The following is a 57,671-nucleotide window of genomic DNA, read 5'->3' on the forward strand; positions in this document are numbered from 1 at the left end:
TACTTCCTCATAAACAAAATCCGTTTCCGGATTTTGTTTATATCCGTGTCAGAACAAAAATATCGTAGATTGCTCTGACTGCCTTTTCGAAATCACGATTCTCTACACCGATGATGATATTCAGTTCACTGGAACCCTGGTCGATCATTTTTACGTTTACATTTGCATGGGCAAGAGCAGAGAAGATCCTTCCTGCAGTGCCTCTCTGGGATTTCATTCCACGACCAACAACTGCGATCAGTGCAAGGTCAGATTCCATCTCCACAAAATCAGGCTGCACCAGACGGTGGATACCTGCGATAACCTGCTGCTCTTTCTCCTCAAATTCGTCCTGATGAACATATACAGTCATGGTATCGATTCCGGATGGTACATGCTCAAAGCTGATCCCCTGATCTTCAAATACCTGAAGTACCTTGCGTCCGAACCCGATCTCACTGTTCATCATGGATTTCTCGATATTAATAGAGCAGAAGCCTTTCTTTCCGGCGATACCGGTAATAGTAAATTTCGGCTTCTTACAGGTGCTCTCTACGATCAGAGTACCTTTATCCTCTGGGCTGTTTGTGTTACGGATATTGATCGGAATTCCCTCTTTACGAACCGGGAAAATGGCATCCTCATGAAGAACAGTAGCTCCCATGTAGGAAAGCTCACGAAGCTCTCTGTATGTGATCGCCTCGATAGGCTCCGGATTGTGAACGATACGCGGATCTGTTACAAGAAAACCGGAAACGTCCGTCCAGTTCTCATAAATATCTGCATGGATAGCTTTTGCAACCAGGGAACCTGTCACATCAGAACCACCTCTGGAAAATGTCTTTACTGTGCCATCTGCACATGCGCCGTAAAATCCCGGAATAACCGCATGCTGGGATTTGCTGAGTTTTTTGGAAAGGAGTTTATTGGTCTCCTCCGCTTCCAGATTACCAGCTTTATCAAAACGGATCACAGAAGCTGCATCCACAAAATCATATCCAAGATATGCAGCCATGATCTTACCATTGAGGAACTCTCCTCTGGATGCCGCATACTGGATTCCTGCCTGTGCACGGAAATCCTCATCGATCTTCTTGAACTCCTCCTCAAGAGAAAGGCTCAGTCCGAGTCCCTTAATGATCTCATAATATCGCGCCTTAATCGCATTGATCTTCTCAGTGATATCCTCCCCTTTGGATGCTGCGTCATAACATCCATAAAGCATATCCGTCACTTTGATATCCTCGTCAAATCTCTTTCCCGGAGCTGACGGAACTACATAACGGCGGCTCTCATCACTGCGGATGATATCGCCCACTTTCTGGAACTGCTCCGCATTTGCAAGAGAACTTCCACCGAATTTTACAACTTTTTTCATGATAACACCTCTCACCTGTAATTTCGACTTCCAGCGCCGCCTTTTCACCATTCACTGCAACGCTTTACCACAGAAACCTACGGCTATTTTATTGAATAATTTATAATTTTGCAAGCCTTTCCGTAACATTTCTGCAAAAAAAGTCAAATTATACAAGAGAAAAGTATCTCCTGATCTGTTTCTTATGCACAGTACTGCTTCAGAATGTTCTCGAGAGCTGCAGCGCTGCTTGTGTGACAGCGGCATACCGGAATGGATTTTTTCTTTGCTTCTTCTACTGCGCAGTTTACCATTTTGTGGGAAACGGTACTGGTGAACAGGATCATCAGATCCGGCACCCCGATCTTTTTCTTCATGGCTCCTTTTTCCTTGGCAAAAACTTTCGCCTTGCATCCGAAGCCTTTGCAGATATCCTCATACTGACATACCATTCTTTCATTACCGCCTACAATTACAACGCTCATAATTCACTCTCCTTTGATCTTTGAACTTTTATATGACTGTTTCAAGGTTATTTTAAACTAACTTTGCTTTTAAAATATTGAGTTAGCACTTGCTAACTCAATTATTATAATACCATCTCACAAAAAGTTTGTCAAAGGTAATTTTAAATTCTGTCTGATTTTTTATATCCTGTGATCTCACATACTGTAAGTATGCCGTTTTTTACCTGAAAATGAACATCCATTCCTGCAAAAGGCATTCCGTATATCCTCTCCGGATCTTTCTGGTAGGCAGGCCTCGGATCCTCTCTGAGCACGCCTTCCAACGCAGTAAGCTTATCCTCCGGAATCCTTGCCTTCCATTCTTCCGGGATCTCTACCTGCAGAAAATGCTGCTCCACCTTCGTCGCAAAGCCACCCAGTGCTTCCGGATGGCAGTCTGCCACAGGCAGATATGGCTTGATATCATAGATGGGGGTTCCGTCCATCAGGTCCGCACCGGATACGATCAGTACAGGAGCTTCTTTGCTTTCCAGATCGATTTTTTCAAGCTTCACACAGGATAAGCCTACAGGATTGGGACGGAAGGGCGATCTGGTGGCAAATACGCCCATCCTTTCATTTCCGCCCAGGCGTGGCGGACGTACTGTAGGGGACCAGTTCTCACGGATCGACTGTGAAAACTCCCACAGCAGCCAGATATGCGAAAAATCTTCCAGTCCTTTTACCGCTTCCCGTACCCGGTATTCCGGTTCAAAAACAATACAGGCTGTCAGTTCTTCCACTCGACCGCTCTGACGCGGGATTCCGAATTTTGTCGGAAAATCACTTCTGATCCTTGCGATTATCTTCATATCCCTATTCTCCCTTTCACTTGCCAGATATACACCTCATGCGCCTGTTACATAATTCTGCTTTCAATGACTGTCATGTCATTTCCGTCAGATTCTCTTGTAGGCAACACAGTTTTTTTGCCGCTTGGCCTGATAGAGAAGCCTGTCCGCTTCCATCACTCCATCTCTGACCTTACAGCTTCCATATACACCTCCCACGCTCATGGAAAGCCGGATTTCTTTGTATTCCGGCACATCTGCCATTGCGATCTCTTCCCGGATATCTTCCAGCTTCTGCTGAAATACCTTTTCCGGGATTTCTTCAAACATCAGAAGAAATTCGTCTCCTCCATAACGCAGTACCACGTCATCTGCCCGCACATGCTCAAAGATCGTTCTGACAATGGTACAAAGCGCCGCATCTCCAGCTACATGGCCATAGCTGTCATTGATCTGTTTAAAATTGTCCACGTCGATCATAGCTATAGCCCCCATCTTATCCAGGGATTTCAGCTGTTCCTCAAAATATCTCCGGTTTCTGGCACCAGTCAGCGGATCTTCATATAATTCCCGGTTGAATCTGCTGATCTTATCGATCAGAAATCCGCTTCCATAAGCTCCCAGAAAGATCTTATCCGTCATTTTAAAGACCATTTCCATGACAAGCGGTGTCCCGTCTATAACCACATATTTGGCGATCACCTGATAAATGTCATCATTGACGAACTCAAATTTCGTCATTTTGTTTTTACGGGCAAAAACTTTGGCAGAAATACAGTTCTCACATCTTCTGCCTTTATTCCACACTGCAAAGCATTTATGTTCTGCTTCATAAGAGCAATCGTCTGAGCCAATATTTACCGGAGCTGTACGGCTAACATCCACCAGTCTTACAATGTCAAAAACCGTCTTCAGCATTTCTATTTCCATATTTACTTCCCGGGCAGTCATAAATACACCCTTATCTTTATCCATAGTATTTTCCTGCGTTTCTGAAATATTATATACATTCATGATAACATATTGCACATCAATTCACAATTGTATTTCATCGTCGTTTATGCTATTGTATAGTGTATAAGAAGTAATATTTTTATCAGGAGGTTTCATATGGCACAGAGACGTACAAAGATAGAAGTACTCAATGAGAAAATTTCCAAAGTAGATTCCAAGATTGCTGCCTGCACCGAAAAGATAGCAGCGCTGGAGGATGAAAAAACTGCACTGGCAGCTCAGCTGGATGAGATCCGCAAAGCTGAAAAAAAGGCAAAGGAAGCTGCCGAACTGAAACGTCTGCTCAAGCTGATGCACAAAAAAGACATTTCCGTAGAAGATCTGGAAGCCATGATCTCCAAGGAAGATTGAAACAGATCCTCAACAAACAAAAAACCGGTTTACGAAGAATTTCTTCCAAACCGGTTTTTTATTTGTGATCTTTCTATGATACGATCTGTATATTTCTGCAATCTTTATATTCTTTGGAACAGCTTTCCGTCAGGATCACTGCTCCGTCAAATGAAAAGAACGTCACTGCACTGATCTGTCCGAATTTGGAGCTGTCAGACACTACGTACTTTTCCAGACACTGCTCCATGGCGGTTCGCTTTACCAGTGCTTCATTGGATTCCGGCGTGGTAAAGCCTTCTCTCTGAGTCATCCCGTTGGTCCCGAAAAAGCCCTTTGTAAAATGATAATTCTTCAGCATTTGCATGGCCTGACTTCCGATCACAGCTTCCGTAGATCCCTTCAGTTCTCCGCCGATCAGCAGCACACGGACTCCCATCTGAGCCAGAGCCCTGGCATGGGAAACACCATTGGTGACAAAAGTCGCCCCGGAGCCTTCCAGATGCTCCAGCATATATCCGGTAGTCGTTCCCGCATCCAGATACACAAAATCTTCCGGACGGATCAGAGCTGCCGCATAGGCTGCGATCTTCTTTTTTTCTTCAATATTCAGCTCAACTTTCTGGGCTACGGTAGGCTCATAGGCATTGACAGTATGTTCCAGCGCCACCGCACCGCCAAAAACCCTGGTCAGCTTCCCCGCCTTGTAAAGCGCCGTGATGTCTCTGCGGACCGTAGATTCCGATGCATCCAGGATATCTTTCAGTTCTGTTACCGTAACACTGTTTTTTTCTCTGAGAAGGCCGAGTATGATCTCGTATCTCTGCTCCGTCAGCATTCCTTTTCCTCCTTCAAAAAAGACATCCCGATCGACCGGACCGGGATGCCTTCTGTTCACTCATTCTGAGATTACAGGTTCTCCTGCATGAATTTGCTTACTGCCTCGTATGCTGCATCCTCATCTGCACCATCGAATGTAAAGGTAACCTCATGTCCCTTCTTTACGCCAAGTCCCATAAGTGCAAGAAGCTTTCTGCACTCTACAGTCTTGCCGTCCTTCTCGATAGTGATCTTGGACTCGAAACCTTTTACAAGCTTCACAAGCTCTCCGGCCGGACGTGCATGGATTCCTTCGTTATCTGTTACTACATACTTGAATTCTTTCATTTCTTTATCCTCCAGTTTTCATTTTAATTTAAAAAAATTTAAGCAACTTTTTTCTTCAGTACCCCGAGAAGTACAGCTGAGATCAGAGTTCCCACAACCAGTGCGACCAGATACATCATTGCATTACCTACAACCGGGAATACGAAGATTCCGCCATGTGGTGCCATCAGTGTACAGTTGAAGAACATGGAGATTGCTCCAGCTGCTGCGGAACCGACGATACAGGACGGAAGTACATGGACCGGGTCAGATGCCGCAAAAGGAATCGCACCTTCTGTGATAAATGCAAGTCCCATAATAAAGTTGGTCGGTCCTGCCTCACGCTCTTCTTTTGTAAATTTGTCTTTAAACAGCAGGGATGCGAGTGCGATGGCACACGGAGGAGTCATACCTCCCACCATAACTGCTGCCATAATGTCATAGTTGCCTGCCGCAATAGCTGCTGTACCAAATACATATGCTGCTTTGTTGAACGGGCCGCCCATATCAATGGCCATCATACCACCAAGAACCAACCCTAAAATTACTTTACTTGAATTTCCCATGCCTGTCAAGGCATTATTTAATCCTGTATTAATACCGCCCATGATCGGCTCTACAACGAAGGTCATACAGAGTCCCATAAGAAGGACACCAACAACCGGATAGATCAGTACAGGCGCTATTTTTTCCAGTGCTTCCGGAAGCTTATCACAAACCTTACGAAGTCCAAGGATCAGATATCCTGCAAGGAAGCCTGCAAGAAGTGCTCCGAGGAAACCGGATTTTCCGTTTGCCGCGATCATACCGCCCACAAGTCCAACTGCAAGTGCCGGTCTGTCACCGATGGCCATTGCAATAAATCCGGCCAGGATCGGAAGCATGAAACCAAATGCAGTTCCACCAATGTTTTTCAGAACAGCCGCTACCGGTGTGATGGTACCAAAGTTTGCTCTCTGGTCTGCAGGAAGGGAACTCAAATCTACACTTAAACCATCGATCAAGAATGCTAGAGCGATCAGGATACCACCGCCTACAACCAGTGGAAGCATATGAGATACCCCGTTCATCAGCTGCATATAGATCTTGTGGCCTGCTCCGCCGCCTGCTTTTGCATTTGAGGAAGAGCTCTGACTGCCTGCTGCTGCATGATATACCGGAACATCTCCGGAAATCGCACGTTCAACAAGCTGGTCCGCTTTGCTGATTCCATCTGAAACCTGACATTCGATGACTTTCTTTCCATCGAAACGATCCATGGGAACCTTGGCATCTGCAGCTACAATGATGCAGTCTGCCTCCCGGATCTCCTGATCCGTAAGTACATTTTTTGCTCCACCGGAGCCTCGTGTCTCTATTTTAATGAAACAGTCTTTCGCCTTTGCTGCTTTTTCCAGTCCCTCTGCTGCCATGTAGGTGTGGGCAATACCTGTGGGGCAAGAAGTAACTGCCAGCAGTTTAGCTCTGGCTCCTTCGGAACTTCCTGTATCTGCCAGTCTTTCATCAATATCTTTTTTCTCCTCATCGGCCTTGTCGATGATCTCCATAAATTCATCTACAGAACCTGCGTTGCGTAAGGATTCTGTAAAATTATCATCCATCAGCATTACGGAAAGCTTGCTGAGTACATCCAGATGAATGTTATCTTCTGTATTCGGTGCTGCGATCAGGAAAAGAAGGGTAACCGGCTCATCATCCAGTGCCTCAAATTCCACGCCGTTTTTTACTACCATGGCAGCAAGTCCCGGTTTCTTTACCGCATCACATTTTCCATGAGGAATAGCGATTCCCTCACCGATTCCTGTCGTACTTTCTTCCTCTCTTAAATACACCTGTTTCCGATAAGCTTCCCTGTCGCTGATCTTTTCACTTTTTACCATAAGATCTACGGCCATGTCCAGAGCTTCAGATTTCGTCTTCGGTGCAGCATCCAGTGATATGCTTCGTTTGTCAAGCAGATCTGTGATTCTCATCTTCCCTTCTCCTTTCTTCTTTACCCCTCTGTTACCTGTTCATATACTGCCTGAACCTCTTCCCTTGTGGCAAGATTTTCAGAAAATGCACTTGCACTTCCTGCGGAAATTCCCATATGGAATGCATATTCGTGATCCTGTTTTTCCATCCAGCCTGCCATAAAGCCTGCTACCATGGAATCTCCGGCTCCTACGCCGTTTACCAGTGTTCCTTTCGGCGCCGGTTTCTCAAACACCTGACCGTTTTCCGCTACCAGGACAGCTCCCTCACCGGCCATTGAGATCAGCACGTTTCTGGCTCCTTTTTCCTGGAGCTTCTTTCCGTAAGGGATCACATCCTGACGGTTCTTAATCTCTACGCCGAAGATTTCTCCAAGCTCATGGTTATTGGGCTTCACCAGGAATGGATGATACTTCAGGACATTTACAAGAAGATCTCTCGTTGCATCCACAACGATCATCACGCCTTTTCCGTCCAGTCTCGCCATGATCTTCTCATACATATCATCCGGCATAGATGAAGGAATACTTCCTGCCAGAAAAAGCACATCTCCCTCTTTCAGTGTGTCAAGCTTCTTCATCAGCTCCTGAACCTTTTCAGCGCTGATCTCCGGTCCCATTCCGTTGATCTCAGTTCCATCAATAGATTTCAGCTTCAGGTTGATCCTTGAAACGCCTTCCGGGATCCTGATAAAATCAGATCTCACTCCCATCTCCTCAAGCTTTCTTACAATCTCATCTCCGACGAATCCTGCCATGAAACCAAGTGCTGTATTCTCGATTCCAAGATTCATCAGCACGGTGGAAACGTTGATTCCCTTTCCGCCCGGAAGCATCAGCTCAGAGCTTGTCCGGTTGGTAAGTCCGAGTTTAAAATCCTCCACGGAAACGATATAGTCCAGAGACGGATTAAAAGTAACTGTGCAGATCATTTTTTCTCCTCCCATATCTTTTATCCTGCGGTTTTTGACCGCTTTTTGTTGTTTTTCATTTGTTGAACTCAGTATACTTCCAAATTCATTCAAAGTCAATCAAATTACTTCACAAAATTCATGAACGTTTTTGGTTGAGTTTGCACAAAAAACGTGCATCAACCTTAGCTTTCCCTGGTTAATGCACGCTTATCTCTGACTGTATTGGTCACTTTCATTCAAATTCCGTTATAAATCTATGTACCATTCCAAATTCCTGTTTATATTACCTCCATCCTCAGGTACATTTCCCGGAAAGCCGGATCTTCACATTCCATCACCTTTCCTGAATGTAATAGTTTCGCAATAACATTTATCTGATTTGTTTCCTATTCGCAGTATCTCTGACCATCTTCCGATATCTTCTCATCAGCTCCCTTGTCACTTTGTCTTCCTCAAACCGGATTCCTCCGATCTGACGCACCGGCATGATTCCCATCAGGGAATTGGTGACAAAGCATTCCTCATACCATTTAAGATCCTGAACATAGATATAGGTTTCTTCCACCTCTTCCGTGTCACAGAGATATTCACGGAGGATTCCCGGGAGAAGTCCGCAGCTGACTTTTGGTGTATAGATCATGCCATTTCGCACAAAGAATACATTACTTACTGTCCCTTCCGATATCTGTTTCTTTGTATTCAGAAACAACCGTTCATCCATTCCTGCTGCTGTAGCATTACGTTTTTCCAGGATACAATCTCCGTAATTCATGGTTTTGTGATATACAAGAGGTGATGTTTCATTTCGTTTTACCTTGCTGACATCCATGATAAAGCCTTTTTCATAATTCTCCGGCGTATAATGATTGGCACGAAGAGAATACACTGCATTTTCCTTTGTAAGCATAAGCTTCAGCGCACAGTGTTCCAGTCCATCAAATTCTTTCTGCACCTCCGGGCGTTTTTTTTGTTCTTCCAGATATTCTTCGATCCTCCTGGCTGTGATCCCACGTACTGCCGGATCACCCAGCTTCAGGAAATCTGCCGCTCGTTCCAGTCTTTTCAGATGCTTTTCCAAAAGTATGGGGATTCCCTGCTCTATTCCTATGGTCTCAAACGCTCCCAGACCGAACTGAAAACATTCGTCTAAGGTTATGTTGTTCATTTCCTTTGACCTCCTTATGAAGTGTCCCTGTCAGATTCTCTGATCTGTCCACAGAGCCTTTCACTTTTACCGTTCTGTATGTTTCTCTACTGCAGTGCATCCAGGATTGCTTTCGCCTTCTGCAGAGTTTCCTCGTACTCAAATTCCAGATCTGACTCTGCTGTGATCCCGCCGCCAACGCCAAGGTGATATTTTCCGTTTTTATGAAGAGCTGTACGGATCACGATGTTGAAATCACAGCTTCCGTCCAGTGTCAGGTAGCCGATAGAGCCTGTATAAAGATTTCTCTTTCCGTGTTCCAGCTCGTCAATGATCTCCATGGCACGGTATTTCGGCGCACCGGTAATAGAACCGCCGGGGAATGCAGCCTCCAGAAGATCCATAACATTTTTTCCTTCTTCCAGTTTTCCTTCAATATCCGATACCAGATGAAAAACCGTAGCGTATGCTTCCACTGTAAAAAGCTCGGTTACCTTCACGCTTCCCGGTGTACACACCCGGTTCAGATCATTTCGCTCCAGGTCTACGATCATAAGAAGTTCACTCTTATCTTTTCCGGAATCCTGAAGCTCCCGACGGAGCATTTCATCTTCCTCAGATGTTACGCCACGTTTTCTTGTTCCCTTTATAGGACGGGTATTTACATGACGGTCTTTCATCTTCAGAAAACGTTCCGGAGATGCACAGACGATCTGATAATCTCCGAAATCCAGATATCCGCCGAAAGGAGACGGATTATTTTTCCGAAGATCATAAAAAACATCCAGAGGTGGTTTTTCGCTTTCAATGGTCAGCTGCTGCGTCATATTGGCAATATAGATATCGCCCTCTATAATATAGCGGATCATCCGGTCTACTGCCTGCTTGTATTCTTCTTTTTCAAAATTGGGATGAACCTGGATCCTGAATTTCTCACGGTGAGAATTTTCCGTGACCATCCTGTTTCCGGATTCCTTTTTTTCCCCTGTTTCCGATCCTTCCTGTTTCCCCGCCTCTGTAAATTCCCGGATTGCTTTTTCCATCGCTCCGATTTCTGCTGCAGCGTCTGCACTGATTCCATTTGACACAAGATAGGTTCTTTTTTCCTGACAGTCTTCTATGATAAAACAGTCATAAAACGTCAGAACTGCCTCCGGAACAGTCACAAGATCCTTTTCTCCGGATGGTACTCCCATCTGTTTTCTTCCGTAATCATAGGAAAAATATCCTACTGCGCCGGATACGATGGGAAGTCCGCTGCTATTTTTGTCCTCATGGGTATTTAAATATTCCCGCATATAGTCTTCAAAGGTTGTTTCTGTTTCCGGCCTTCCGTTGATAGTAAAGTTCTCTCCGTCCTTTACCAGCTTCAGATACGGACATCTTCCGATCACGGAATAATGTCCCAGCTCATTGACAAGGGAGGAATCCAGAAACGCTGCTCCGGGTTCTCTCTCGTAGATCCGAAAAATGTCCACTGCCGAGATATATGGGGTCAGTTCTTTTATTCTTCGCTGATTTTTGTACATATTTTTACTCCTCCTTCTGAAAATTCTCCGCGATCCTGCAAAAATTCTCAAGAAGCTCATGTCCATATTCCGTAAGAACGGCTTCCGGATGGAATTGAACACCATAGATAGGCAATGCTTTATGGGAAATTCCCATAACAGCACCATCATCAGAAAGCGCATCCACCTGATACTCCTCCGGAATGCTGTCTTCCCGCACGATCAGGGAATGGTATCTTGTCACCTTGTATTTCTCAGGCAGGCCTGCAAACACTCCTGTTCCGTGGTTGTGGATCTCTGTTACTTTTCCGTGCATGGGACACACACCCTTTTCCACTACTGCTCCCCCACAGTGGCCAATCACCTGATGGCCCAGACAGACACCAAGAACAGGAATCCTTCCCTGAAATCTTTTTACGGTATCTACGCAGAGCTTCGCATCCCAGGGACGCTTCGGTCCCGGAGAAAGGATGATTCCTTCCGGGTTCAGCTCTTCCAGTTCCTCCAGGGTGATCTCGTCGCAGCGTCTGACCAGGATCTCTCTTCCAAGCTCCTGAAAATATGCCTTGAGATTATAAACAAATGAATCGAAATTATCGATCATCACATACATGCTTTTTTCCTCCATATCAAGCAGATATTTAAGACTCTCTTCATCGTCTGCTCACAAAAAAAGGGATAACGACGGCATGTCAAAAAGACATGCACAGTCGTTATCCCCTTGCGGTCCGTAATCTGTACGTCCTAATATAAATTGTACTGCTGATTATTTCTGTTTCTTGGTTTCCTCATAATGATGGATGTCTGCCAGTACAGCGTTTACATCAAGTCCGTGTACCATACATGCCTCCTCAAGAGACTCACCGATAGAAGACGGACAACCGATGCAGTGCATTCCTTCCTGCATAAGAATGTATGCGATCTTCTCATCGTATGCAAGCATCTCGCCCATTGTTGTTTCCTTTGTGATTTCCATGATCTATATTCTCCCTTCTGGATCTGTAATCTTACCCGGAATCCCGGTTTACTGGTTTTTTCCGCAGTTATAATATCATTATAACTGTATCTTCCATAATTGCAAGCCTAAATTTATTCTTTTCATTTTCTGTATTATACCCACTCAGGCAGCAGTTTCCTTTTTTCCCCTGCTCCACTTTTTCATCACATAAATATAATACGGGATCAGAGGAATCAGCGCTGCGATCCATGCGGCAGGATCCGCCAGACATACACCTGCAAAACTTGTTTTTCCTGCAACAAACATAACGATCGCACTTCTTGCCGCCAGTTCAAACACACCGCCCAGCATGGGAACCAAGCCATATCCCAGTCCCTGAAGTCCGTTTCGGTAGAGGAAGATACTTCCAAGGAACGGATATGCCCAGAATACCGTATGAAAATAAGTAACAGAAACATTAATAACATCCGTCTGGGACTTGTCAATAAATAACCAGGTCATGTACTTTCCGAAAAAGAACATTATGATCATAGTGATCACACTCCAGATCAGGACCATGATCTGGGTATATTTCATTCCTGCTTTTACACGGTCCATCTTTCCGGCGCCCCGGTTCTGTCCTACATAGGTTGCCATCGTCGCACCAAAAGCTACAAATACCGTTGCAATGATATTCTGTATTTTTCCCGCAGCGGAAAATCCTGCCATATATACAGAACCGTAAATATTTACCGCACCCTGCACAATAATGGTTCCGATCGCTGTGATGGAAAACTGAAGTCCCATGGGAATACCAAGGGCCAGCAGATAACGGAAGCTGGTAAAAGAAACTTCAAAGTTTTCTTTCTTCAGATGCAGGATCGGGAACTTTTTGATAATATAGATCAGGCAGCAGACTGCGGAAATTGCCTGCGCGATAACCGTAGCATAGGCACAGCCTTCCACTCCCATCCCGATTTTTACAATAAACAGAATATCCAGGAACACATTGATCACTGCCGAAATGATCAGAAAATACAGCGGAGATTTTGAATCTCCAAGTGCACGGAGAAACGCTGCCAGTGAATTATATGCCGCTGTTACAATCAGGCCTGCATAAATAATTCCCATATATCCCTTCACAGATCCCATCAGATCCTCCGGTGAATTCATCAGCCGCAGAATCGGTTCATTCAAAGCCTCAAAGCCAATGGTCATCACAATGGCAAAGGCTGCTGCCAGATAAATGGACATAGCTACGTAATGACGCATCTTATCATATTGCTTCGCCCCGAACCACTGGGATACCAGAATGGCAAAGCCACTGCTCAGTCCGTTAAGCCATCCGGTAACAAAAAACATCAGTGAACCGGTGCTTCCGATTGCAGCCAGCGCATCTACTCCCAGGAACTGCCCCGCAACAATGGAATCCGCAATGTTATAAAACTGCTGAAAAATATTTCCGAGACACATGGGAATCATAAAGCGGATGATCAGGCTCACCGGATTTCCCACGGTCATATCATTGGTCTTGTCCTTTGTCAATTTCAGTCCAACTCCTTTTCCACAAATATAACTATCTTTTATTTTTTAAAAACAATCAATTTACTGATCACATAATTCAATACGATCACAACCACCTGAGCAACAAGTTTCACTGCCATGCTGTTAAATCCAAGCCAGGTGATAAATACCGCAAGGATTGCTTCCTCCACAATCAGAGTAAAGAGCCGTCCTCCGAAAAACGAAGCCATCTGCTTTAAAAATCCGGCGGCGGAATCCACCTGCCCATCGAATACCCATGTCCTGTTTGTAAAATACTGGAACAGTACGCAGACCACCCAGCAGATCACATTGGCAATCAGCGCATTCATGCCCAGGCCCTTATCCAGCCATGCATACAATGCAATGTTCAGAAAAAATGTGAGCCCTCCAAAGAACAGATACATCAGAACTTCCTTATGTTTCTTATAAAAAGGTTCAAATATATTCAGCACCGGAAGATGCATCAGTTTATCAAAAATGTCCTTCTTTTCCTCCACATCCATACCCTTTCTCCTATTCAGTTTAAGCCGTAGCTTTATCATATGTAAACTTATATAACATAGCAAAAAAAATCCCGAATGTCAACGCATTCCAGGATTTTTCTGTTTCTGTATTTGTATCAGAACTGCTCTTTCACTCTTCACTCAGGCCTTCACAGCCCAGCGCATCTTCGTGGATCTGGCGCGCCCATTCTGTGCACATTCCTGTGCGGAAGGACGGATCACATCTTTTGAATAGTCGGAATAGATGCCGTCTTTATAACCCTGCTTTAAGGCTTTCTTTACCAGCTTGTCCTCTCCGGAATGGAAGGTAAGGATTGCTACACGGCCGCCTGGCTTCAGCGCTCCGGGAAGTTTTTCCATAAAATCATAGAGGACCTCGAATTCCCGGTTCACATCAATACGCAGTGCCTGGAAAACTCTCTGGCATGTTTTTTTCACCGTGTCTTTCCTCTCTTTTTCAGGAAGGAAGGACAATGTCTTCTCAATGACTTCTCGAAGCTTCGTAGTGGTATCTATGTGGTTTCCTCTGCGGATCTCATCTGTGATGGCCTTCGCGATCTCCTCACAGTACGGCTCATCGGAATTCTCATCCAGCATTCCTGCAAGCTCTTCTCTTGAAATGGTATCCAGACGCTGTGCTGCGCTGATCCCGGTTTCCTGGTTCAGCCTTAAATCCAGAGGACCATCCACCTTAAAGGAAAAGCCTCTCTTGGGATTGTCGATCTGCATAGAAGACACCCCAAGATCCGCAAGGATAAAATCAAAGCCTCCAACTTCCTCTGCGATCTCATCAATGGTGCAGAAATTCTGGAGTTTAATTGTCAGGATATTTTCTCCGAATCCCTGCTCTGCCAGACGTTTTCTTGTCTTGGCAGATTCTTCCGGGTCCACATCCGTGGCGTACATGTGTCCCTGACCTCTCAGACATTCCAGCATGGCCTTTGTATGCCCACCGTAACCAAGTGTAGCATCAAATCCAACCTGTCCCGGCCTGATCTCCAAAAAATCAATGATCTCTTTTACCATAATGGAAATATGCATTCCAGCCGGTGTGTTTCCCTTGCTGATCACATGTTCAATGGTATCCTTATACTTTTCAGGCTGAAGCTCTTTATATTTCTCCTCGAATTTCTTCGGATATTTTCCTTTATATCGTACACGTCTCTTATGAGGTGTCTGTGATTCCTGATTCATAAAATTCTCCTTATCCTCCGGCTTTATCTGCCCTGTTTCTTTCATGATACCATGAATCCTATTTTTCGTAAACCGTCGGAATACTTCAAAAAATATCATAAAGAAAAAAAGCCTCTGACAATCTGTATTTCTACAGACTGCCAGAAGCTTTATATATGCTCAGACTGAAACTTCAGCCTGAAATGTATTCTTACTTATGCGTTCTTCTTAGCGATTGCTGCCTGTGCTGCTGCAAGACGAGCGATCGGTACACGGAACGGTGAGCAGGATACATAGTCAAGTCCAATCTCGTTGCAGAACTCTACGGAAGACGGATCTCCACCGTGCTCACCGCAGATACCTACGTGAAGTTTCGGGTTAACCGGTTTTCCAAGCTGGATTGCCATCTTCATGAGTTTACCAACGCCAACCTGATCAAGTTTAGCAAATGGATCGTTCTCGAAGATCTTAGCATCATAGTATGCGTTAAGGAACTTACCAGCATCATCACGGGAGAATCCGTATGTCATCTGTGTAAGGTCGTTTGTACCGAAGCAGAAGAAGTCAGCCTCTTTAGCGATATCATCAGCTGTAAGAGCTGCTCTCGGGATCTCGATCATAGTACCAACCTCGTACTCAAGGTCAGAACCTGCTGCTTTGATCTCAGCATCTGCTGTCTCTACAACGAATTTCTTAACATATTTAAGCTCTTTGATGTCACCAACAAGCGGAATCATGATCTCCGGTTTGATGTTCCAATCCGGATGATTCTTCTTAACGTTGATAGCTGCGCGGATAACAGCGCTTGTCTGCATCTTAGCAATCTCTGGATAAGTAACAGCAAGACGGCATCCACGATGTCCCATCATCGGGTTGAACTCGTGAAGGGAAGCGATGATTGTCTTGATCTGCTCTACAGTCTTGCCCTGAGCATCAGCCAGTTTCTTGATGTCCTCTTCCTCTGTAGGAACGAACTCATGAAGTGGCGGATCAAGGAAACGAATTGTTACAGGATTTCCTTCAAGTGCCTCATAGAGTTTCTCGAAGTCTCCCTGCTGCTCCGGAAGGATCTTAGCAAGTGCTGCTTCTCTCTCCTCTACTGTCTCAGAGCAGATCATCTCACGGAATGCATCGATTCTGTTGCCCTCAAAGAACATATGCTCTGTACGGCAAAGACCAATTCCCTCTGCACCAAGCTCACGAGCTTTCTTAGCATCAGCAGGAGTATCAGCGTTTGTACGAACTTTCATTGTTCTGTACTTGTCAGCCCATCCCATGATACGTCCGAACTCACCAGCGATCTTAGCATCTACAGTCGGGATAAGTCCGTCATAGATGTTACCTGTTGTACCATCAATGGAGATTGCATCTCCTTCATGGAACTCTTTACCAGCAAGTGTGAATTTCTTGTTCTCCTCATCCATAGCGATATCGCCGCATCCGGATACACAGCAGGATCCCATACCACGAGCAACTACAGCTGCGTGAGATGTCATACCACCACGAACTGTCAGGATACCCTGAGCAGCTTTCATACCTGTGATATCCTCTGGGGATGTCTCAAGACGAACAAGAACAACTTTCTCTCCTCTTGCAGCCCACTCAACAGCGTCCTCTGCAGAGAATACGATCTTACCGCAAGCAGCTCCTGGAGAAGCACCAAGACCTTTACCCATCGGTGTAGCAGCTTTAAGAGCAGCTGCATCGAACTGCGGATGAAGAAGTGTATCAAGGTTACGAGGATCGATCATTGCAACAGCCTCTTCCTCAGTTCTCATTCCCTCATCAACGAGGTCACAAGCGATCTTAAGAGCAGCCTGTGCAGTTCTCTTACCATTACGTGTCTGAAGCATATACAGTTTACCATGCTCTACAGTAAACTCCATATCCTGCATGTCTCTGTAATGTTTCTCAAGAGTCTCGCAAACCTGTTTGAACTGTACGAATGCTTCCGGGAACTTCTGCTCCATCTCGGAGATGTGCATAGGTGTACGAACACCAGCAACTACGTCCTCGCCCTGTGCATTGGTAAGGAACTCACCAAACAGACCGTTAGCACCTGTAGCAGGGTCACGTGTGAAGGCAACACCTGTACCACAGTCATCACCCATGTTACCGAATGCCATCATCTGTACGTTAACAGCTGTACCCCAGGAATATGGGATATCGTTGTCACGACGATATACGTTCGCACGTGGGTTGTCCCAGGAACGGAATACGGCTTTGATTGCGCCTACCAGCTGCTCCTTCGGATCAGTTGGGAAATCAGCACCGATTTTGGATTTATACTCAGCTTTGAACTGGTCAGCAAGCTCATGCAGGTCAGCAGCTGTAAGCTCAACGTCCTGCTTAACACCTCTCTTAGCTTTCATCTCATCGATGAGCTCCTCGAAGTATTTCTTACCAACTTCCATAACTACGTCAGAGTACATCTGGATGAATCTTCTGTAGCAGTCCCAAGCCCAACGCTCATTGCCGGATTTCTCAGCAAGAGTGTTAACAACTTCTTCATTTAAACCAAGGTTGAGGATTGTATCCATCATACCTGGCATAGATGCTCTCGCACCAGAACGAACGGATACAAGCAGAGGATTTTCTTTGTCACCGAATTTCTTACCGGTAACTCCTTCCATCTTGGTAATTGCTTCCATGATCTGAGCCATGATCTCATCGTTGATGGATCTGCCATCCTCGTAGTACTGTGTGCAGGCCTCTGTTGTGATTGTGAAGCCCTGCGGTACAGGAAGACCGAGGTTTGTCATCTCAGCAAGGTTGGCACCTTTGCCGCCCAGAAGATTTCTCATAGTAGCATTACCTTCTGTAAACATGTAAACCCATTTTGCCATTTTACATTTTCCTCCTAATTATTGTTCTTTAAAACATAAAAAATGTATGTTTTCTACGCACATAATTATTTTATAGATTTATCCTTCATTAGTCAAGGTTATTCTTCCAAAAAACAGCAATTTCTCTTGTGAAATATGACAGATTTTCCAGTTATATTTTTCACAGATTGTATTTTTCTCGTTATCATCTGAAAAATGTGCTAAAATAGAAAAAAACATGCAGCAATTCCGAGGTAATATTACCCGAATGCTGTCATACAGGAGGTTTATCATGACACGAACGATTGAAAACAGCTTTCTTAAGATTTCCGTTTCCGATCACGGTGCTGAACTCACCGGCATCTATGACAAGACTAATGACAGGGAGATCCTCTGGCAGGCAGATCCGGCTTACTGGAAACGCCATGCACCTGTACTTTTTCCCAACGTGGGACGTAACTACAAAGATATCTGGCGTCTGAACGGAAAGGAATATCCTTCCAGCCAGCACGGCTTTGCAAGGGACAGCGATTTTATCTGCACGGATATCACCGATACTTCCCTTTCCTTTGTCCTTAAGTCCTCTGAAGAAACCTTGAATGTTTATCCGTTTGCTTTCGCTCTGAAGATCACCTACACTCTGAAGAAGCACGACCTGGAAGTATGCTGGGAAGTAGTTAATAATGATTCTGAAACTATGTATTTTACCATCGGCGGCCATCCGGCATTCCGTGTTCCGGTACGTGAAGGCGAATCCCAGAGTGATTACCGTCTTGCTTTTGAAGGCCTGGACACTCTTACCTATCTCCTTATCGATACGTCTGTAGGAACAGTCCTTGCTGACGAGCCACATACACTTTCCCTTGAAAACGGAACCTGTTCCATTGCTCCTCATATGTTTGATAAAGACGCTCTTGTTTTTGATAACGGCCAGATCCAAAAGGCCGGTATCCTCTTCCCGGACGGAACTCCATATCTGACACTTACCAGTGAGGGCTTCCCGAATTTCGGTATCTGGTCCGTACCCGGTGCTCCCTTCGTATGCCTGGAGCCGTGGATGGGACGCTGTGATGACTGTGGTTTTGAAAAGCCTCTTTCCGAAAAAGCAAATATCAATGTGCTGAAACCGGATGAGGAATTTATCAAGAGCTATCAGATCACCGTACACTGAGCTATGATAAAAAAAGATCCGCCATACATCAGCTTTTTCAGCTGTCTGTATGACGGATCCTTTTATTTATCTTACTGTCTCAATACGCTCTTATTCTCTCACAAAATGATACTGATAAGCTCTGTACTCCCCAAACTCTGCAGGAAGCGGCATTCCACCATGCATCAGAGCAGCTCCGGAATAGATCCTGCCGGTAGTCTGTTCCTTATAAAGTGCACTCTCATCAAGGCCGCGAAGCTGCACATAATTCACAGTCATATTTCCATGGATCTCCTCCATGACAACATTGAGCAGAACTTCTTCCTGAGAATTTCCAACGATCTCCCATGCACAGACCTCACTCTTAAACGGATCTGTCAGACGATAGTACCGTCCGTTCTGGATCAGTGGCGCATATTTACGGAATTCCCCGATCTGGCTGCGGACCTCATCTTTTTCTTCCTCAGTCAGCTTCAGAAGATCCAGCTCGTAGCCGAAGGTTCCGGACATAGCAACCACACCTCTGGTATGTAACGGAGTGATCCTTCCTGTCTGATGGTTCGGCACTGCAGATACATGTGCTCCCATGGCCGATACCGGATATCCGAAGGAAGTGCCATACTGGATCCGAAGCCTGTCTATAGCATCGGAGTTGTCGCTGCACCAGATCTGCGGTGTGTAATACAGCATACCTGCGTCAAATCTTCCGCCGCCGCCGCTGCAGCCCTCGATCAGAAGATCCGGATAACGGTTCACCATACGATCCAGAAAATCGTACAATCCCAGGACATAATCATACATTACACGTCCCTGATCCTTGGTCATTACGGAAAATACATCCATCAGGCTTCGATTCATGTCCCATTTAACGTACTCAATATTGGCATTATCCAATACCGCACTGATCTGTCCAAAGATTCCGTCTACAACTTCTTTTCTGGAAAAATCAAGTACCAGCTGATTTCTGGATCTCACTGGTTTTCTTCCCGGAATCGTAAGTGCCCAGTCCGGATGCTCACGGTAAAGATCACTGTCCTCAGAGATCATCTCAGGCTCGATCCAGATACCGAATTTCACTCCAAGGTCATTGACTCTTTTTACCAGTCCGCCGAGAGTCTCTCCAAGCTTCTTCTCATTGACATACCAATCCCCAAGACCACTGTTGTCATCGTCACGTTTTCCAAACCAGCCGTCATCCAGAACCAGCATATCGATACCAAGGCTCCTTGCCTCTTTTGCCAGATTATATAAAGTCTCCCCTGTAAAATCAAAATATGCTGCCTCCCAGCTGTTTACCAGCACCGGACGGACCTCTGTCTTATATTTACCACGGCAGATATGATGACGGATGCAGCTGTGCAGATTCTGGGAAAGACGGTTCATTCCCTGATCTGTGTAGCTTAAGATCACCTCAGGTGCATAGAAGGTCTCCCCGGCTTCCAGCGGATACCGGAAGCACTCCTCCTGTACACCAAGGAGCATTCTTGTCTGATTGTACTGATCTTTAAGAACCTCACCCTGGAAATTTCCACTATATACAAAGGACATAGCATAGCAGCCTCCATGATCCTCTGTTGTGTCCTTCTCTGCCAGGATCATCATCGGATTATACTGATGGCTGGATGTGCCACGGACACTGCCGATCATCTGACTTCCATGAGCCACCGGTACTCTCTGCAGATTCCGCTCCATGGCATGTCTTCCGTAAAAAGTAAGCAGGTCATAATCTCCGTAAAGAAAATCCAGTTCTGCGGACATCACCTTGTTCACATAGATCTTCTCACTGCTCTGATTGCGGATATAGACGCTTCTTGTAATGATATCCAGTTCCGGAAGTACACCGTAAAGAAGCATGGCCTCCACGCCAGTAGCCGGATCCTCCAGTACGATCTCCAGAGTCTGTGCCTCATCATTATCTGCATAAACCGCCGGAAGCCCCGGAAGGCTGTATTTACCGTCACGGATAGTATAGTTCTTGTAACGCATATCACAGCTCATGCTTCCGTCACCGTTTTCCAGCATCAGTGATGCACTGCGGAAATCTCCGTTTCCGTAGCAGGAAAGCTCCTGTGGAAGAGAGTCCATGGAATAGGTTCTGTCTGTTCCCGCATCATAGGGATTTCCGGAAAATCCTCTGTCATAGTAGGTCAGAAGATAATCCATGCAGCCTTCTGCCTTTTTACCATAATAGAGATGAAGAAGAAATCCGTACTGATCCACCTGCATCTGATATGTAGTTTCTTTTGTCTGCAGGGTAAACGTTCTGTCTTTCTCGCAGTAGATGATTCCCATATGTGAATCCTCCTTTTTCTTGTGTTTTTATTTTACGGCACCGTTTACAACACCATTTAAAATATGCTTCTGGCAGATCAGATAAAACAGAAGGATCGGAAGCAGTGCCAGCAGATAAGAGGCAAACGCAAGGTTATAGTTTGTTCCGAACTGAGTCTGGAAATTCAGCTGTGCCAGAGGCAATGTGGTTCCACCCGTAGATCCGGACATGATAACCAATGGAGTCATAACATCATTCCAGGTTCCAAGTGCTGTCAGAACTGCCACTGTGGCATGCATCGGCTTCATGATCGGAAAGATGATCTTCCAATATGTTTTCCAGGTGCTGGCTCCATCCACACAGGCAGCCTCCTCAAGGGCCATTGGAATGTTTGTCAGATATCCGGAATAAAGAAGCACGTTCATAGGCATATAAAATACCGTGTAAAGAATGATCACACCGACTTTGTTATCAAGGCCCATCTCAGCAGTCTGCTTTACAAGCGGCATCATCAGGATAGCAAACGGAACAAACATACCGCTCACTACATAGAGATAGATAAATTTATAAAATTTACTTCTCTTGTTTCTGGCTATAGCATAACCTAAAAGTGAATGAATTACAATAGCAAGAACCACTGTGATCACAGTGATCAATACACTGTTTCCAAGAGAATGCCAGAAGTCTGTTACCTCCATAGCTTCCCTGAAATTGGCAAGACTGAATTTCTCTGGCAGAGACAGGATCCCGGCTACACTGTTGGTCATCTCTGTCGGCTGCTTGAATGCGATCACAATTGTCATATAAAGCGGAAATACCACTGTGATAAGGCCAAGGATCAGAAGGATCGTTACCGGCCAGTTCGCTTTTTCTCTTACTTTCGTTTTCATTACAGCTGCTCCTCCTTTTTCCCTGTGATAGTCAACTGCACTGCAGAAATGATCACGATCACAATAAAGAATATAACCGCATTGGCACTCTGGAATCCAAACTGACCGCCACTCATACCATTGTTATAGATCAGATAGGAAATGGATTCTGTACTCTGTGCAGGACCACCCTTTGTCAAAGCCATGATCTGATCAAATACCATCAGGAAGTTTTTCACACAGAGAACCATGTTGATGCTGAAAAACGGAACGATCAGCGGGAATGTCAGGTAACGGAACTTGCTGAATCCGGTAGCACCATCAATAGCGCCTGCCTCGTATACATCCTCCGGCACTGTCTGAAGACCGGAAATGTAGATGATCGTATTCATTGCAATGGACTGCCATGCACACACGATCACGATGGCAACCCATGCCAAGCTCGTACTGGAAAGCATGCTGGAAGACAATGTTTTATTTCCGACCATCTTTCCGAATGCAGGCAGGATATATGTAAAGAAATAATTGAAAATATATCCTACGACCAGTGCGCCAAGTACATTAGGAATAAAATAAGCTCCACGCATTGCACTCTTGAAACGGATCTTGCTGTTCAGTCCAAGTGCCAGGATCAGGCTGAGTACATTCGTTACGATAGTTGCCACGATGGCCAGCTTAAAGGTAAACAGATAGGAACCGCCAACACGGCTGTCTGTAAAAAGATCCTTATAGTTTCGAAGTCCTACCCAGTCATAGCTTCCATAGCCTTTAAAGTTCGTAAAGCTGTAGATCACACCCTTGATCAGAGGCAGTGTGTTAAAGCAGAAAAATAATGCCACGATCGGAATGGTGATCAGAAGAAAGGTCAGCTTTCTTCCACTCATAGATTTTTTTCCCATGATCAGTTCTCTCCTTCCCCGTTCTTCTCCTCATAGTCCTGTACTTTACGGATAATGTCACGGTTATATCTTGTCCAGTCTGTATCAAATTTTTTCAGGAATGCATCTTTATCCTTTTTCATCAGGAAGGTCTGGATCTGTGCATCCACAGCCATCTCTGTAGGATAATAATGATCCTGGTAGTCGGCCATCCTTCCCTCTTCTATGTATTCCTTCATACCATCCAGAGTAGAGGGAAGTGTGAAATCACCCTCTTTACAGGGAACTGCCTTCTGGTCATCCAGATATGTCTGTATATTCTCATCCTCAAGAAGGAAATCCAGCACTTCATATGCAGCTTCCTTATTCTCACAGTCATCCATCACACAGAACTGAAGGTCAACTCCGGAATTCAGTTTGTTTTCTGACGGATCATTGCTTGCCGGTGTTACAAAAGAATCAATATCCATATCCGGATTTACACTCTGAATCTGTGGGATCGCATAGCTTCCGATGGGATACATGGCAGCCTCCCCTTTTGCAAAAGCGGTGCAGGCTCCATTGTAATCATAGGCAAAGGGATCATCCGGTCCATACTGGATAAGCTCCAGCATACGGTCTGCTACTTCCTTATACTCTTTTGCAAAAGTAGTGTTTCCCTGGTTTACCTGGCGGCATACATCGGCTGGTGCAAGATCTACCGCAATAGAATTCCACGGTGCAAGACAGGTCCAGGTATCTTTAAATCCGAAATAAAGCGGCTGGATACCTGCATCCTGAATTTCCTGGCAAAGGCTCATAAATTCATCCCATGTAGTCGGAATCTGCCAGCCATGCTCCTTGAAAAGCTCACGATTGTAAAGGATTCCGGCGGCATTGGCCACGTAAGGAACCGCATAGACTCCGTCTTCCGGAACGAATTCCAGCGCTTTATCAATTTCTTTATATGCATCTTTGATCGAATCCAGTCCCTGATAATCGGAAATATCCATCAGCATATCAGAATCAATAAAATTGGAAAAGTTAACATCGCCTCCGATTCCAATGATATCCGGATTATCCTCACGGATAAATCTTGTCTTCAATACAGTCATAGCATCGTTTGGTGATTCGATGGTAAGATGGATATCATCATGAGTGGCATTGAATTTTTCTTCCAGTTTTTCAAATGCCTTAACCGCTTCCGGTTTATACTGCACAAGTTCGATCTCTGTCTTTCCGCTGTCCTTTTTACCTGTGCCGCATCCGCTCAATGTAACGGAAGCTGCCATGGTAAAGGCAAGTCCCATACAGAGGATCCATTTACTTCTGTTGCGCATCTTGTAATGCTCCTTCCTTTTCCTTTTATTTGATAAGTCGGATATCACCCATTTAACTGATATGGCTATCCGGGCTCTCCAATACTTATTCTCTGGTTTCTTTTTTCTGAAAGCTATTTTAACATAGCTTTATGCTTGCATAAATAGCAGTGTTTTTCTTGTTTTATACCAAAATGCAATTTTTCTCTGTCTTCATTAAAGTCATCTAGCATTTTGATATATTTTACGCCTATATCACTACTTTTATCTAAAATTAGTATATTCCGAATTTATCGAAAATCAACAAGTTTCTCGAGAAACTTAATTTTCTCACAAAGTTTTATCGATTATCCTCCTCTTTTTAGTATATTTTACAGGCTGTTTTTGTAATTGCATTTTTATACATATGTTGAAGTTCCCTGCTGTTTTAATATATAATGTTACTGAAACCAGACAAAATCATACGCCTAAAGGATAAAAATATGAATGACCTTCTCTTCTCCGTTTTTCCAAATGAAAACTTTGTTGATATCGGACTATACCAATACGGCTGGGAGCACTGCGCTCCGGCACATTCATTCGGCCCGGCCGCACGAAACCATTATATTTTTCATTATGTGATCTCCGGTACCGGAACTCTGATGGCAGACAATTCCGCAGGAGAGACCATCACCTATCAGGTAAAAAGCGGCCAGGGTTTCATGCTTTTTCCCGGTCAGATCAACACCTACATTGCAGATACCGACTTTCCATGGGAGTACACCTGGGTGGAATTTGACGGGCTCCGGGCAAAAGAGATCGTGGAAACTGCAGGTTTAAGTCCGGACCATCCGGTCTATCACAGCCACTCTGCAGATCTCCGCCAGAAAATGATGGAGGAAATGCTTTATATCAGCCATAATTCCCAGGAATCACCCTTTCATCTTATCGGACATACCTGGCTTTTTCTGGATTACTTTATGCGCTCTACTGAAACTGTCCGCATGAAACAGGATGGAAGTATCCGTGATTTTTATATCAAGGAGGCGCTCTCTTTTATTGAACAGAATTTCCAAAATGATATTTCCATTGAGGATATCGCAGCCTGCTGCGGCCTGAACCGAAGCTACTTCGGTAAGATCTTCCACGACACCATCGGACGTTCTCCCCAGGAATTCCTGATCAGCTATCGCATGACCAAAGCTGCAGAACTTCTTAAGATCACAGCCCTGTCTATCGCAGATATCGGAAATGCAGTCGGATATCCCAATCAGCTGCATTTTTCCCGGGCTTTCAAAAATGTATACGGAATGTCGCCAAGAAACTGGCGGATGAAAAACAGACTTATTGAAAAAAAGCCTCCGGCCAGAAAATAACCGGAGGTTTTTTATTAAAAAATTTATTTACTTAAAATGTAAATTTATCAGCAAAGTATGCATCAAGCTCATCGATCTTCACACGTACCTGCTCCATAGTGTCACGGTCACGGACTGTAACTGCACCGTCATTCTCAGACTCGAAGTCATAAGTGATACAGAACGGAGTACCGATCTCATCCTGTCTGCGGTAACGTTTACCGATATTTCCACGGTCATCGTACTCACAGTTGTACTTCTTGGAAAGCTGCTGGTAGATCTTCTCAGCACCCTCGTTAAGCTTCTTGGAAAGCGGAAGCACACCGATCTTAACCGGTGCAAGTACCGGATGGAAATGAAGGACTGTACGGACATCGTTCTTCTCTTCATCCAGAACTTCCTCATCGTAAGCGCTGCAGAGGAAAGCAAGTACCATACGGTCTGCTCCAAGTGATGGCTCGATAACGTATGGGATATATTTCTGTTTCTTCTCATCATCAAAGTATGTGAGATCCTGGCCGGATACATTCTGATGCTGTGTCAGGTCATAATCTGTTCTGTCAGCGATTCCCCAGAGCTCACCCCATCCGAATGGGAAAAGGAATTCCACATCTGTGGTAGCCTTGCTGTAGAAGCTCAGCTCTTCCTTATCATGGTCACGGTAACGAACCTCATCATCCTTAAGTCCGAGAGCACTCAGCCAGTCAAGGCAGAACTTCTTCCAGTATGCAAACCACTCAAGATCTGTATCCGGCTCGCAGAAGAACTCAAGCTCCATCTGCTCGAACTCACGGGTACGGAATGTGAAGTTACCCGGTGTGATCTCGTTACGGAAGGATTTACCGATCTGGCCGATACCAAACGGGATCTTTTTACGGGATGTTCTCTGTACGTTCTTGAAGTTTACGAAAATACCCTGTGCAGTCTCCGGTCTTAAATATACAGTATTCTTGGCATCTTCGGTAACACCCTGGAATGTCTTGAACATCAGGTTGAACTGACGGATATCTGTGAAGTTGTGTTTACCACAGCTCGGACATCCTACCTCGTGTTCTTTGATGAAGTCCATCATCTTCTCCTGGGACCATGCATCTACGCTTCCCTCAATGGCAATGTCATGCTCTGCACAAAAGTCCTCAATGAGCTTATCTGCACGGAAACGCTCGTGGCACTCTTTACAGTCCATAAGAGGATCAGAAAATCCGCCAAGATGTCCGGAAGCGATCCATGTCTGCGGGTTCATAAGGATCGCACAGTCAACACCTACATTGTATGGAGACTCCTGAATGAATTTCTGCCACCATGCACGTTTTACGTTATTTTTAAGCTCTACACCGAGATTTCCATAATCCCATGTGTTTGCCAGGCCGCCGTAGATCTCGGAACCCGGGTAAACAAATCCTCTGGCTTTTGCAAGAGCTACGATCTTTTCCATTGTCTTTTCCATGATTTCTCTCCTCTTGACTTGCAGCTGTTCCGCCAAATGCGTCCGGAAAGCTCCGGAAAAAGCTGCTTTTTTACATTTTTGGTCTTATTATACTAGTATCCTCATGATTTTTCAAGGATATTTCCATTTGCATTGCATCCTGTCCTGCTTTTGAAAAATAAATCGTTACGGTTATTCCGCAGCCGGCAGTGATCTATCTCATCAATTCCAGGATCTCCAGACTTTTAAACCGCTTGTCTGTATTCAGCTCCGTATACCGGTAAATGTGGCGTTCCAGTTCCCGCAGCACATCATCCCGCACTGTAAACGTATACAGCTTTGCCAGGGGGGACACGGCTATGTAGCGCATGGCATACAGGGCAGCCGCTGAGATCCGTTTCCTGTCCATGGCCATCCTACTGCAGTCCGCACACAGGATCCCATGCTCGTCCTGGGAGAAAAAAAGTTCTCCGGTTTCTTCCTCCGTAAGCTCTCTCCCGCAGCCCGCACACTGAAACAGCTGCGGCATCACGCCCTGGCTCACCATAGTCCGCAGTTCATAGATACAGCGCACCAGCCGGTCTTCTATATGAGGATTCAAAATGGCTTTGATGGTCACATAGAGAAGATTCATCATCTCCTTCTCATCCGTTCCCTCTTTGCCAAAATAATCTGCCAGCTCCAGAAAATAATATCCATAGTAAACCCCCGGCTGCCGGGTGGCCAGCTCCACAAAATGATGCTGCACGCTGACCTGGTTCAGATTATAGCTTGTCCTTCCCTCATAAAGAGTAAAGCTTCCGAATACAAACGGGTTAGCTGCTGCCATGAACGGACTGTTCTGCCGTCTCGCTCCCTTGGCAAAAGCGGAGATCTTCCCCCTCTCTCTTGTGAGAAGGACGATCCGCTTGTCATAATCCCCTACCGGCATGGCAGAAAGTACCACTCCCTGTACGGTAATCAGATCACTCATTTTCAGATTTCTTTCTTATCATATCCAAAGTTCTTGATCAGGAAATCACTGTCTCTCCAGTTCTTAGTCACCTTGACCCAGAGCTTTAGGTTTACCTTTGCTTCCAGCATACGCTCCAGCTCATAGCGGGCATTGCTTCCGATCTTTTTCAGCATGGCACCCTGTTTTCCGATGATGATGCCTTTGTGGGAATTACGCTCGCAGATGATGGTCGCATCAATATCTATGATGTTGCTTCTTCCCGGACGTTTCTTCATCCGGTCGATGGCAACGGCGATTCCGTGAGGGATCTCCTCATCCAGTGCATGCAGAGCCTTCTCACGGATAATCTCTGCGGCGATCTGGCGCTGAGGCTGGTCGGTAACAGTATCTTCATCATAGAACATCGGTCCGTACGGAAGATATTTGAAAATACTTGGAATGATATCCTGTGTGTTTTTTCCGCGGAGGGCAGAGCAAGGAATGATCTCTGCAAAATCACAGATCTTACGGTAGGTATCGATCGCAGGAAGAAGCTCTTCTTTTTTTACCGTATCGATCTTGTTGATGATGAGAATCACAGGAACTCCAACCTTCTGCAGCTGCTCGGCAATGTGGCGCTCTCCCGCACCTACGAATGTGGATGGCTCCACCAGCCACATAATGGCATCTACTTCCTTCAGGGTTCTCTCCGCAACCTGTACCATGTATTCTCCAAGCTTGTTTTTTGCCTTGTGGATACCCGGTGTGTCCAAAAATACGATCTGTCCCTCATCACAGGTATACACGGTCTGTATCTTGTTTCTGGTTGTCTGTGGCTTGTTTGATGTGATGGCGATCTTCTGTCCGATAAGATGGTTCATCAGCGTGGATTTTCCAACATTCGGTCTTCCGATGATCGCAACAAAGCCTGATCTAAAATTGTTATCCATTCTTTATCCTCTCATAATCCTTTCACAGCCTGCTATCCCATTTAACGGACAGCAGGCTTTGTTTCTCCTCAGCCGATCAGTGGCTTCACTTCCATGAATACATCTTCCGCCTTCTCTATTGCAGTCTCACTTCCTACTACGCAGATCTGATCATCGGAAAGTACTGCTTCTACAAGAGCTGCCAGTTTCTGGATATCCTCCTTCTGCGCTCCGAGGATCTGATTTCTTTCCTTCTGGAGCATATCCTCTGTAACATTGGAGAAATATGCGGTTTTTGAGATACTTCCCTGCATCTGCGGAGTTCTCGGCACATCCTTGTTGCTGATCGTTCCGATGATATATTTTGTCATCTCACGCTCGTCTGCCTCAAAGGCACGGATATAATCCGGCACTCCCTGGTATACTTCCAGGGTTCTCTTTAGATGGGGATCACGGTAGGATACCAGGAAGCTCTCTCCGTTTCTCTTAAAGCCGCTCATGCAGCCATACGCTCCACCCTTTACACGAAGGTTGATCCAGAGATAATCGTAGCTTAAGATCACTTTCAGGATCTCCAGTGCACCGGTATACTCCAGGCCTTTTTTGCGGAAGTTTCCGTTCTGTGCCACATACTGGACCTGGCCGGAAGTCTTGAAGGCTTCGTTTTTCTTTATGCAGGGGGCCTGCTTCACAGACTCCGGCTTCTGTCCGTTAAACAAGACTTTTTTGATCCCGGCAGCCTGTGCTTTTACTACATCCAGAGATTCTCTCTCTCCAGTATAGCTTACACAGAAATTCTCCGGACGAAGGACCTCTTCCATCACCTTACGGAGATTTTTCACGATCTCATCCTTGCAGCTGTCAAAATCCTTCTCCAGTTTTTCGATAAACTGATAATATCCGATTCCTGCCATCTCATCCTGGAATGCCGCCATCGGAGATGCGTAGGAAGCACCACGGAGAACGGCGGTGGAATGGCCTGCACTTGCAAGGCTGGCCTGGGCTCTGGATCTCACTCTGGCAATGATCTCGTAGAGACGTTTGGTGTCATCCAGCTTCGAAGTTGTAAGAACCTCCCGGATCATGGAAAACATGAAATCCATCTCCGGATATAACGCTTTTCCTCTTACGGCAAACATGGCACGGAATGCATCGGTATCCTGGGCATCATCAAAAACCTCTATCCCATAGGCAATACCGCCGGTTCTCGCATTCACTTCATTAAACAGCTCGCCATACGTGTAATTCTCCGTATCCACTGCACCAAGCACAGATTTCAGAAGTCCCAGATAATGGACTGTATCAACATCAAAGTCATGGATCTCAAAAAGAAGATCCGCATAACCGATACCATTGGTGCACACATCATGATACAGAAACAAGCTGTCCTCCACATGGTGCTCCTCGTTTGTCAGCCCTGTGATCTCTTTTTTGATGTCTTCTCTGGAGAGCATGGGGATGCAGGTCAGCGCTTCCGGAGCTTCCTCCGCTTCCTGATAAGCCTCCAGCGCTTTGGTGTGCTCTACCATCCGGGTAAGCTCTTCATCAGAAAGGCTCTTTCTGTAATTCTCCAGCTTTTCTTCCAGTTCCTTATCCCTCTTTGCTGCAAGGCCCTTCTCCGGTACCAAGGAAAGGATTGCACCATGAGTGTTGCCCAGAAGATATTTTCGGATCAGCTCCTCAAAATATCCCTCTTCCAGGGCTTTCTTAAGGAACTCAAAGCCCTCCAGAAGCTGCACCTCACAGAACGGCTTCGTATCATCATAAAGCCAGCTGCTTAAAATATCCAGGCCATACATCAGCCCCTTCGGATAGGAAGAAAAATCTGCTTCGCGGAAACGGAATTCATAGTAATTGATTCCGGCTGTTACCGCCTTTTTGTCGATGCCTTCCTCTGCGATCTTTGTGAGGGTGTCACGGATCACTTTGACAAATTCCTCTTTCTGGCTTAAGTTGGCTCCCTTTGCCACGATGGAGAAATAGGTCTGTTTGATGCCATCCTCAAAAGAACCATAGATATCTTTGCCGATCTTTGCATCCAGAAGTGCCTGCTTCAGCGGTGCACCAGGTGCGCTTAAAAGTGCGTAATCCAGAACCTCGAAAGCAAGACTTAAGTTGATATCTGCTGCCTCGCCCACAACCATATTGTAGGAAAGATAGGTGTTATCCTCTTCTCCTTCGTCCTCTGATACCGGATAATTTTTCCGGATATCTTTTACCTGGGCAAAAGCTTCCTGATCCCGGATCTCGGAATCAATAGTAAGGGAATCAAAAGCAGACAAATAATGGCTGTCAATAAACTCCAGTTTCTCCTCCATATCCATGTTTCCATAGAGATAGATAAAACTGTTGGACGGATGATAATATTGTCTGTGAAAATCCAGAAATTCCTCGTAACTGAGATCCGGGATATTTACCGGATCTCCGCCGGACTCACAGCCATAGGTGGTATCCGGGAACAGAGAATTCATGATCTCTCTCTCCAGAACATCGTCCGGTGAGGAAAAAGCACCCTTCATTTCATTGTAAACGACACCGTTGTATTTCAGCGGGCCTTCTTTTTTCTCCAGATGGTAGTTCCAGCCTTCCTGACGGAAGATCTCTTCTTTTTTGTAAATATTCGGATAGAACACGGCATCCAGATATACATGCATCAGATTCTGGAAATCCCGGTCATTGCAGCTTGCTACCGGGTAGCAGGTCTTATCCGGATAGGTCATGGCATTAAGGAAGGTATTAAGAGAACCTTTTACCAACTCCACAAAAGGATCCTTAAGCGGAAATTCCCTGGAGCCGCACAGTACGCTGTGTTCCAGTATGTGAGCAACACCTGTGCTGTTTTTCGGCGGTGTACGGAATGCAATGTTAAAAACCTTATTCTCATCACTATTCTCGATGAGCATCACTCTGGCTCCTGTTTTTTTGTGTCTCAGAAGCCATCCTTTTGAATGAATATCCTGAAGCTCCTCTTCCTTCAGGACTTCATATGCGTTCAGATGATTGGGATTCATAAAATAGTAACCTCCTGAATGTTTCTCTTCACACCCGATATGAATCTTCGTTCAAAAAATCTCAGAATATTTTATCGGATGCATGGCAACAAAAGGCTGCCTGAGTAGTCAGACAGCCTGAAACGGAAGCTCTCCGGCCTCCTAAATGTTTCCTTCGTTGGGATAATACTGCCTGTAGATCTCTCTGGCAGCTCTTGTGATGATTCCAAGCTCAGCTTCCATTCCAAGATTAGCCGGAAGCTCCACAGCTGTTTCCCTGATGTCTCTCTGGACCTTGGCCTTCGCACTGTCCTCCTTGATGTGGATCAGGCCGAAAATCGTTGTGTTATAGGATTTATCTGTCTGACAGAGATCCATGTAGACCAGAACCAGATGACAGCATTCCCGGTAAAGAAGCTCCTCATAAAGGCCGCCCTTTTCCTGGAACTCCTGAAATTTCAGCTTCTTAAGATACTTGCCTATCTCTTTCTTCGCACTTCTTGTACCAAAGAATCTGGAAGCGGAATTCCGGTTAAACTCCATGGTCATCCAGAGACCGAGATAACCGTCTGCCCTGGTATCACCAGTCTCAGCTTTATCGCTGTAACGGATCTCCCAGAGTTCCTTGCGGATCCTGTTTTCTTCCGGTTCTTCTCCTGCTGCAATGGACTGCTCCAGAAGCTTCAGGCGCTCCATGGGATCTTTCTCTCTATAGTATTTCGCAATTGTTGGTGTATCCATTCATTCTTCCTCCTGATATCTGAATATTATATCAGACAACTTGCCAAAAATACACCCCTATCTGTGATTTCGAAGCTTTTTCCCAGGGCTTTTCACTTTTTTTCCGCGGTTATCACATAGATATACATTGCGGATATACCACAGGGTCTTATCCTCTCCGTATTTATCCAGGATCCGGAGAAGTCCCTCCAGCTCTTTCTTTGTCTGTGGGTGGATAAACCACAGCTTCTCCTTGCTTTTCAGAAAATACTGCAATGGTTCATGATAGGTATATTCCTCTCCCAGATAGTTTCTGGAAGCACTGATCCGGTCCATGACCATTTCCGCCACATATTTTCTGGGCATTCTGGCTCCCATGATCACATGCTCACCGTCAAGGGAATAGTCTACCCAATGTTCAAAATGGTGTCTGTTTCTTCCCTTATGGTGCAGCCAGGACATGGATACGCCGGTTGCCTCACGTTCTGCGTTGTTGGGGCTTCTTGTACCCTGATAATATTTACAGCCTACCAGAAATTCCGTCGGGGAATATTTGGACAGGTCATGAAGCAACCCCTGCTTATATAACCCGATACGAAAACAATATTTCATCACCAGAAGCTTATGCCTCGTGATGGTCCTGAAGTGCAGCCACGGGTGCCATGATCGCATCTTTCTCCGCCTCCTGTCTGCCCAGCAATACCACAATGGCGCGGGGGCCTATTTCGATTGATTTTTTATATTCTTCTTCCTCCTCCAGACAGAATCCTGTTCCGTGAAGAGAGGTATCTGCGATTTTTTTCCAGCACATGCCTTCCGGGAGATTGGGCAGAGCAAGGCTCCGGTTTTCCCAGTGGAAATTATAGCCGATGTAAATAAAATCATCCTCTGCAGCCTCCAGATCCTCTTTTTCCCTTGCATAGGCTCCGTAGTACATCATACCAAGAAGCCTGCTGGTATTCTCATAGCTCAGATACCAGGCACGTTCCCCGTGAAGAGACACATCCGGGAACCCCTTGGTCAGATAATCTACCCCTTTCAGTTCCACCGGCATATGAAGAACGGGATGGGCTTTACGAAAAGCAATGGCATCCTTTACAAATTCCCTCAGTCCCTGGTTTCTGGAAAGGCCCTTCCAGTCTGTCCAGCCGGTAGCATTATCCTGACAGTAGGCATTATTGTTTCCGCTCTGGGAATTGCCGAATTCATCGCCGTGATAGATCATGGGAACACCCTGACTCAGCAGCATCATCAGAAAGGCATTTTTGATCTGGCGTTCCCTCATCTGACGGACGGAAACCTTACGGGTAGGGCCTTCCACACCGCAGTTCCAGGAATAATTATAGCTGCTTCCGTCCTGATTGCCTTCGCCATTGGCCTCGTTATGTTTATAATTGTAGCTCACCAGGTCATTCATGGTAAACCCGTCCTGGCAGACCATGTAATTGATCACTCCATGATTCTCGCTGTTATGACGGATATGCCATGCTGCAGCCTCCACCATACCTTCATCGCTTTTCAGGAAACGGCGCATATCCTGGAGAAAATTCATATTGCTCTCCGCTCCGCAACGTCTGGCCGGGAGCTTTCCTCTGTAAAAATGATCAAAATCAAAGCCCTGGAAGATCAGTTTTGCTCCGGAAAGGATTCCATCCCGAAGAAGCATCTCCCGGTTAAAGCCCTCTCCCAGCACATGAAATCCATCTACATGGTAAAAATCTCTCCAGAACTGCAAAGCTCGAAGAGCCATCAGGCTGTCTGTTTCCTCCGGAAAATAGAATTCCATGATACAGGCAATGCCGTTCTTGTGCAGCTCCCGGATCATATACCGAAATTCCTGCTCCGGTTCTCTGGTGCTGCAGTAAGCACTCTTCGGGCTGAAATAGAAGCCGGATGCATAGCCCCAGTAATTCACTACATTTTCCTTTCGACGGGTCTTGATGTGTTCACTGCCTTCCTTCGGTTTATTGATCGGAACCTCACAGAATTCATAGGCAGGCATCAGTTCAATGGCATTGATCCCAAGTTCTTTCCAGTAAGGGATCATCTCTGTCAGGCCAAGAAAAGTCCCCTTATGGGAAACCATCTTTCTGGCAAGCTTCGTATAACCACGGACATGAAGCTTGTACAGGATCATATTTTCATATTCTACTGCCGGTGCAGTTTCATTTTCCCAGCCGGAAACATTCTCATTAAGGAAGCGACAGCGGACCTCCTTTTCCGGATCGTAAGGTACTCCGAAATGCTCTCTCCCGTGAAGTCCGTATGCATACGGATCCTGCACGATCTCACCGTCTATTTTATAATTATATTCAAACTCCTTCAGAGAAGCACTGCACAGCTTCAGTGCCCACACACGTCCTGTATGGAAATCCTTTGGAAAAACGATCTCCACCGGTGCGGCAGCTCCTCTTTTTTTATATAAAAGCAGGGATACTTCAGAATCCTCCGATGCCTCCACTGCAAAATTATAACCGCCCTCCATTTTGTTGGCTCCAAGTATCAGCGGCTGACCTTTCTCCACTCGACCTAATCTGCGGCTTGCCAAGGCAACTCCTCCTTTTCTCTTTTTATTATTCAAATCCATAGAAATCCTTTTCGCCGGATCCGTCACAGATCAATATCCAGCTCAACCGGGCAATGATCGGATCCCATGATCTCTCCGTGGATCTTCGCATCCTGAAGCTTTTCTTTCAGGGAAGGGGAAACAAGGAAATAGTCGATACGCCAGCCGGCGTTCTTCTCTCGTGCACGGAAACGGTAGGACCACCAGGAGTAAACGCCCTCTTTATCCGGATAAAAATAGCGGAATGTATCAATAAAGCCACTCTCAAGGGCTCTGGTAAAGCAGGCTCTCTCTTCATCAGTAAAGCCTGCATTTTTGCGGTTGGTCTTCGGGTTCTTGAGATCGATCTCCTGATGTGCCACATTAAGGTCGCCACAGCAGATCACCGGTTTCTTCTCCTGCAGTTTCAGAAGATAAGCCAAAAAATCCTCTTCCCATTTCATACGGTATTCCAGACGGCGGAGCTCGCTCTGGGAGTTGGGAGTATATACAGTCACAAAATAATACTCATCGAATTCCAGCGTGATGACACGTCCTTCTTTATCATGCTCCTCTATCCCAATCCCGTAAACTGCAGACAATGGCTCCCTCTTTGTAAAAATGGCTGTACCTGAATAGCCTCTGCGGTTTGCGTAGTTCCAGTACTGATGATATCCGGGAAGTTCCAGCTTCACCTGTCCCTGCTGACATTTCGTCTCCTGCAGACAGAAAATATCCGCATCCAGCTCATGAAAGCGCTCCTCAAAGCCCTTGGTGATACAGGCCCGGATCCCATTTACATTCCAGGAAATAAATTTCATATTTTTATATTTTCTCCTCATTTTTTCGTCATATTTTTATTATATCTCACATTGTCGGATTAAGCAAAAAATATTTTGAAAGTTTTCTCAGGCTCTCAAATATTTTGTTGCTGTTCTACGTCATATCTGTTAAAATGTTCTCTATATCATGCAGAGCTGCCCTCTTATTTACAGGCAGCAGCAGAACGGAGGATTTTTTTATGAGTGATGAATTTAACAAAAGCGGATGTGCACCAAGTGACTGCGCTTCCTGCACAGCTAACTGTGAAAGCAGGGTAGATGAGGCACATCATACCATCACCCTGACTATGGATGATGATACTGAGGTAGAATGTGCCATCCTTACTATTTTCCCTGTAGAGAACAAAGAATATATCGCACTTCTCCCACTGGATGAGAACGGCCAGAATGAGACCGGTGAGGTTTATCTCTACAGCTTCTCCCGCACAGCAAACGGCGATCCGATGCTGGCAAACATTGAAGATGATGAAGAGTACGACGCTGCCGCAAATGCCTTTAACGCAGTCGTGGAAAAAGCACGTGCAGACGAGGAGGCAGACGCACCTCTCAGCTAAACAGTGCATTTATCGGAAAGCAGTAACTACACAAAACAAGCCCGGAAAATCGGATGTATGTGGTCTTCACACCTCCGCCTTCCGGGCTTTTGTTTTATTTTGTGGTACTTCCGAAGCCGCCGTTTCTTACTGCATCTGCATCGTCATCCACGGTGATTCCGTATTCCACAAAGATCCCCTGCATAAAACCGGTTCCTGCCGGGATCTGGATCGTTTTATCTTCTCTTGTATCGTTAGTCAGCTTGGCAAAGATATGACCTTCGTTGTCGGAAAAGAAATAATCGCTGTCAATGATTCCCACGGTGTTATTCAACTGCAGCCGGAATTTAAATCCCAGTCCGCTTCTCGGATAACATTTCAGAACCCAGCCCTCTTCCATCTCTACACGGATACCGGTCGGTATCTTTACGATCTCACCTGGCTTCATGGTCACATCCACAGGTGCATAAAAATCATATCCTGCACTTCCGGTCGTAGCTCTCTTCGGAAGCTTCAGACTGTCGTAGATATTCCGGATCTCCTCTTCTGAATACTGTTCAAAGGTATCCTTCCAGTCCTTTGCAAACTGTTCAAAACTTACCTTGTGAAATTTCGCAATTCTTTTCATTTTTCGTTCCACTCCCAATAGGTAATTTCAAAAAAACCTCTGATCACTCCGTGTACAAAACCACACGGTTCTCACGAAGTGACGCCTGTACATCGATCACCCTCTGATTTGAGGAGCCTTTCCATTTCAGACGAACCTCTTTCTTGTCCACCTGAAATTCCCCGTCCACGCATACATCCAGATAATGGATGATCTCGTACTGCTGGATTTCTTCCCAGAGAGAACCCGTATACAGCCAGATCGTCTTATCCGGATACTTCTCTCTGATCTCTCGTGCAAGAGCTGTTACCTCAGCGATATTGGAAGGATGCAGAGGATCGCCTCCCGAGAAGGTGATCCCGCTGATATAATCCTTGTCCAGCTCTGCAAATATCTCAGCTCGCTCGCTGTCCGTAAAGGGCAGGCCTCCATTCGGATCCCAAGTAATGGGATTCTGGCACTCCCGGCAGCCGTGTGAACAGCCGGCTACCCAGAGCACTACACGAAGTCCGTCTCCGTTTAACATATCGTCCTTGGTAATATTGTGGTATCTCATCATTTATGCTTCTTCCGGTACATCCTTCATGCTGAAGCTGATTCTTCCCATCTTGTCCTTGCCAAGGCAGATAACCTTAACTTTGTCGCCAAGTGTAAGAACATCCTCAACACGGTTGATCCTCTGTTTGGAGATCTTGGAAATGTGTACCATTCCCTCCTTGCCCGGTGCAAACTCAAGGAATGCGCCAAACTCTTTGATGCTGACTACGCGTCCTGTAAAGATCTGTCCTGCCTCAAACTCGGTAGTGATGATCTCGATCATACGTTTTGCTTCATCCATACCCTTCTGGTCTGTTCCGCAAATGGAAACTGCGCCGTCGTCTGTGATATCGATCTTCACACCTGTACGCTCGATGATCGTGTTGATAGTCTTTCCTCTCTGTCCGACTACATCACCGATCTTCTGCGGGTCAATCTGGATCTGGATGATCTTCGGAGCAAACTCACCAACGCTTGTACGAGGCTTGTCGATACATTTCTCCATAACTTCTGTCAGGATATATTCTCTTGCCTCTTTTGTTCTGCGGATCGCTTCCTCAACGATCGGTCTTGTAAGACCATGGATTTTGATATCCATCTGGATCGCTGTGATTCCGTCATGTGTTCCGGCTACCTTGAAGTCCATATCTCCGAAGAAGTCCTCAAGGCCCTGGATATCTGTAAGAACGATGTAATCATCGTCTGTTTCACCTGTAACAAGTCCGCAGGAAATACCTGCAACTGGTTTTCTGATCGGTACACCGGCAGCCATCAGTGACATGGTAGATGCACAGATACTTGCCTGGGATGTGGAGCCGTTGGACTCAAATGTCTCAGATACGGTACGGATCGCATATGGGAATTCTTCCTCTGTAGGAAGTACCGGTACCAGTGCTCTCTCAGCAAGTGCTCCGTGACCGATCTCACGACGTCCCGGTCCTCTGGAAGGCTTGGTCTCACCTACAGAGTAGGACGGGAAGTTGTAATGGTGCATATATCTCTTGGATGTCTCAAACTCATCCAGTCCGTCAAGACGCTGTGCCTCTGTAAGAGGAGCAAGTGTAGTAACGGTACAGATCTGAGTCTGTCCTCTTGTGAACATGGCAGAACCATGAACTCTCGGGATGATATCTGTCTCTGCAGCCAGCGGACGGATCTGTCTGATCTCACGTCCGTCCGGACGTTTATGATCTTTGAGGATCATCTTACGGACAGTCTTCTTCTGGTACTGATATACAGCCTCACCGAGAACGGCAAGCCATTCCTCATTGTCTGCAAAAGCTTCTTTCAGCTTATCAGTGATCTCGCTGATGTTATTCTCACGTGTCTGCTTGTCATCAGAGAATACGGCAACCTCCATCTCTTCCGGAGGAACGATCTTCTTGATCTCATCAAAAAGCTCCTGAGGTACTGCACAGGACTCGTAGGAATGTTTCTCTTTTCCGCACTCTGCTACGATCTGGTCGATGAATTTGATGATCTCCTGGTTCACTTCATGAGCCTTGTAGATAGCCTCGATCATCTTATCTTCCGGGATCTCATTAGCTCCGGCCTCGATCATGATAACCTTCTCTCTTGTAGAAGCAACCGTAAGCTGAAGATCAGAAACTGCCTTCTGTGCAAGTGTCGGGTTGATGATAAACTCGCCGTCGATCATACCAACCTGTGTGGTTGCGCATGGACCGTCAAATGGGATATCAGAAATACAGGTTGCAATGGAAGAACCAAGCATAGCCGGGATCTCCGGATTGCATTCCGGATCAACAGACATGACCATATCTACCAGAGTTACGTCATTTCTGTAATCCTTTGGAAACAGCGGACGCATCGGACGGTCGATAACACGGGAAGTAAGGATCGCATGCTCGCTTGCCTTACCCTCTCTCTTGTTGAAGCCTCCCGGGATCTTTCCTACTGCATACATCTTCTCCTCATACTCAACGCTTAACGGGAAGAAATCGATCCCTTCTCTCGGCTCTTTGGATGCGGTAGCAGTAGCAAGGACTGTAGTATCACCGTAGTGCATAAGAGCAGCACCATTGGCCTGTTTCGCTACACGTCCGATATCTACAGTCAGTGTTCTTCCTGCAAGTTCCATGGAATAACTTTTGTACATATTCGTTCTCCTTTTCTTATTATATTAATATCTGACAGGAGCCCGAAACAACTGAAAAGACCACTTCCTTTGAAAAAGATCTCGACCGGAAATGGGCTTTTCAGTAGTCTCGGAAATCACTCCTGCGGTAATTCCGTCTGTGTTTATCACACATGTTAAAATGGGGCGGATGGAATCATCCGCCCCTCCCGTAGCAATTATTTTCTTAAACCTAATTTCTCAATCAGTGCACGGTATCTTTCGATGTCTGTTTTCTTAAGATAAGCAAGAAGGCCACGTCTCTGACCTACCATTTTCAGAAGACCTCTTCTGGAATGATGATCTTTGTGGTGTGTTTTAAGATGCTCTGTGAGCTCCTGGATTCTTGCTGTAAGAACTGCAACCTGAACCTCCGGTGAACCTGTGTCACCCTCTGTTCTTGCATACTCTTTCATGATCGCTGTTTTCTTCTCTTTAGAAATCATTGTTGTTTCCTCCTTGAAATTTTAATCAAACGCCGGGTATTAAGAAGTGGTCGGAGTCTCCGGCTTCTGAATACTGGCTTTTTTCACCTCGAACAGTATAGCACACGGTTTCTGACCTGTAAACTGTTTTTTCGAAAAGTTTTTCCCGAAAGTTTTTATTTTTCGAGACTGCGGAAATAAGCCTTTCCCTTTTCTGCATCCTTCAGGAGCTGCTGCTTTAGTGCTTCTATGGACGAAAAGCGCTTCTCCGGTCTGGAATAATGAAAGAATTCCACTCTGCAGGGCTCTCCGTACAGATCCTCCTCACAGTCAAAAAGATAGGTCTCAACACCCAGGAATTTCTCTCCGATGGTTGGCTTATATCCTACGTTTGTGATCCCGCAAAGGGTTCTGTCCTTAAAATGGGACACTGTATCATAAACGCCATTTGGCGGCATCAGCTTTTCTTTTGCAGGAACGATATTGGTAGTGGGAAGAAGGACCTTATGTCCCATTCCTCTTCCATGTTCGATCACACCGTCCACAAAAAAGGGGATTCCCAGCAGATCATTAACCTTTTCCATATTTCCCTTTTTCAGTTCCTCACGGATAAATGTACTGCTGATCTTTCTGCGGCCTTCCATTTCTTTCGGAACAACATCCACAGTAAAGCCAAGCTTCCTTCCCATAGTCTCCAGAAGCTGTGGTGTTCCCTTGCGTTCATACCCGAACCTGAAATCTTCTCCCACTGCAACATGCTCCGCCTGAAGATCTCCCACCAGGATCTCTTTAACAAAGGTTTCTGCCTTCATATGACGGATCCGGTTATCCAGCGGACATTCGATCAGCACATCCACGCCTGCTTTCTCAAGAAGCTGACATCGTTCCTCTTTTGTAAAGATCATCTGACTGCCGATGCCAAGAGAAAAAAGGACTGTCTGCAGACCTTTTTCTTTCTGTTCCAGGATCTTCTCCACCAGTTTCTGGTGTCCACGGTGTATGCCGTCAAATTTTCCAAGTGTCACCGCACTCTTTGAAAGGCGCGGAAATTCTCCGTCGATCTTCAAGTATTCCATATCTTCTGCTGCTCCTGCAAGTTTTTATAAAGTGTCATACAAAAAACATGCGGATGGGTACGTATTTCTGTTTTCTTTCATCCCAGCCGTATATTCCTGTGAAATTTCCGCTGCTTTTATACATCCGGACTTTTTCTTCCCTGCTGCCTCCCTGTACCAGTTCCTCCGGAAGCGGGTTTCCATTATTTAGAAGCCTGTCTCCCTCCGGTGTACAGGTAAGGACCGGATACATGGAAAGTACATCCTCGATGGAAACAAGCTTTTCCCCGATGGTCCCATCGGCAACCGCCTCCTCCACCTGGGAAAGTGTCATGCTCTCTTCCAGAGTGAAATTTCCGGACCTGGTCCGAAGCAGCTCTTCCATGGCTCCGCCGCAGCCTAATTTTTCTCCGATGTCATTGCAAAGTGTACGGATATAGGTGCCCTTGCTACAGGTAACGCTTATGCGTACCAGCGGAAGCTCCATATCCAGTATCCTTATCTCATAAAAAACCACAGGGCGCGGCTTACGCTCTATGGTTTTTCCTTCTCTGGCCAGTTCGTAAAGCTTCTTTCCGTTTACCTTCAGGGCCGAATACATAGGAGGGACCTGCTGCTGTTCTCCCACAAAGGATCCCACTGCCTCACGGACTTCCTCTTCCGTGACGGTAACAGTTTTCTCAGAAAGAACAACTCCGGTCATGTCCTGGGTATCTGTGGAAACTCCCAGCCTTAAAACCGCCTCATATGTTTTTTCTTTTTCTGTAAGAAGCTCCACCAGCCGGGTCCCCTTGCCCAGTGCAACAGGAAGTACTCCCTCTGCTGCCGGATCCAGAGTCCCGGTATGGCCGATCTTTTTCATGTGGAGAATCCCACGCAGCTTTGCAACAACATCATGAGAGGTATAACCTTTTTCCTTTCGGATCACAAGTATTCCGTCCATGATCTTATCTTTACTCCTCTGCAAGCTGTTTTTCAATTTCAGCGGTAAGGTTGTTGATCACATCGTACATGGAGCCCTGCATATCACAGCCGGCTGCACGCACATGTCCGCCGCCTCCGAAAAATACGGCAATCTTGCTTACATCCACCTTACCATTGGAACGGAGAGATACCTTAAAGAACTGCGTCTGCATCTCATAGATAAAGATCGCAACCTCCACACCAGCAGTCAGACGGAGCTGGCTCACGATTCCCTCCAGATCCTTTCCTTCCACACTGTAGAAATCCATCTCCCGTTTTTTCAGATATCCGACCACACACTTACCGCCCTGAAGGAGAATACTCTCTGCCAGGACACGTCCCATGACCTGATTCTGAAGATATGTTTTCTGGTAAAAGGACTCATCGATGATCCTGCTGAAATCAAATCCTGTTTTCATCAGTTCTCCGGCGATCCTCATGGTTTCCGGTGTTGTGGAAGAATACTGGAACACGCCGGTATCATGTGCCATTCCTGTATAAATAGGAACCGCAATGGAACGATCGATCTTGTCTGAATCCAGAAGTCCGTAAAGAACTTCGCTGGCAGAGCTGATCTCGCCTCTTACATGATTGACATCCGCAAATCCGTTATTGCTCACATGATGGTCAATGCAGGCTGTTTTTTTTGCTGCATCGAAATATTTCCGGGCAACAGCAAGCCTGTCCAGTGCGCTGACATCACAGGTGATAAAAAGATCATACACCTTATCTTCTTCTGCTTCTGTCTTAACCTCATCCATTCTGTCAATGTAATCAAATACAGGTTTCCGGTCTTCCAGATAAACATCTGCTTCTATATCAGGAAAATATTTCCGGATATAGAGATACAGAGCCATACAGGAACCAATGCAGTCCCCATCCGGACGGATGTGACCGCCAATGCCAACGGTTTTTACATTTTCCAGTATTTCTGAAATGTTTTTCATTTTTTCCACCTATTCCTCTGTTTCCATCCCACTCATTACGTCATTGATCTTCTTTGACATATTTACACCATATTCAATAGACTCATCCAGAACAAAACGGATCTCCGGTGTATTGCGGAGATTCAGTCTTCTGGCCAATTCTCTCCGAACATAGCCCTCTGCATTCTTTAAGCCCCGGAGGGTGGAATCCTTGGCCTGTTTCTCGCCCAGCACACTGATGTAAGCTTTGCAGGTCTTAAGATCCGGTGCCACCTCAACAGCTGTCACAGAAGTCATCGGATGAATTCTGGGGTCCTTGATCTCGCTGTGTATGATGGTGCTGAGTTCTTTTTGAACTGCACCATTCACACGTGTATTTTTAATGCTGTTTTTTCTCATTACGAATCACTCCTATCTTGGTACCTCTACCATGATATATGCTTCGACTTTATCTTCTTCTTTGACATCATTAAAGTCATTAAATACAAGACCGCACTCATATCCGGCACGAACTTCCTTGACATCATCCTTAAATCTCTTCAGAGATGCAAGCTCACCCTCGAAGATCTGGTCCTCACCTCGTGTGATACGAACCTTACAGTTACGCTGGAATGTACCATCCAGCACATAGCTTCCTGCGATGGTTCCGACACCGGATGCCTTGAACAGCTGACGAACCTCTGCGTGACCGATAACCTTCTCCTCGAATACAGGATCCAGCATACCCTTCATGGCTGCCTCTACATCCTCGATCGCCTGATAAATAACTTTATAAAGTCGAAGGTCAACGCCCTCCTGCTCAGCAAGCTGTTTTGCTGTAGTATCCGGACGTACGTTAAAGCCGATGATGATCGCATTGGATGTTGCAGCAAGGCTGACATCAGACTCATTGATGGCACCTACACCACCATGGATCACCTTAACGATAACTTCCTCGTTGGAAAGCTTGGTAAGACTCTGTTTTACAGCCTCAACAGATCCCTGTACATCGGCCTTGACGATGATCGGAAGCTCCTTAAGATCGCTGGCCTGGATCTGGTCAAACAGGTTATCCAGAGAAAGCTTGCCTTTGGTCTCCTCGAGAAGACGGCTCTTGTTCTCTGTAACGAATGCGCCTGCAAAGTTCTTGGCTTCTTTATCGCTCTCAAAGGACATCAGGATCTCACCTGCATTAGGAACATCACCAAGTCCGAGGATCTCAACCGGAGTAGACGGACCTGCCTCTTTTACACGACGTCCCTTATCATCCATCATTGCACGTACCTTACCATTGCATGCACCTGCGGCAATAAAGTCTCCCACATGAAGAGTACCCTTCTGAACAAGGATGGTAGCAACCGGTCCTTTACCTTTATCAAGCTGAGCCTCAATAACAAGACCTCTTGCCTCACGGTTCGGATTGGCTTTGAGCTCGGAAACCTCAGCAGTAAGAAGAATCATCTCAAGAAGATTCTCAATTCCTTCTCCTGTGTGTGCGGATACCGGAACAAAGATGGTGCTTCCGCCCCAGTCCTCAGGAATCAGTTCATACTCGGAAAGCTCCTGTTTTACACGCTCAACATTTGCACTTGGTTTATCGATCTTATTGATGGCAACGATGATCTCAACACCGGCTGCCTTTGCATGGCTGATCGCCTCTACTGTCTGCGGCATTACACCATCGTCTGCGGCAACGACCAGAACTGCGATATCTGTAGCGTTGGCACCACGCATACGCATAGCTGTGAACGCCTCATGTCCCGGTGTATCCAGGAATGTGATCTTCTGACCTTTGATATTTACCACGTAAGCACCGATGTGCTGTGTGATTCCGCCGGCCTCGCCTCTGGTTACGTTTGTATTACGGATGGCATCCAGAAGAGATGTTTTACCATGGTCAACGTGACCCATAACACAGACTACCGGAGGTCTCGGAACCATATCATCCTCATCCTCTTCGTCCTCTTTGAGGAGCTCTGCGATCACATCCACCTTTTCTTCCTTCTCAGCAATGATATCAAAGCCAAGTGCGATCTCCTCTGCCTTTTCAAAGTCGATCTCCTGGTTTACGGTTACCATGACACCTTCCATGAAAAGCTTCTTAACGATCACTGACGGCTGCATCTTCATCGCGTCCGCAAGCTCACGGATAGTAAGCTTCTCCGGAATGGTGATCTCCTTGATCTCCGGTTTCTTCTCTTCCTGCTTCGGCTGTGGATTCGGTTTCTGAAGTGCTTTCGGGATTCTGGAATTCGGTCTGCGTCCGCCCTGATTTGGTCTGCGTCCGCCCTGGGTACCTTTCTCGAATTCTTTCTTCTTGTTCTTATTCTCTCTGTCACGCTCACGCTTGCTGTCCTTGGATGTCTTGGTCAGCTCCGGAGTGAATACAGCATCTGAAGAGCCACCGCTTCTTCTCTGTCCCGGACGCTGTCCGCCGCCCTGGCCACCACGGTTTGCTCCGCTGAAACGGTTGTCTCCGCCTCTTCCGCCTTCGGAACGTCCGCCCTGGCCACCCTGGCCACGGTTTGCTCCACCGCCAAAACGGTTTCCTCCGTCTCTTCTTCCTTCAAAGCTTCCGCCCTGACCTCCCTGGCCACGGTTTGCTCCACCGCCGAAACGGTTTCCGCCTCTTCCGTCATTCTGACGTGGGCCTCTGTTTCCCTCGCCCTGTCTTGCCGGACGTCCCTCACCATTCTGGGAACGGTTTCCGCCAAAACGATTTCCGCCGTCTCTTCTTCCCTCGAAGGTTCTTCCGTCACGATTTCCGTCTCTTCTTCCTTCCGGACGGTTGCCCTGCGGTCTTCCGCCCTGAGTACGATTCTGGCCACTCTGACCGTTTCTCTGCTCACCGGACTCACCGTTTCTTGTGTTTGCTCCTGCGCTTCTCTGACCGCCGTTCTGTGGACGTGCCGGTCCCTTTCTCTCGCCTGCTGCCGGTTTTCTTCTTCCTTTACCGCCATCGCTGGCATTCTGTGCATGAAATACACGGATGATATTTTTTTTCTTTTTCGGTGCTTCAGATTTGTTACCTTCTGTATTCACCGTTGTTGTCTTTTCTTCTGTTTTTGGAGTATCCAATTGTCTATATTGCTCCTTTCCCGATCTGTTGAATTTATCTTTTATCATTTCTATCGTCAAACCTCCTTACAGACGCCTGTATCATGCAGGTTATCTGCCGGATTCTTTTTCCAGCGCCTTCATGATCGCCTTTGCAAAATTTTCGTCCTGCACGGCAAGGCTGGCACGGAATTCTTTGCCCATTGCTCTGCCCAGGCTCTCTTTGTCTGAAAGGAAATATAACGGAACTTCATAATAGGTACACATATTCCGAAATTTCTTTTTTGTGTTTTCGGAGGCATCATCTGCCACCAGTGCCAGGAAACCTTTTCCTGTTTTTACGGATTTCTCTGTGGAAAATTCTCCGCTCACTGTTTTTCCTGCTTTTGTCGCAAGTCCGATGAGTGATAAAACCTTATTGTTTTTCAATTGATTCAAACTCCTTTTTGAGGTTCTGATACACTTCATCCGGAACTGCCATTTTCAAGGAACGCTCCAGGCCATGGTTTTTGATAGCCTTTTCCAGGCATTCCTCTGAGAAACAAAGGTATGCGCCGCGTCCGTTTTTCTTACCTGTAGCGTCCAGGATGATCTCATTCTCTGATGTCCTGAGAACTCGTATCATTTCCTTTTTGCTTTTCATTTCCCTGCAGCCGGTACACTGACGCATGGGAATCTTGGTTCTCGTTTTCATTATTCTTCGGCATCTCCATCTGCTGTTTCTTCAGCTTCTGTTTCTGTCTCTTCTGTATCTTCCTCTGTTTCTTCAAGCTCTTCGGAAACAGCCTCTTCTGTCATTTCTTCCTCTGCTTCCTCGTGTTCCTCATCGTAATCATCGTAGAAGTCACCGGACTCTCTTGCCTGTGTCTCGCTCTTGATGTCGATCTTGAAGCCTGTAAGTCTTGCAGCAAGACGTGCGTTCTGTCCTTCCTTACCGATAGCAAGGGAAAGCTGGTAATCCGGAACTACGACCAGTGCGGTCTTCTCATCCGGGTCAGCCATAACTGCGATAACCTTTGCAGGGCTTAATGCATTCTCGATAAGGATCGCCGGGTTCTCATCCCAGTTGATGATATCGATCTTCTCACCGTGAAGCTCGTTAACAACTGCACCTACACGTGCACCGTTCATACCAACGCATGCTCCCACAGCATCTACATCCGGATCGTTGCTCCATACAGCGATCTTGGTACGGGAGCCTGCCTCACGGGCAATGCTCTTGATCTCAACGGTACCGTCTCTTACCTCTGCAACCTCGGACTCGAAAAGTCTCTTTACAAGACCGGGATGTGTTCTGGAAACCAGGATACGCGGTCCCTTCGGTGTATCCTTAACTTCAAGAATGTAAACTTTTACTCTCTCAGTTGGCTGGAAGGTCTCACCCTTTACCTGTTCGTTCTCTGTAAGTACTGCGTCTGCCTTACCAAGGTTGATGCTGACATTTTTGCCCATTACTCTCTGAACAATACCGGTTACCACTTCTTTTTCGATTCCATAGTACTGATCGTAAAGAACTTTACGCTCTTCCTCACGGATTTTCTGAAGAATGACATTCTTTGCATTCTGGGTTGCGATACGTCCGAATTCCTTGGACTGGATCTCAACCTTCATAACATCACCGATCTCTGCGTTCGTGTTTGTTTTCTGTGCATCCACCAGAGAAATCTCCAGCGCCGGATCCTCCACATGCTCTACAACAGTTCTGTCAGCGTAAACACTGAAGTCACAGGTCTCCGGATCGATCATAACGTGAACGTTATCTGCCTTTCCGAAATGGTTCTTACATGCCTGGATCAGTGACTGCTCAATTGCCTCCAGCAGTGTATCCTTACTGATGTTTTTCTCTTTTTCGAGAACGTCCAGCGCATCTCTTAAATCTCTGCTCATTTTTCTTTTTTCCTCCTGAATTTTACAGATTCGATTCTCTTTTAGAATTCGATCGCGAGACGAATCAGGGCAATATCTTTTTTATCAAAGGTACGTTCTGTGCCGTCTTCATCGATTGTCACACTGTTACTATCATATGCATTTAAAATACCGCAGAATTCTTTCTGTTTCTCGATGGGCCGGTAGGTACGGATCTCCACCAGCTTGCCAAGGCTTCTCTTAAAGTCTTTTTCTTTTTTAAGAGGCCGGTCAAGTCCCGGAGAACTGATCTCCATAATGTAGCTGTCCTCGATGAAATCCTGCTCATCCAGTATATCGCTGAATGCACGGCTTACGTCCTCGCAGTCATTGACTGTGATTCCGCCCGGTTTGTCGATATAGCCTCTGAGATACCAGGTTCCGGCTTCCTTGACATACTCCACATCTACCAGTTCAAAGCCCCTGGACTCCACGATCGGTGTAAGGATCGCCTCTGTCTTCTGTTCATATTCTTCCCGTCTGCTCATGCTTCCCACCTGCCTTTCCTATTTCTGCCTATTTCTGAACAAATTCCTTCTCAACAAATAGGAGCGGGCTCTCGCCCACTCCTATGCCAACAAGTTCTTAGTTTCGTTCATTGTAACACCAATGTCTGTTAAATGCAAGTATTAATTGCGATTTGAATTTCTGTTTATCTTTTACAGGATTTCTCCCGCTTTATAGCATGCTGCTATATAATCTCTCGGCTGATAATAAAAATCTGTATTATAGTCCGAAATATGTGCATCAATCCAGGAATGATAAATATCCCATATTCCTTTTTCGATTTCCGCATCATCATATATGTCTTCTATTAATCGCTCATATACTTCTCCAATATCCCAGTAATCCGGAACCGTATATCTGCACATGGATACATTGTCAAATTTTCCTTCTGGAATATTGCATTGCTCCATAAACTCTGCTGCAACTTTTTGTATTGGCTCACAGTGAAATACATCCGCATAATCGTATATTCTCTTTATGTTTTCTCTGCCAAGATAATCTGTGATTTCCCGCCGATGTTGTTTTCTGTTTCGTCCTATATACTCAATCAGGCTACAGGTAAAAAATAAATTGTTATTATTTTTTTTCGCCATATACGACCTCACTTCCTGCAAATTCCAAAGTATCCAATGCCGAAACTGTATGAAAACTGATCTGATGTGTGGGGTACTTAAATTTTACCAGTTCCCAGAAAGCAGATCTTGAGATCTTACCATCCAGATAGTTTTGCAGGTAATTGTAGATCGTATCATCTGCCATCGGTCCTTCCACAATATCATACTGATGTGCTTGTCCACTTCGACAGGAAATAATAAAGTCCAGCCATTCTTCTGTCATTTTCTCAAATCTAAGAATTTTTAATTCTGTATTTTCTGTATACTCGTACCTGTTAATGTATCCCTTTTCTCCATACCTTGTCGCCCACCGTTCTGCCTGTTTTTCGATGTTCGTACAATAGAAGCCAAAGTAGAAATCTTTGTTAAATCGGGCTTTTCTGATTTCCGGATACTCTACTATATCTTTACTTCCATGATATAAAGTCATATGCACTCCTTTTCAGATTGGACTTAACACAATAGTTTCCTGGAGCTATTATAACAAATGTGTATCGAAAATCGCAATATATTTTACTCTCACAAGAGCATCTATATCACGACACTCTCCCATTCTCCATCTCATACACCACATCCGCTACTTTCATCGTAGAAGTTCTGTGTGACACCAGCACGACGGTACGGTTGGCTTTATCTTCCTTCAGGGATTTCAGGATGATGCCTTCGTTCAGGGAATCCAGATTGGAGGTTGGCTCGTCCAGAAGAAGGCTACCAGCGCGGTTCCTTCCACTACGGGGTCCTGATGCCGGATAAAGTATTCAAAAACGCCGGTTGGGATCCGGGGATTTCCGTTTTCTTCTTCGGCTTTTACCCAGCCGGTTTCTGGGTCCACATACCAGAGAACAGTTTTTTTCCTCCGGTGCTGTGCAGAACAGTTCAAAATAGCTGTCCTCTTTTTTTACATGAAGGCGGATCTGTTCTTTATAATTCTTAAATTCACCGGCCAGTCTTCTTGGACAGGTTATTTCCATGTAGTAGATTCCCATGAGAAAGGAGTATTCCCCCGGCTCATAGCGGTATCTGAGGTCTGTGTTCCGAAGAGCATGCTCAAAGGTGCTTCCGTAATTTACAAAATTGCAGATCTGCTGCACGGTCTCATCGCTTACCACGTGCTCCATGCGGCAGGCATCTTCTTCTGCAATGCGGCTTTCTACTCCTACATATTCCAGAAGCTGGGTGAAGGTTTCATGGCGGTGGCGGCATTCCTCGCCCCGGATCCGTCCCAGCTCTGTGGGGCAGACGCAGATGTTTTTTTCTTCGATTTTTACGTAGCCCTGGGCGGTCAACTGTTTCAGACAGGCCAGAACCTCCCGTCTGCTCATCTTCATCCGCCCGCAAATCTCGGAGATTCCGATCAGGGCGTCCTTTTTTGCAAGAGAGCAAAGCTCCTCCAGTATGTCTTCCTCGATTTCTCTTTTGGATAAGGGTATGCTGTGGCCCAGCTCTTCTGTGGATTCATATGTTATTTTTGTCATTGTTTTTTTCTGAACCTGTTTTATATTTGCGGCTGTGTTAGCTCAGTCTAACTCATTATAAAAGATGGCTCATATTTCTGTCAAGAGGGCAAAAAAATCCCCACCGGTCGGGTTAATTGTACCTGATCGGTGGGAAGTATATATTCTGTAAAATTGTATTCTCTTTATTTACGTCCAGTCGCTCTCCGCTTCTGCCAGCTTCTCCCTCAATGTTTTCTCAAGAGCCACAAAAGCCGGAATAAAGCTGTCGCGGATGAGCAGGATCATCTCATCTACTTCCTGCTCATTATATATATGGACAGATGTGTTACGCTTTTTCAGCATGAGCAGCCACACTGCTGAATCGTTTACGAAGCCCAGCTTATAGCCAAGCTGCAGGATTTCTCTCGGTGAACCGGTGTCTGCTCCTTCTGCCCCGTGGAGTCGCAGGATCTCCTGAAGAGCTTTCCAGGCAAGCTCGAAAGTCAGGTTGAACTGTCCGATCACGCCGGTTCTGTAAATATCGTTGTTATCCGCAAGTTTGAAATCTGCATTTCTTAATATAGTAAGACAATTAGAAAAATTATCAAGCTTTTTCATAGATCACAACTCCATCCTTTTTAATTTCTTTTTTGAGTTCTTCAGAAATTGAAGCATCTGCATTAATTACATCAAACATCAGAAGTGAATGGATATTTTCTTTGATATCCCAGTAAAAGGAATCAAAATCTCCTCCATATACAGCAATATCTACATCACTTCTTTCTGTATTGTTTCCTCTTGCACGGGACCCAAAGAGGATGATCTTTCTGACAGAATGTTTTGTGGCAAATGAAAATAGTTCTCTTATAACTCTTTCCGGAAGATCATATCGCATTTTTAACGCCTCCCATTTTCATATAACCCTATCATATCCTATCTGCCAGTTATCCGCAATCCTCTTCGCGTCTTTTATACCCTCGGCTTCACACCCTTCGTATCTCTCTTAGCCAGCTTAACTTTATTCAGCACATACGGCTTATCATGATATTCAATGGCATATTCTTGGCGGCTTTCCAGGAGATAAGCGTGGTGAATGCGGTCTTCACCGGTAAGCTTCATGCCGCGGACACCCATAGCGTTTTTCTTAGTGACGGAGATCTCGGTTTTCATGATACGGAGAAAGTAACCCTTTTCAGACTGGAACACAACCTGATCCATCTCATCGGCTGCTCCTACGAATACCAGGCGGTCATCCTCTGCAAGCTTGGTGGAAACAATGGTACGCTTGGAAGCACGGAACTCTTCTCCTTTTACCAGCTTGCACATGCCGTTCTCTGTAACAAAGAGCACTGTGGAGGCTGCCACCTGGCTCAGCGGTGCCACATAAAGGATTTGCTCGGAAGTACTATCATAATTACCCAGATTATCTGCCGGAACACCTTTATCACGGAAACGTACCAGCGGGATATCCTCTGCCTTCACGGTGTGAAGCTTGCCGGTATCTGTAAAGATACAGATCTTGTCCGTATTCATGCAGGTAAAGACATAGCGGCTCTCTGCATGAGCGGCATCCTTATTACGCTCGTAGGCATTCTTGTCAATGAGACGCATATATCCGAAACGATCCATCAGGAAGCAGACTTCGGTCTCTTCCATCTTCTTCTCCTCATAAACAGCTTCCTCGGCGTTTTCAATGGAAGTCTTACGCTTACTGCCGTATTCCTTCTTGATCTGATCCAGTTCACCCATGATCACTGCTGCCATGGAGTCATAATTATTCAGGATATCCTCATAAGCAGCAATGTTCTTCATGGTTTCCTCATGCTCCCTCATCAGAGCATCGATCTCCAGTCCGATCAGCTTGTAAAGACGCATGTCCAGGATAGCTGTGGCCTGTTTCTCTGTGAATTTCAGGGATCTTGCCGCTTTTTCGGATGTCTTGGTCTTGAATTTAATCCCTTCTGTGATACCGTCGGTCAGACATTTCTTTACCTGGTCGCGACTCTTGCTGCCACGGAGGATCTCGATGATCAGGTCAATGACATCACAGGCTTTGATAAGGCCTTCCTGGACCTCCCTTTTCTCCTGTTCCTTGGCAAGAAGGGTTGTATATTTTCTGGAATTTACTTCAAATACAAAGTCCACATGGTGAGCAATGATCTGCTTCAGTCCCAGTGTCTCCGGTCTTCCGTCTGCAACTGCCAGCATATTGACACCAAAGGTATCCTCCAGTCGGGTCTTCTTATAGAGCATGTTGGTAAGGTTCTCAACATCTGCGTCGCGCTTCAGTTCCAGAACGATACGGATTCCTTCTTTGGAGGACTGATTGGAAATATCCACGATATCTGTGGTCTTCTTGGTTTCTACCAGAGTTGCGATATCGTTTAAGAATTTTCCGATGTTGGCACCGATCATGGTATATGGGATCTCTGTGATCACCAGCTGCTGACGGCCGCCTTTTAATTTCTCCACTTCCACACGTCCACGGATACGGAGCTTGCCGGTTCCGGACTCGTAGATCTTTACAAGATCGTCCTTGTTTACCACGATGCCGCCGGTAGGAAAATCCGGTCCCTTGAGATAGCGCATCAGTCCTCTGGTGCTGATGTCGTTGTTCTTCATATATGCCTTCACCGCATCTACCACTTCACCCAGGTTGTGCGGCGGGATGCTGGTTGCCATACCAACGGCGATTCCGTCGGCTCCGTTTACAAGAAGGTTGGGAATACGCACCGGAAGTACTACCGGCTCCTTCTCTGTTTCATCAAAGTTCGGCATAAAGTCCACAACGTTCTTATCAAGATCTTCCAGAAAAACCTCCTGGGTCAGTTTCTCCAGGCGGGCCTCTGTGTATCGCATGGCTGCAGCTCCGTCGCCTTCAATAGAACCAAAATTTCCATGTCCGTCCACCAGTGTACGACCCTTTTTAAATTCCTGCGCCATGACTACAAGCGCATCATAAATGGAGCTATCACCGTGGGGATGATATTTACCCATGGTATCTCCTACAATACGGGCACATTTACGGTACGGGCGGTCGTAGCGGATGCCCAGCTCATACATATCGTAAAGGGTACGGCGCTGTACCGGCTTCAGTCCGTCACGTACATCCGGCAGCGCTCTGGAAATGATAACGCTCATGGCGTAATCGATATATGATTTCTGCATGATCTCCGCATAGTCAGTGCGGATGATATTGTCCTGTTTCGTATTCATTGTTCAATTCTCCCAATCTAATTCCGGGTTACAATTCTCGGTTTTTCTGTGACCTTCGCTCACAAAAACCACCTCGCAGAATATTCCCTATGAACAGTAACAAATCCTGCTCATTATCTATCAGATATCCAGTTCCGCATCTGTCGCGTGCTCATAAATGAATGCCTTACGCGGCGGAACATCGCTTCCCATCAGGATCTCTGTCACATCGGAGGCCATGCGGGCATCTTCGATCTCCACACGCTTCATCATTCTTGTCTCAGGGTTCAGGGTAGTCTCCCAGAGCTGCTGGGCGTCCATCTCACCGAGACCTTTGTATCTCTGGAGTGTGAAGCTTCCTGGTTTATGACTCTTACGGTATTTCTCAAGGGCCTTATCATCGTAGAGATATTCCTCCTGTCCCTTCTTCGGCATTACCTTATAAAGAGGTGGCATGGCAATATACACATGTCCCTCATAGATAAGCTCCGGCATAAAACGGTAAAACAAAGTCAGAAGCAGAGTAGAGATATGAGCACCATCCACATCCGCATCGGCCATGATCACGATCTTGTCATAGCGAAGCTTCGTGATATCAAAATCATTTCCGTAGCCCTCGGAAAAACCGCAGCCAAAGGCATTGATCATAGTCTTGATCTCTGCGTTGGCCAGCACCTTGTCGATGGTAGCCTTCTCTACGTTGAGGATCTTACCGCGGATTGGAAGGATTGCCTGATAGTTACGGTCTCTGGCTGTCTTGGCCGAACCGCCGGCGGAATCTCCCTCTACGATAAAGATCTCACACTGTGACGGATCCTTCTTCTCACAGTTGGCCAGCTTGCCGTTGGAATCAAAAGAATATTTCTGTTTGGTAAGAAGGTTTGTTTTGGCACGCTCCTCGGTCTTACGGATCTTGGCCGCTTTTTCCGCACAGGAAAGGACGGTCTTCAGTATTTCCAGATTTCGGTCAAAAAACAGTACCAGCTGTTCTCCTGCCACCTTGCCGGTGGCTCTGGATGCGTCCTGGTTGTCCAGCTTGGTCTTGGTCTGTCCCTCAAATCGGGGTGCCGGATGCTTGATGGAGACTACAGCAGTCATTCCGTTTCGGATATCTGCACCTGTAAAATTGGGGTCTTTATCCTTCAGTACACCGATTTCACGTGCGTAGGTGTTCATTACCGTTGTAAAGGTAGTCTTAAATCCGGTCAGATGAGTTCCTCCCTCTGCATTGTAGATATTATTGCAGAATCCCAGAACATTCTCACGGAACTCATTGGTAAACTGAAAGGCAACTTCCACCTGGATCCCGTCTGCCTCTCCTTTAAAATAAACCGGATCATGGAGCGGCTGTGCATTCTTGTTAAGGTCACGGATAAAGCCTACGATTCCCTCCGGCTCATGATACTCGATATCCTCAGGAGTGTCCCCTCTTCGATCCTCAAAATGGATGGTAAGCTCCGGATTCAGATAGGCAGTCTCATGGAGACGGCTCTTTACATCCGCTGCTCCGAATCTTGTTTTCTCAAAAATCTCCGGATCCGGAAGGAAATTCACGCAAGTTCCAGTACCTCTGGTCTTCCCTAATTTGGGGAGAAGTCCTGCTTCCAGTTCAATGGTAGGGATTCCTCTCTCATAGTGGTCATGATGTATATAACCATCACGGCTGATCTTAATATCCAGATACGTAGATAATGCGTTCACTACGGAAGAACCTACACCATGAAGTCCGCCGCTTGTCTTATATGCGGAATTGTCAAACTTACCGCCTGCATGAAGAGTTGTAAAAACAAGACGCTCCGCAGATATTCCCTTGGCATGCATATCCACCGGGATCCCTCGTCCATTATCTTCTACTGTACAGGAACCGTCCTTCTCAAGAACTACATGGATACGGCTGCAGTACCCTGCAAGGTGCTCATCCACCGCATTGTCTACGATCTCATATATTAGATGGTTCAGTCCCTTTCTGGATACGCTTCCGATATACATACCGGGGCGCTTTCGCACGGCCTCGAGGCCCTCCAGGACAGAGATACTGCCCGCATCATAAGTGTCTTTTTTTGCCATTCCACTGATTCCTTTCTTTTTATAATCGAACGTTTGTTTGTATTATACTCAAAATATATGTACTTGTAAAGTCCACATGATCATCTTTTCTCTGCAATTTTTCCAAAAGATACTCGTGGCAGTTCAAGGAACCGGTCTTCCGAAAAATCGCTTTCTTCAGCCGCCACAGCCTATCTATTCTATCAAAAGTATCTGTAAACTTCAAGCAATTTGTGTCTGTCAGAATGCAACAGGCGGAAAACCCTGCTTTTTATGGAAGCATGTTTTCCGCCTGTTTCTGATCATTTCAGGAAATTTTTTCCAGAAGCTTCTCCTCGCACAGGGGCCTGGAAAAATAATATCCCTGTATCATATCCACGCCCCATTTTTCCAGAAGCTTTACCTCCTTTTCGGTCTCAGCACCTTCTGCGATCACCTTATATCCCATATGCTGCAGGATCATGACAATGCTGCGATAAAAAGTAGCTGTCTGAGGATCGCTGCTGATCCCGGACAGAAGAGAACGGTCCATTTTTACCGCTGAAAACGGAATGCGAAGAACTGCGTTCAGATTTGCATAACCGGAACCGAAATCATCCAGACACATATGGATCCCCACTTCTGCAAAATCATCAATGGCTGTGCAGAAGCTTTCGCTGTATTCGGTTGCCACGTTTTCCGTGATCTCAAACTGAAAATATCCCGGATCTAATCCATACTCCTGTATGATCCCGATAAGCACATGGCTGTATCCGGGTTTCATCAGTTCGGAAGGAGAAAGATTGAATTTCACATTCCGGATCTTCTTCATGATATATTCATGTTCTTTTATAAAACGGCAGACCTTGTGAAGCTGAAGACATCCCACTGCAGAGATCATTCCCTGTTTTTCCGCGATCCCGATAAACACATCCGGCGGAATCATTCCCAGAGCAGGATGTTTCAGCCGACTCAGTGCCTCCAGAGTAATAAAATCCTTGTTTTTTATGGAATATACCGGTTGATAATATACCTCGAACAGATCCTCTTTCACCGCTTTCTGAAGAAAATGCTCCACTTCCTGCTCATAGCGGAAGCCCTCCAGGATCTTGCTGTCCGACTGGATCAGGACCGTATCCTGCCGGTTCTGTATCAGAGATATCATATATTCGATATAAGAAAGGATACTATCCTCTTTTTCCAGTTTTTCCGCATTCATGATCCCGCAGATCGCAGCATGGAACGACACCTTTTCGTTTTCGATAAAAAACGGCTTTTTCAGAAATTCTTCTATTCCGTCTCTGGCTTTTTCATAATCTGTCAGCGAGTCCAGCACTGCCAGAAAGCAATTGCCTGTGATACGAAAGATCTGCACCGAATCCGTGATCTCCCGGAACCCCTTCGCCGCCCGGATCAGCAGCTGATCTCCCACTCTGGTCCCGTAGATCCTGTTGATCTGCTTCATATTGCAGGCATCCACAGCAAGCAGATGAAAGCTTTCTTTTCGATAGAGCTTTTCTCCGATCCATTTGTCAAAATACTGTTTGTCAAATAAACCTGTCATACTGTCCGTATATTCACCCGGATTGTTCATGGTAAGATAGATCAGCCAAAGTCCTACAGAAAGCCCGAAACCGGTAAGCAGTATTCTTTCCGTGGCAATCTGGAGAAACAGGCAGGCTGCTTCGATAAACCAAAATCTCCATATGGTGCGCCGTGTTTCTTTTTTTGCTGTTTTTCCATAACGGAACATAAATGCAACGATCACCAGCATAAAAAAGAATACATATCCATAGATCAGAAAATGAAAACTTCCCCGGATAAATCTACCTTCCTGGTTAAAATAAAAAAGCCATCCCGTCCGTAAGTTTGCTGTAACTGCCAGCAGCATTGCAGCCGGCAGGACCACCCAGCAGGTTTTCAGCCATTTATATTTCTCCT

General features: G+C 45.9%; 53 protein-coding genes and 1 pseudogene (1 of these 54 only partly in view). 4 read left to right on the forward strand and 50 right to left on the reverse strand.

Annotated elements, in window-relative coordinates; all coding sequences use genetic code 11:
• Positions 1-37 precede the first annotated feature (37 nt).
• The 4 genes from DMI82_RS00270 to DMI82_RS00285 all read right to left on the reverse strand — a co-directional run bounded on the left by DMI82_RS00270 (position 38) and on the right by DMI82_RS00285 (position 3,608).
• The gene (locus DMI82_RS00270) at positions 38-1,357 is read right to left on the reverse strand and encodes an aspartate kinase (protein ID WP_015525836.1); all 1,320 of its coding nucleotides are present in this window, start codon (positions 1,355-1,357) and stop codon (positions 38-40) included.
• Positions 1,358-1,539: 182 nt separating this feature from the next.
• Positions 1,540-1,821, reverse strand: coding sequence for a DUF2325 domain-containing protein (locus DMI82_RS00275; protein ID WP_015525835.1), 282 nt, complete (start codon positions 1,819-1,821; stop codon positions 1,540-1,542).
• A gap of 143 nt (positions 1,822-1,964) precedes the next feature.
• Positions 1,965-2,654, reverse strand: coding sequence for a tRNA (N6-threonylcarbamoyladenosine(37)-N6)-methyltransferase TrmO (tsaA, locus tag DMI82_RS00280; protein ID WP_021650988.1), 690 nt, complete (start codon positions 2,652-2,654; stop codon positions 1,965-1,967).
• An 87-nt stretch (positions 2,655-2,741) separates the two neighbouring features.
• A complete protein-coding gene (locus DMI82_RS00285; protein WP_158526413.1) occupies positions 2,742-3,608 on the reverse strand; it encodes a GGDEF domain-containing protein in 867 nt (288 codons plus the stop codon).
• 135 nt (positions 3,609-3,743) lie between these two features.
• Here DMI82_RS00285 and DMI82_RS00290 point away from each other — a divergent pair, with 135 nt between their 5' ends.
• Positions 3,744-3,998 (forward strand): hypothetical protein, encoded by a 255-nt coding sequence (locus DMI82_RS00290; RefSeq protein WP_110101994.1) that lies wholly within the window; start codon positions 3,744-3,746, stop codon positions 3,996-3,998.
• Positions 3,999-4,071: 73 nt separating this feature from the next.
• Here DMI82_RS00290 and DMI82_RS00295 read toward each other — a convergent pair whose 3' ends face one another.
• The 12 genes from DMI82_RS00295 to ppdK all read right to left on the reverse strand — a co-directional run bounded on the left by DMI82_RS00295 (position 4,072) and on the right by ppdK (position 17,666).
• Positions 4,072-4,815, reverse strand: a complete 744-nt coding sequence (locus tag DMI82_RS00295) for a DeoR/GlpR family DNA-binding transcription regulator (protein WP_044961183.1) — start codon at positions 4,813-4,815, stop codon at positions 4,072-4,074.
• Between the two features lie 71 nt (positions 4,816-4,886).
• Positions 4,887-5,144 (reverse strand): HPr family phosphocarrier protein, encoded by a 258-nt coding sequence (locus DMI82_RS00300; RefSeq protein WP_015525831.1) that lies wholly within the window; start codon positions 5,142-5,144, stop codon positions 4,887-4,889.
• A 38-nt stretch (positions 5,145-5,182) separates the two neighbouring features.
• Positions 5,183-7,096 carry a PTS fructose transporter subunit IIABC gene (locus DMI82_RS00305; RefSeq protein ID WP_015525830.1) on the reverse strand — a complete coding sequence of 638 codons (1,914 nt, stop codon included), beginning with the start codon at positions 7,094-7,096 and terminating at the stop codon, positions 5,183-5,185.
• Positions 7,097-7,116: 20 nt separating this feature from the next.
• Entirely contained in the window at positions 7,117-8,028 is a 912-nt protein-coding gene (gene pfkB, locus DMI82_RS00310; RefSeq protein WP_110102115.1) for a 1-phosphofructokinase, read from the reverse strand.
• Between the two features lie 352 nt (positions 8,029-8,380).
• Positions 8,381-9,175: an aminotransferase class IV gene (locus DMI82_RS00315; protein ID WP_110101995.1), complete on the reverse strand. Its 795-nt coding sequence runs from the start codon at positions 9,173-9,175 to the stop codon at positions 8,381-8,383.
• Positions 9,176-9,261: 86 nt separating this feature from the next.
• Positions 9,262-10,683: an aminodeoxychorismate synthase component I gene (pabB, locus tag DMI82_RS00320; protein WP_110101996.1), complete on the reverse strand. Its 1,422-nt coding sequence runs from the start codon at positions 10,681-10,683 to the stop codon at positions 9,262-9,264.
• 4 nt (positions 10,684-10,687) lie between these two features.
• Positions 10,688-11,275 carry an anthranilate synthase component II gene (locus DMI82_RS00325; protein ID WP_110101997.1) on the reverse strand — a complete coding sequence of 196 codons (588 nt, stop codon included), beginning with the start codon at positions 11,273-11,275 and terminating at the stop codon, positions 10,688-10,690.
• Positions 11,276-11,428: 153 nt separating this feature from the next.
• Entirely contained in the window at positions 11,429-11,638 is a 210-nt protein-coding gene (locus tag DMI82_RS00330) for a DUF1858 domain-containing protein (protein WP_021650997.1), read from the reverse strand.
• Positions 11,639-11,782: 144 nt separating this feature from the next.
• Entirely contained in the window at positions 11,783-13,120 is a 1,338-nt protein-coding gene (locus DMI82_RS00335; protein WP_110102117.1) for an MATE family efflux transporter, read from the reverse strand.
• A gap of 62 nt (positions 13,121-13,182) precedes the next feature.
• Positions 13,183-13,647, reverse strand: a complete 465-nt coding sequence (locus DMI82_RS00340; protein WP_015525821.1) for a GtrA family protein — start codon at positions 13,645-13,647, stop codon at positions 13,183-13,185.
• A gap of 141 nt (positions 13,648-13,788) precedes the next feature.
• A complete protein-coding gene (gene rsmH / locus DMI82_RS00345) occupies positions 13,789-14,841 on the reverse strand; it encodes a 16S rRNA (cytosine(1402)-N(4))-methyltransferase RsmH (RefSeq protein ID WP_110102119.1) in 1,053 nt (350 codons plus the stop codon).
• 194 nt (positions 14,842-15,035) lie between these two features.
• Entirely contained in the window at positions 15,036-17,666 is a 2,631-nt protein-coding gene (gene ppdK / locus DMI82_RS00350; RefSeq protein WP_110101998.1) for a pyruvate, phosphate dikinase, read from the reverse strand.
• A 271-nt stretch (positions 17,667-17,937) separates the two neighbouring features.
• Between ppdK and DMI82_RS00355 the strand changes: the two genes are divergently transcribed.
• A complete protein-coding gene (locus tag DMI82_RS00355) occupies positions 17,938-18,816 on the forward strand; it encodes an aldose 1-epimerase family protein (RefSeq protein WP_015525818.1) in 879 nt (292 codons plus the stop codon).
• Positions 18,817-18,906: 90 nt separating this feature from the next.
• Here the strand turns inward: DMI82_RS00355 and DMI82_RS00360 are convergent, their stop codons facing one another.
• From DMI82_RS00360 to DMI82_RS00375, 4 genes are read right to left on the reverse strand one after another with little or no spacing between them, the layout of a single operon-like run.
• On the reverse strand, positions 18,907-21,087 hold the full coding sequence (locus tag DMI82_RS00360) for an alpha-galactosidase (RefSeq protein ID WP_110101999.1): 2,181 nt from the start codon (positions 21,085-21,087) through the stop codon (positions 18,907-18,909).
• Between the two features lie 27 nt (positions 21,088-21,114).
• A complete protein-coding gene (locus DMI82_RS00365; RefSeq protein ID WP_015525816.1) occupies positions 21,115-21,957 on the reverse strand; it encodes a carbohydrate ABC transporter permease in 843 nt (280 codons plus the stop codon).
• Positions 21,957-22,835: a carbohydrate ABC transporter permease gene (locus tag DMI82_RS00370; RefSeq protein ID WP_110102000.1), complete on the reverse strand. Its 879-nt coding sequence runs from the start codon at positions 22,833-22,835 to the stop codon at positions 21,957-21,959. Before DMI82_RS00370 ends, DMI82_RS00365 begins: the two co-directional genes overlap by 1 nt.
• A 2-nt stretch (positions 22,836-22,837) precedes the next feature.
• The gene (locus tag DMI82_RS00375; RefSeq protein ID WP_015525814.1) at positions 22,838-24,133 is read right to left on the reverse strand and encodes an ABC transporter substrate-binding protein; all 1,296 of its coding nucleotides are present in this window, start codon (positions 24,131-24,133) and stop codon (positions 22,838-22,840) included.
• Positions 24,134-24,594: 461 nt separating this feature from the next.
• On the opposite strand from DMI82_RS00375, the gene DMI82_RS00380 reads away from it, so the two are divergent.
• Positions 24,595-25,467 carry an AraC family transcriptional regulator gene (locus tag DMI82_RS00380; protein WP_022426301.1) on the forward strand — a complete coding sequence of 291 codons (873 nt, stop codon included), beginning with the start codon at positions 24,595-24,597 and terminating at the stop codon, positions 25,465-25,467.
• A gap of 31 nt (positions 25,468-25,498) precedes the next feature.
• Here the strand turns inward: DMI82_RS00380 and DMI82_RS00385 are convergent, their stop codons facing one another.
• From DMI82_RS00385 to DMI82_RS00420, 8 genes are all read right to left on the reverse strand, one after another.
• A complete protein-coding gene (locus DMI82_RS00385; protein ID WP_092069375.1) occupies positions 25,499-26,893 on the reverse strand; it encodes a glycine--tRNA ligase in 1,395 nt (464 codons plus the stop codon).
• A 193-nt stretch (positions 26,894-27,086) separates the two neighbouring features.
• A complete protein-coding gene (gene recO / locus DMI82_RS00390) occupies positions 27,087-27,845 on the reverse strand; it encodes a DNA repair protein RecO (protein WP_110102001.1) in 759 nt (252 codons plus the stop codon).
• A 2-nt stretch (positions 27,846-27,847) separates the two neighbouring features.
• Complete coding sequence (gene era, locus DMI82_RS00395) at positions 27,848-28,756, reverse strand: GTPase Era (protein WP_015525809.1); 909 nt, start codon at positions 28,754-28,756, stop codon at positions 27,848-27,850.
• A 68-nt stretch (positions 28,757-28,824) separates the two neighbouring features.
• Positions 28,825-31,746, reverse strand: coding sequence for an insulinase family protein (locus tag DMI82_RS00400; RefSeq protein WP_110102002.1), 2,922 nt, complete (start codon positions 31,744-31,746; stop codon positions 28,825-28,827).
• 141 nt (positions 31,747-31,887) lie between these two features.
• Positions 31,888-32,466 carry a DUF6553 family protein gene (locus DMI82_RS00405; protein ID WP_110102003.1) on the reverse strand — a complete coding sequence of 193 codons (579 nt, stop codon included), beginning with the start codon at positions 32,464-32,466 and terminating at the stop codon, positions 31,888-31,890.
• Between the two features lie 57 nt (positions 32,467-32,523).
• Positions 32,524-33,117 (reverse strand): DUF5662 family protein, encoded by a 594-nt coding sequence (locus tag DMI82_RS00410; RefSeq protein ID WP_021977109.1) that lies wholly within the window; start codon positions 33,115-33,117, stop codon positions 32,524-32,526.
• Positions 33,068-34,993 carry a Type II secretory pathway, pullulanase PulA and related glycosidase gene (locus tag DMI82_RS00415; RefSeq protein WP_227573899.1) on the reverse strand — a complete coding sequence of 642 codons (1,926 nt, stop codon included), beginning with the start codon at positions 34,991-34,993 and terminating at the stop codon, positions 33,068-33,070. The genes DMI82_RS00410 and DMI82_RS00415 overlap by 50 nt, the downstream gene beginning before the upstream one ends.
• Before the next feature lie 62 nt (positions 34,994-35,055).
• Positions 35,056-35,811, reverse strand: coding sequence for an exodeoxyribonuclease III (locus DMI82_RS00420; RefSeq protein ID WP_110102004.1), 756 nt, complete (start codon positions 35,809-35,811; stop codon positions 35,056-35,058).
• A gap of 200 nt (positions 35,812-36,011) precedes the next feature.
• Here DMI82_RS00420 and DMI82_RS00425 point away from each other — a divergent pair, with 200 nt between their 5' ends.
• Entirely contained in the window at positions 36,012-36,386 is a 375-nt protein-coding gene (locus DMI82_RS00425; RefSeq protein WP_110102005.1) for a DUF1292 domain-containing protein, read from the forward strand.
• 94 nt (positions 36,387-36,480) lie between these two features.
• Here DMI82_RS00425 and DMI82_RS00430 read toward each other — a convergent pair whose 3' ends face one another.
• The 22 genes and pseudogenes from DMI82_RS00430 to DMI82_RS00535 form a co-directional block, all read right to left on the reverse strand.
• Positions 36,481-36,993: a deoxyuridine 5'-triphosphate nucleotidohydrolase gene (locus DMI82_RS00430; RefSeq protein WP_015525804.1), complete on the reverse strand. Its 513-nt coding sequence runs from the start codon at positions 36,991-36,993 to the stop codon at positions 36,481-36,483.
• 43 nt (positions 36,994-37,036) lie between these two features.
• The gene (nrdG, locus tag DMI82_RS00435) at positions 37,037-37,528 is read right to left on the reverse strand and encodes an anaerobic ribonucleoside-triphosphate reductase activating protein (RefSeq protein ID WP_044961222.1); all 492 of its coding nucleotides are present in this window, start codon (positions 37,526-37,528) and stop codon (positions 37,037-37,039) included.
• 3 nt (positions 37,529-37,531) lie between these two features.
• Positions 37,532-39,625, reverse strand: a complete 2,094-nt coding sequence (locus tag DMI82_RS00440; protein ID WP_044961197.1) for a polyribonucleotide nucleotidyltransferase — start codon at positions 39,623-39,625, stop codon at positions 37,532-37,534.
• A gap of 197 nt (positions 39,626-39,822) precedes the next feature.
• Positions 39,823-40,089, reverse strand: coding sequence for a 30S ribosomal protein S15 (gene rpsO / locus DMI82_RS00445; RefSeq protein WP_015525801.1), 267 nt, complete (start codon positions 40,087-40,089; stop codon positions 39,823-39,825).
• A 155-nt stretch (positions 40,090-40,244) separates the two neighbouring features.
• Positions 40,245-41,144, reverse strand: coding sequence for a bifunctional riboflavin kinase/FAD synthetase (locus DMI82_RS00450; protein ID WP_015525800.1), 900 nt, complete (start codon positions 41,142-41,144; stop codon positions 40,245-40,247).
• Positions 41,145-41,178: 34 nt separating this feature from the next.
• A complete protein-coding gene (truB, locus tag DMI82_RS00455) occupies positions 41,179-42,069 on the reverse strand; it encodes a tRNA pseudouridine(55) synthase TruB (protein WP_408611430.1) in 891 nt (296 codons plus the stop codon).
• A gap of 7 nt (positions 42,070-42,076) precedes the next feature.
• Positions 42,077-43,033, reverse strand: coding sequence for a DHH family phosphoesterase (locus DMI82_RS00460; protein ID WP_110102007.1), 957 nt, complete (start codon positions 43,031-43,033; stop codon positions 42,077-42,079).
• 9 nt (positions 43,034-43,042) lie between these two features.
• Positions 43,043-43,411, reverse strand: coding sequence for a 30S ribosome-binding factor RbfA (gene rbfA, locus DMI82_RS00465; protein WP_015525797.1), 369 nt, complete (start codon positions 43,409-43,411; stop codon positions 43,043-43,045).
• 12 nt (positions 43,412-43,423) lie between these two features.
• Positions 43,424-46,117, reverse strand: coding sequence for a translation initiation factor IF-2 (gene infB, locus DMI82_RS00470; protein WP_110102008.1), 2,694 nt, complete (start codon positions 46,115-46,117; stop codon positions 43,424-43,426).
• A 42-nt stretch (positions 46,118-46,159) separates the two neighbouring features.
• The gene (locus tag DMI82_RS00475; protein ID WP_021650310.1) at positions 46,160-46,477 is read right to left on the reverse strand and encodes a L7Ae/L30e/S12e/Gadd45 family ribosomal protein; all 318 of its coding nucleotides are present in this window, start codon (positions 46,475-46,477) and stop codon (positions 46,160-46,162) included.
• Positions 46,464-46,742 carry an RNase P modulator RnpM gene (gene rnpM, locus DMI82_RS00480; RefSeq protein ID WP_110102009.1) on the reverse strand — a complete coding sequence of 93 codons (279 nt, stop codon included), beginning with the start codon at positions 46,740-46,742 and terminating at the stop codon, positions 46,464-46,466. Before rnpM ends, DMI82_RS00475 begins: the two co-directional genes overlap by 14 nt.
• On the reverse strand, positions 46,742-47,935 hold the full coding sequence (gene nusA / locus DMI82_RS00485; protein WP_110102010.1) for a transcription termination factor NusA: 1,194 nt from the start codon (positions 47,933-47,935) through the stop codon (positions 46,742-46,744). The genes rnpM and nusA overlap by 1 nt, the downstream gene beginning before the upstream one ends.
• Before the next feature lie 41 nt (positions 47,936-47,976).
• Positions 47,977-48,441: a ribosome maturation factor RimP gene (rimP, locus tag DMI82_RS00490; protein WP_021650312.1), complete on the reverse strand. Its 465-nt coding sequence runs from the start codon at positions 48,439-48,441 to the stop codon at positions 47,977-47,979.
• A gap of 171 nt (positions 48,442-48,612) precedes the next feature.
• Entirely contained in the window at positions 48,613-49,053 is a 441-nt protein-coding gene (locus DMI82_RS00495; RefSeq protein ID WP_021650313.1) for a hypothetical protein, read from the reverse strand.
• Positions 49,037-49,504: a DUF3990 domain-containing protein gene (locus DMI82_RS00500; RefSeq protein WP_022426617.1), complete on the reverse strand. Its 468-nt coding sequence runs from the start codon at positions 49,502-49,504 to the stop codon at positions 49,037-49,039. Before DMI82_RS00500 ends, DMI82_RS00495 begins: the two co-directional genes overlap by 17 nt.
• Before the next feature lie 106 nt (positions 49,505-49,610).
• Positions 49,611-49,781: pseudogene (locus DMI82_RS20615) on the reverse strand (ABC transporter ATP-binding protein); the annotation flags it as partial.
• Between the two features lie 51 nt (positions 49,782-49,832).
• Positions 49,833-50,549 (reverse strand): metal-dependent transcriptional regulator, encoded by a 717-nt coding sequence (locus DMI82_RS00510; protein ID WP_110102011.1) that lies wholly within the window; start codon positions 50,547-50,549, stop codon positions 49,833-49,835.
• A gap of 168 nt (positions 50,550-50,717) precedes the next feature.
• Positions 50,718-51,128 carry an HI0074 family nucleotidyltransferase substrate-binding subunit gene (locus DMI82_RS00515; RefSeq protein WP_022426615.1) on the reverse strand — a complete coding sequence of 137 codons (411 nt, stop codon included), beginning with the start codon at positions 51,126-51,128 and terminating at the stop codon, positions 50,718-50,720.
• The gene (locus tag DMI82_RS00520; protein ID WP_021650318.1) at positions 51,115-51,405 is read right to left on the reverse strand and encodes a nucleotidyltransferase family protein; all 291 of its coding nucleotides are present in this window, start codon (positions 51,403-51,405) and stop codon (positions 51,115-51,117) included. Before DMI82_RS00520 ends, DMI82_RS00515 begins: the two co-directional genes overlap by 14 nt.
• Positions 51,406-51,479: 74 nt before the next feature.
• Complete coding sequence (locus DMI82_RS00525; protein ID WP_110102013.1) at positions 51,480-53,726, reverse strand: DNA gyrase/topoisomerase IV subunit A; 2,247 nt, start codon at positions 53,724-53,726, stop codon at positions 51,480-51,482.
• Between the two features lie 120 nt (positions 53,727-53,846).
• Complete coding sequence (locus DMI82_RS00530; protein ID WP_110102015.1) at positions 53,847-55,772, reverse strand: DNA gyrase/topoisomerase IV subunit B; 1,926 nt, start codon at positions 55,770-55,772, stop codon at positions 53,847-53,849.
• Positions 55,773-56,058: 286 nt separating this feature from the next.
• Positions 56,059-57,671 carry the 3' portion of a GGDEF domain-containing protein gene (locus DMI82_RS00535; RefSeq protein WP_242981791.1) on the reverse strand. The gene runs 292 nt beyond the window's last position, so 1,613 of the gene's 1,905 nt are visible here — the last part of the coding sequence; its start codon lies beyond the right edge, outside the window; the stop codon is at positions 56,059-56,061.

It is taken from the genome of Blautia sp. BCRC 81119 (assembly GCF_003184505.1).
Lineage (GTDB): Bacteria > Bacillota > Clostridia > Lachnospirales > Lachnospiraceae > Blautia_A > Blautia_A fusiformis.

Bases quoted from the DNA above. Each gene is read 5' to 3' on its own strand.
- DMI82_RS00270 (WP_015525836.1), bottom strand. From the start codon at position 1,357: ATGAAAAAAGTTGTAAAATTCGGTGGAAGTTCTCTTGCAAATGCGGAG.
- DMI82_RS00275 (WP_015525835.1), bottom strand. From the start codon at position 1,821: ATGAGCGTTGTAATTGTAGGCGGTAATGAAAGAATGGTATGTCAGTAT.
- tsaA (WP_021650988.1), bottom strand. From the start codon at position 2,654: ATGAAGATAATCGCAAGGATCAGAAGTGATTTTCCGACAAAATTCGGA.
- DMI82_RS00285 (WP_158526413.1), bottom strand. From the start codon at position 3,608: ATGGATAAAGATAAGGGTGTATTTATGACTGCCCGGGAAGTAAATATG.
- DMI82_RS00290 (WP_110101994.1), top strand. From the start codon at position 3,744: ATGGCACAGAGACGTACAAAGATAGAAGTACTCAATGAGAAAATTTCC.
- DMI82_RS00295 (WP_044961183.1), bottom strand. From the start codon at position 4,815: ATGCTGACGGAGCAGAGATACGAGATCATACTCGGCCTTCTCAGAGAA.
- DMI82_RS00300 (WP_015525831.1), bottom strand. From the start codon at position 5,144: ATGAAAGAATTCAAGTATGTAGTAACAGATAACGAAGGAATCCATGCA.
- DMI82_RS00305 (WP_015525830.1), bottom strand. From the start codon at position 7,096: ATGAGAATCACAGATCTGCTTGACAAACGAAGCATATCACTGGATGCT.
- pfkB (WP_110102115.1), bottom strand. From the start codon at position 8,028: ATGATCTGCACAGTTACTTTTAATCCGTCTCTGGACTATATCGTTTCC.
- DMI82_RS00315 (WP_110101995.1), bottom strand. From the start codon at position 9,175: ATGAACAACATAACCTTAGACGAATGTTTTCAGTTCGGTCTGGGAGCG.
- pabB (WP_110101996.1), bottom strand. From the start codon at position 10,683: ATGTACAAAAATCAGCGAAGAATAAAAGAACTGACCCCATATATCTCG.
- DMI82_RS00325 (WP_110101997.1), bottom strand. From the start codon at position 11,275: ATGTATGTGATGATCGATAATTTCGATTCATTTGTTTATAATCTCAAG.
- DMI82_RS00330 (WP_021650997.1), bottom strand. From the start codon at position 11,638: ATGGAAATCACAAAGGAAACAACAATGGGCGAGATGCTTGCATACGAT.
- DMI82_RS00335 (WP_110102117.1), bottom strand. From the start codon at position 13,120: ATGACCGTGGGAAATCCGGTGAGCCTGATCATCCGCTTTATGATTCCC.
- DMI82_RS00340 (WP_015525821.1), bottom strand. From the start codon at position 13,647: ATGGATGTGGAGGAAAAGAAGGACATTTTTGATAAACTGATGCATCTT.
- rsmH (WP_110102119.1), bottom strand. From the start codon at position 14,841: ATGAATCAGGAATCACAGACACCTCATAAGAGACGTGTACGATATAAA.
- ppdK (WP_110101998.1), bottom strand. From the start codon at position 17,666: ATGGCAAAATGGGTTTACATGTTTACAGAAGGTAATGCTACTATGAGA.
- DMI82_RS00355 (WP_015525818.1), top strand. From the start codon at position 17,938: ATGACACGAACGATTGAAAACAGCTTTCTTAAGATTTCCGTTTCCGAT.
- DMI82_RS00360 (WP_110101999.1), bottom strand. From the start codon at position 21,087: ATGGGAATCATCTACTGCGAGAAAGACAGAACGTTTACCCTGCAGACA.
- DMI82_RS00365 (WP_015525816.1), bottom strand. From the start codon at position 21,957: ATGAAAACGAAAGTAAGAGAAAAAGCGAACTGGCCGGTAACGATCCTT.
- DMI82_RS00370 (WP_110102000.1), bottom strand. From the start codon at position 22,835: ATGGGAAAAAAATCTATGAGTGGAAGAAAGCTGACCTTTCTTCTGATC.
- DMI82_RS00375 (WP_015525814.1), bottom strand. From the start codon at position 24,133: ATGCGCAACAGAAGTAAATGGATCCTCTGTATGGGACTTGCCTTTACC.
- DMI82_RS00380 (WP_022426301.1), top strand. From the start codon at position 24,595: ATGAATGACCTTCTCTTCTCCGTTTTTCCAAATGAAAACTTTGTTGAT.
- DMI82_RS00385 (WP_092069375.1), bottom strand. From the start codon at position 26,893: ATGGAAAAGACAATGGAAAAGATCGTAGCTCTTGCAAAAGCCAGAGGA.
- recO (WP_110102001.1), bottom strand. From the start codon at position 27,845: ATGAGTGATCTGATTACCGTACAGGGAGTGGTACTTTCTGCCATGCCG.
- era (WP_015525809.1), bottom strand. From the start codon at position 28,756: ATGGATAACAATTTTAGATCAGGCTTTGTTGCGATCATCGGAAGACCG.
- DMI82_RS00400 (WP_110102002.1), bottom strand. From the start codon at position 31,746: ATGAATCCCAATCATCTGAACGCATATGAAGTCCTGAAGGAAGAGGAG.
- DMI82_RS00405 (WP_110102003.1), bottom strand. From the start codon at position 32,466: ATGGATACACCAACAATTGCGAAATACTATAGAGAGAAAGATCCCATG.
- DMI82_RS00410 (WP_021977109.1), bottom strand. From the start codon at position 33,117: ATGCGATCATGGCACCCGTGGCTGCACTTCAGGACCATCACGAGGCAT.
- DMI82_RS00420 (WP_110102004.1), bottom strand. From the start codon at position 35,811: ATGAAATTTATTTCCTGGAATGTAAATGGGATCCGGGCCTGTATCACC.
- DMI82_RS00425 (WP_110102005.1), top strand. From the start codon at position 36,012: ATGAGTGATGAATTTAACAAAAGCGGATGTGCACCAAGTGACTGCGCT.
- DMI82_RS00430 (WP_015525804.1), bottom strand. From the start codon at position 36,993: ATGAAAAGAATTGCGAAATTTCACAAGGTAAGTTTTGAACAGTTTGCA.
- nrdG (WP_044961222.1), bottom strand. From the start codon at position 37,528: ATGAGATACCACAATATTACCAAGGACGATATGTTAAACGGAGACGGA.
- DMI82_RS00440 (WP_044961197.1), bottom strand. From the start codon at position 39,625: ATGTACAAAAGTTATTCCATGGAACTTGCAGGAAGAACACTGACTGTA.
- rpsO (WP_015525801.1), bottom strand. From the start codon at position 40,089: ATGATTTCTAAAGAGAAGAAAACAGCGATCATGAAAGAGTATGCAAGA.
- DMI82_RS00450 (WP_015525800.1), bottom strand. From the start codon at position 41,144: ATGGAATACTTGAAGATCGACGGAGAATTTCCGCGCCTTTCAAAGAGT.
- DMI82_RS00460 (WP_110102007.1), bottom strand. From the start codon at position 43,033: ATGAAAAACATTTCAGAAATACTGGAAAATGTAAAAACCGTTGGCATT.
- rbfA (WP_015525797.1), bottom strand. From the start codon at position 43,411: ATGAGAAAAAACAGCATTAAAAATACACGTGTGAATGGTGCAGTTCAA.
- infB (WP_110102008.1), bottom strand. From the start codon at position 46,117: ATGATAAAAGATAAATTCAACAGATCGGGAAAGGAGCAATATAGACAA.
- rnpM (WP_110102009.1), bottom strand. From the start codon at position 46,742: ATGAAAACGAGAACCAAGATTCCCATGCGTCAGTGTACCGGCTGCAGG.
- nusA (WP_110102010.1), bottom strand. From the start codon at position 47,935: ATGAGCAGAGATTTAAGAGATGCGCTGGACGTTCTCGAAAAAGAGAAA.
- rimP (WP_021650312.1), bottom strand. From the start codon at position 48,441: ATGAGCAGACGGGAAGAATATGAACAGAAGACAGAGGCGATCCTTACA.
- DMI82_RS00495 (WP_021650313.1), bottom strand. From the start codon at position 49,053: ATGGCGAAAAAAAATAATAACAATTTATTTTTTACCTGTAGCCTGATT.
- DMI82_RS00500 (WP_022426617.1), bottom strand. From the start codon at position 49,504: ATGACTTTATATCATGGAAGTAAAGATATAGTAGAGTATCCGGAAATC.
- DMI82_RS00510 (WP_110102011.1), bottom strand. From the start codon at position 50,549: ATGACAAAAATAACATATGAATCCACAGAAGAGCTGGGCCACAGCATA.
- DMI82_RS00515 (WP_022426615.1), bottom strand. From the start codon at position 51,128: ATGAAAAAGCTTGATAATTTTTCTAATTGTCTTACTATATTAAGAAAT.
- DMI82_RS00520 (WP_021650318.1), bottom strand. From the start codon at position 51,405: ATGCGATATGATCTTCCGGAAAGAGTTATAAGAGAACTATTTTCATTT.
- DMI82_RS00525 (WP_110102013.1), bottom strand. From the start codon at position 53,726: ATGAATACGAAACAGGACAATATCATCCGCACTGACTATGCGGAGATC.
- DMI82_RS00530 (WP_110102015.1), bottom strand. From the start codon at position 55,772: ATGGCAAAAAAAGACACTTATGATGCGGGCAGTATCTCTGTCCTGGAG.